General features: G+C 69.7%; 53 protein-coding genes and 1 riboswitch (2 of these 54 cut by a window edge). Of the genes, 32 read left to right on the top strand and 21 right to left on the bottom strand.

All coding sequences use genetic code 11. The features are described from left to right. Positions 1 to 95: the 5' end (the start) of an Lrp/AsnC family transcriptional regulator gene (locus ACQPYK_RS47050; protein WP_433247452.1), read on the bottom strand. Its footprint begins 985 nt before the window's first position; only the first 95 of its 1,080 coding nucleotides appear in the window; its start codon is at positions 93 to 95; its stop codon lies off the left edge, out of view. 85 nt (positions 96 to 180) lie between these two features. On the opposite strand from ACQPYK_RS47050, the gene ACQPYK_RS47045 reads away from it, so the two are divergent. From ACQPYK_RS47045 to lysX, 6 genes are all read left to right on the top strand, one after another. Beyond that, positions 181 to 1,062, top strand: a complete 882-nt coding sequence (locus tag ACQPYK_RS47045; protein WP_433247449.1) for a VOC family protein — start codon at positions 181 to 183, stop codon at positions 1,060 to 1,062. Continuing rightward, positions 1,059 to 2,444: a carboxylesterase/lipase family protein gene (locus ACQPYK_RS47040; RefSeq protein ID WP_433247446.1), complete on the top strand. Its 1,386-nt coding sequence runs from the start codon at positions 1,059 to 1,061 to the stop codon at positions 2,442 to 2,444. The genes ACQPYK_RS47045 and ACQPYK_RS47040 overlap by 4 nt, the downstream gene beginning before the upstream one ends. Positions 2,445 to 2,643: 199 nt before the next feature. Then, positions 2,644 to 3,078, top strand: a complete 435-nt coding sequence (gene panD / locus ACQPYK_RS47035; protein ID WP_433247443.1) for an aspartate 1-decarboxylase — start codon at positions 2,644 to 2,646, stop codon at positions 3,076 to 3,078. Positions 3,079 to 3,378: 300 nt separating this feature from the next. Continuing rightward, positions 3,379 to 5,922: an L-aspartate oxidase gene (locus tag ACQPYK_RS47030; RefSeq protein WP_433247440.1), complete on the top strand. Its 2,544-nt coding sequence runs from the start codon at positions 3,379 to 3,381 to the stop codon at positions 5,920 to 5,922. Beyond that, complete coding sequence (locus ACQPYK_RS47025; RefSeq protein ID WP_433247437.1) at positions 5,922 to 6,704, top strand: type III pantothenate kinase; 783 nt, start codon at positions 5,922 to 5,924, stop codon at positions 6,702 to 6,704. Before ACQPYK_RS47030 ends, ACQPYK_RS47025 begins: the two co-directional genes overlap by 1 nt. 69 nt (positions 6,705 to 6,773) lie before the next feature. Next, positions 6,774 to 8,231: a bifunctional lysylphosphatidylglycerol synthetase/lysine--tRNA ligase LysX gene (gene lysX, locus ACQPYK_RS47020; protein ID WP_433259119.1), complete on the top strand. Its 1,458-nt coding sequence runs from the start codon at positions 6,774 to 6,776 to the stop codon at positions 8,229 to 8,231. Here the strand turns inward: lysX and ACQPYK_RS47015 are convergent. Next, entirely contained in the window at positions 8,215 to 9,000 is a 786-nt protein-coding gene (locus tag ACQPYK_RS47015; protein WP_433247435.1) for a TetR/AcrR family transcriptional regulator, read from the bottom strand. The two genes, lysX and ACQPYK_RS47015, sit on opposite strands and share 17 nt — an antisense overlap. Positions 9,001 to 9,216: 216 nt before the next feature. On the opposite strand from ACQPYK_RS47015, the gene ACQPYK_RS47010 reads away from it, so the two are divergent. Beyond that, the gene (locus ACQPYK_RS47010) at positions 9,217 to 9,417 is read left to right on the top strand and encodes a LuxR C-terminal-related transcriptional regulator (protein ID WP_031157992.1); all 201 of its coding nucleotides are present in this window, start codon (positions 9,217 to 9,219) and stop codon (positions 9,415 to 9,417) included. Positions 9,418 to 9,654: 237 nt separating this feature from the next. Here the strand turns inward: ACQPYK_RS47010 and ACQPYK_RS47005 are convergent, their stop codons facing one another. Beyond that, positions 9,655 to 10,617 carry an NlpC/P60 family protein gene (locus tag ACQPYK_RS47005; protein ID WP_433247431.1) on the bottom strand — a complete coding sequence of 321 codons (963 nt, stop codon included), beginning with the start codon at positions 10,615 to 10,617 and terminating at the stop codon, positions 9,655 to 9,657. A gap of 92 nt (positions 10,618 to 10,709) precedes the next feature. Then, positions 10,710 to 10,860, bottom strand: a riboswitch (cyclic di-AMP (ydaO/yuaA leader). Positions 10,861 to 11,198: 338 nt separating this feature from the next. Here ACQPYK_RS47005 and ACQPYK_RS47000 point away from each other — a divergent pair. From ACQPYK_RS47000 to ACQPYK_RS46980, 5 genes are all read left to right on the top strand, one after another. Beyond that, positions 11,199 to 11,852 (top strand): amino-acid N-acetyltransferase, encoded by a 654-nt coding sequence (locus tag ACQPYK_RS47000; protein ID WP_433247429.1) that lies wholly within the window; start codon positions 11,199 to 11,201, stop codon positions 11,850 to 11,852. Between the two features lie 236 nt (positions 11,853 to 12,088). Then, a complete protein-coding gene (locus ACQPYK_RS46995) occupies positions 12,089 to 13,414 on the top strand; it encodes an RDD family protein (protein WP_433247426.1) in 1,326 nt (441 codons plus the stop codon). A gap of 1,245 nt (positions 13,415 to 14,659) precedes the next feature. Then, entirely contained in the window at positions 14,660 to 14,992 is a 333-nt protein-coding gene (locus ACQPYK_RS46990) for a histone-like nucleoid-structuring protein Lsr2 (RefSeq protein ID WP_184724583.1), read from the top strand. Positions 14,993 to 15,257: 265 nt separating this feature from the next. Further along, positions 15,258 to 17,765, top strand: coding sequence for an ATP-dependent Clp protease ATP-binding subunit (locus tag ACQPYK_RS46985; protein WP_433247423.1), 2,508 nt, complete (start codon positions 15,258 to 15,260; stop codon positions 17,763 to 17,765). Positions 17,766 to 18,119: 354 nt separating this feature from the next. Continuing rightward, complete coding sequence (locus ACQPYK_RS46980; protein ID WP_433247420.1) at positions 18,120 to 19,070, top strand: TIM barrel protein; 951 nt, start codon at positions 18,120 to 18,122, stop codon at positions 19,068 to 19,070. Positions 19,071 to 19,217: 147 nt separating this feature from the next. On the opposite strand, the gene ACQPYK_RS46975 is transcribed toward ACQPYK_RS46980, so the two are convergent. Further along, entirely contained in the window at positions 19,218 to 20,093 is an 876-nt protein-coding gene (locus ACQPYK_RS46975; RefSeq protein ID WP_433247417.1) for an A/G-specific adenine glycosylase, read from the bottom strand. A gap of 112 nt (positions 20,094 to 20,205) precedes the next feature. Between ACQPYK_RS46975 and ACQPYK_RS46970 the strand changes: the two genes are divergently transcribed. After that, entirely contained in the window at positions 20,206 to 20,871 is a 666-nt protein-coding gene (locus tag ACQPYK_RS46970) for a hypothetical protein (protein WP_433247414.1), read from the top strand. A 233-nt stretch (positions 20,872 to 21,104) separates the two neighbouring features. On the opposite strand, the gene disA is transcribed toward ACQPYK_RS46970, so the two are convergent. The 3 genes from disA to ACQPYK_RS46955 all read right to left on the bottom strand — a co-directional run bounded on the left by disA (position 21,105) and on the right by ACQPYK_RS46955 (position 24,591). Next, on the bottom strand, positions 21,105 to 22,190 hold the full coding sequence (disA, locus tag ACQPYK_RS46965; RefSeq protein WP_433247411.1) for a DNA integrity scanning diadenylate cyclase DisA: 1,086 nt from the start codon (positions 22,188 to 22,190) through the stop codon (positions 21,105 to 21,107). A 79-nt stretch (positions 22,191 to 22,269) separates the two neighbouring features. After that, on the bottom strand, positions 22,270 to 23,670 hold the full coding sequence (gene radA, locus ACQPYK_RS46960) for a DNA repair protein RadA (RefSeq protein ID WP_433247408.1): 1,401 nt from the start codon (positions 23,668 to 23,670) through the stop codon (positions 22,270 to 22,272). A gap of 102 nt (positions 23,671 to 23,772) precedes the next feature. Further along, positions 23,773 to 24,591, bottom strand: a complete 819-nt coding sequence (locus tag ACQPYK_RS46955; RefSeq protein ID WP_433247405.1) for a helix-turn-helix transcriptional regulator — start codon at positions 24,589 to 24,591, stop codon at positions 23,773 to 23,775. Positions 24,592 to 24,778: 187 nt separating this feature from the next. Between ACQPYK_RS46955 and ACQPYK_RS46950 the strand changes: the two genes are divergently transcribed. The 6 genes from ACQPYK_RS46950 to ACQPYK_RS46925 are packed head-to-tail and all read left to right on the top strand — an operon-like array spanning position 24,779 to position 30,590. Then, positions 24,779 to 25,723: an ABC transporter permease gene (locus tag ACQPYK_RS46950; RefSeq protein WP_433247402.1), complete on the top strand. Its 945-nt coding sequence runs from the start codon at positions 24,779 to 24,781 to the stop codon at positions 25,721 to 25,723. After that, entirely contained in the window at positions 25,720 to 26,508 is a 789-nt protein-coding gene (locus ACQPYK_RS46945) for an ABC transporter permease (protein WP_433247399.1), read from the top strand. Before ACQPYK_RS46950 ends, ACQPYK_RS46945 begins: the two co-directional genes overlap by 4 nt. Beyond that, on the top strand, positions 26,505 to 27,272 hold the full coding sequence (locus ACQPYK_RS46940; protein WP_433247396.1) for an ABC transporter ATP-binding protein: 768 nt from the start codon (positions 26,505 to 26,507) through the stop codon (positions 27,270 to 27,272). The genes ACQPYK_RS46945 and ACQPYK_RS46940 overlap by 4 nt, the downstream gene beginning before the upstream one ends. Then, positions 27,269 to 28,027, top strand: a complete 759-nt coding sequence (locus ACQPYK_RS46935; RefSeq protein ID WP_433247393.1) for an ATP-binding cassette domain-containing protein — start codon at positions 27,269 to 27,271, stop codon at positions 28,025 to 28,027. The genes ACQPYK_RS46940 and ACQPYK_RS46935 overlap by 4 nt, the downstream gene beginning before the upstream one ends. Beyond that, on the top strand, positions 28,024 to 29,613 hold the full coding sequence (locus ACQPYK_RS46930; protein WP_433247390.1) for an ABC transporter substrate-binding protein: 1,590 nt from the start codon (positions 28,024 to 28,026) through the stop codon (positions 29,611 to 29,613). Before ACQPYK_RS46935 ends, ACQPYK_RS46930 begins: the two co-directional genes overlap by 4 nt. Continuing rightward, complete coding sequence (locus ACQPYK_RS46925; protein ID WP_433247387.1) at positions 29,610 to 30,590, top strand: LLM class F420-dependent oxidoreductase; 981 nt, start codon at positions 29,610 to 29,612, stop codon at positions 30,588 to 30,590. Before ACQPYK_RS46930 ends, ACQPYK_RS46925 begins: the two co-directional genes overlap by 4 nt. Here the strand turns inward: ACQPYK_RS46925 and trxA are convergent. From trxA to ACQPYK_RS46910, 3 genes are all read right to left on the bottom strand, one after another. Continuing rightward, positions 30,587 to 30,901 (bottom strand): thioredoxin, encoded by a 315-nt coding sequence (gene trxA, locus ACQPYK_RS46920; protein ID WP_433247384.1) that lies wholly within the window; start codon positions 30,899 to 30,901, stop codon positions 30,587 to 30,589. The genes ACQPYK_RS46925 and trxA overlap by 4 nt on opposite strands. After that, positions 30,898 to 31,278: a MerR family transcriptional regulator gene (locus tag ACQPYK_RS46915; protein ID WP_433247381.1), complete on the bottom strand. Its 381-nt coding sequence runs from the start codon at positions 31,276 to 31,278 to the stop codon at positions 30,898 to 30,900. Before ACQPYK_RS46915 ends, trxA begins: the two co-directional genes overlap by 4 nt. 118 nt (positions 31,279 to 31,396) lie before the next feature. Continuing rightward, on the bottom strand, positions 31,397 to 32,095 hold the full coding sequence (locus ACQPYK_RS46910; RefSeq protein ID WP_433247378.1) for a class I SAM-dependent methyltransferase: 699 nt from the start codon (positions 32,093 to 32,095) through the stop codon (positions 31,397 to 31,399). A 182-nt stretch (positions 32,096 to 32,277) separates the two neighbouring features. Here ACQPYK_RS46910 and ACQPYK_RS46905 point away from each other — a divergent pair, with 182 nt between their 5' ends. From ACQPYK_RS46905 to ACQPYK_RS46880, 6 genes are all read left to right on the top strand, one after another. Continuing rightward, entirely contained in the window at positions 32,278 to 33,090 is an 813-nt protein-coding gene (locus tag ACQPYK_RS46905; protein WP_433247375.1) for a sugar phosphate isomerase/epimerase family protein, read from the top strand. A 119-nt stretch (positions 33,091 to 33,209) separates the two neighbouring features. Beyond that, positions 33,210 to 33,836, top strand: coding sequence for a TetR family transcriptional regulator (locus ACQPYK_RS46900; RefSeq protein ID WP_433247372.1), 627 nt, complete (start codon positions 33,210 to 33,212; stop codon positions 33,834 to 33,836). 253 nt (positions 33,837 to 34,089) lie between these two features. Beyond that, complete coding sequence (locus ACQPYK_RS46895) at positions 34,090 to 36,240, top strand: (Fe-S)-binding protein (RefSeq protein ID WP_433247369.1); 2,151 nt, start codon at positions 34,090 to 34,092, stop codon at positions 36,238 to 36,240. A gap of 155 nt (positions 36,241 to 36,395) precedes the next feature. Further along, positions 36,396 to 37,193 (top strand): hypothetical protein, encoded by a 798-nt coding sequence (locus ACQPYK_RS46890; RefSeq protein WP_433247366.1) that lies wholly within the window; start codon positions 36,396 to 36,398, stop codon positions 37,191 to 37,193. Beyond that, positions 37,190 to 38,260 (top strand): glycosyltransferase, encoded by a 1,071-nt coding sequence (locus ACQPYK_RS46885; protein ID WP_433247363.1) that lies wholly within the window; start codon positions 37,190 to 37,192, stop codon positions 38,258 to 38,260. The genes ACQPYK_RS46890 and ACQPYK_RS46885 overlap by 4 nt, the downstream gene beginning before the upstream one ends. Positions 38,261 to 38,284: 24 nt before the next feature. Beyond that, on the top strand, positions 38,285 to 38,566 hold the full coding sequence (locus ACQPYK_RS46880) for a metal-sensitive transcriptional regulator (protein WP_433247360.1): 282 nt from the start codon (positions 38,285 to 38,287) through the stop codon (positions 38,564 to 38,566). A 484-nt stretch (positions 38,567 to 39,050) separates the two neighbouring features. Here the strand turns inward: ACQPYK_RS46880 and ACQPYK_RS46875 are convergent, their stop codons facing one another. Genes ACQPYK_RS46875 through ACQPYK_RS46865 form a run of 3 tightly spaced genes read right to left on the bottom strand, consistent with a single transcriptional unit; the run spans position 39,051 to position 41,171 of the window. After that, positions 39,051 to 40,403, bottom strand: a complete 1,353-nt coding sequence (locus tag ACQPYK_RS46875) for a hypothetical protein (RefSeq protein ID WP_433247357.1) — start codon at positions 40,401 to 40,403, stop codon at positions 39,051 to 39,053. After that, complete coding sequence (locus ACQPYK_RS46870) at positions 40,396 to 40,620, bottom strand: hypothetical protein (RefSeq protein WP_433247354.1); 225 nt, start codon at positions 40,618 to 40,620, stop codon at positions 40,396 to 40,398. The genes ACQPYK_RS46875 and ACQPYK_RS46870 overlap by 8 nt, the downstream gene beginning before the upstream one ends. Positions 40,621 to 40,628: 8 nt before the next feature. Further along, on the bottom strand, positions 40,629 to 41,171 hold the full coding sequence (locus tag ACQPYK_RS46865; RefSeq protein WP_433247351.1) for a gamma carbonic anhydrase family protein: 543 nt from the start codon (positions 41,169 to 41,171) through the stop codon (positions 40,629 to 40,631). 140 nt (positions 41,172 to 41,311) lie between these two features. Between ACQPYK_RS46865 and ACQPYK_RS46860 the strand changes: the two genes are divergently transcribed. Beyond that, on the top strand, positions 41,312 to 42,493 hold the full coding sequence (locus tag ACQPYK_RS46860; protein ID WP_433247348.1) for a hypothetical protein: 1,182 nt from the start codon (positions 41,312 to 41,314) through the stop codon (positions 42,491 to 42,493). A 166-nt stretch (positions 42,494 to 42,659) separates the two neighbouring features. On the opposite strand, the gene ACQPYK_RS46855 is transcribed toward ACQPYK_RS46860, so the two are convergent. From ACQPYK_RS46855 to ACQPYK_RS46830, 6 genes are all read right to left on the bottom strand, one after another. Continuing rightward, on the bottom strand, positions 42,660 to 42,878 hold the full coding sequence (locus tag ACQPYK_RS46855; protein ID WP_433247345.1) for a hypothetical protein: 219 nt from the start codon (positions 42,876 to 42,878) through the stop codon (positions 42,660 to 42,662). Between the two features lie 126 nt (positions 42,879 to 43,004). After that, entirely contained in the window at positions 43,005 to 43,757 is a 753-nt protein-coding gene (locus tag ACQPYK_RS46850; RefSeq protein WP_433247342.1) for a GntR family transcriptional regulator, read from the bottom strand. A 151-nt stretch (positions 43,758 to 43,908) separates the two neighbouring features. Then, positions 43,909 to 44,403, bottom strand: a complete 495-nt coding sequence (locus ACQPYK_RS46845) for a VanZ family protein (protein WP_433247339.1) — start codon at positions 44,401 to 44,403, stop codon at positions 43,909 to 43,911. Positions 44,404 to 44,595: 192 nt separating this feature from the next. Next, the gene (locus ACQPYK_RS46840) at positions 44,596 to 45,294 is read right to left on the bottom strand and encodes a dienelactone hydrolase family protein (RefSeq protein ID WP_433247336.1); all 699 of its coding nucleotides are present in this window, start codon (positions 45,292 to 45,294) and stop codon (positions 44,596 to 44,598) included. A 523-nt stretch (positions 45,295 to 45,817) separates the two neighbouring features. Further along, positions 45,818 to 47,383 carry an alpha-amylase family glycosyl hydrolase gene (locus tag ACQPYK_RS46835; protein WP_433247333.1) on the bottom strand — a complete coding sequence of 522 codons (1,566 nt, stop codon included), beginning with the start codon at positions 47,381 to 47,383 and terminating at the stop codon, positions 45,818 to 45,820. Then, positions 47,380 to 48,036 carry an RraA family protein gene (locus tag ACQPYK_RS46830; RefSeq protein ID WP_433247330.1) on the bottom strand — a complete coding sequence of 219 codons (657 nt, stop codon included), beginning with the start codon at positions 48,034 to 48,036 and terminating at the stop codon, positions 47,380 to 47,382. Before ACQPYK_RS46830 ends, ACQPYK_RS46835 begins: the two co-directional genes overlap by 4 nt. 70 nt (positions 48,037 to 48,106) lie before the next feature. Here ACQPYK_RS46830 and ACQPYK_RS46825 point away from each other — a divergent pair, with 70 nt between their 5' ends. The 3 genes from ACQPYK_RS46825 to ACQPYK_RS46815 are packed head-to-tail and all read left to right on the top strand — an operon-like array spanning position 48,107 to position 51,382. Then, a complete protein-coding gene (locus ACQPYK_RS46825; RefSeq protein WP_433247327.1) occupies positions 48,107 to 48,853 on the top strand; it encodes an IclR family transcriptional regulator in 747 nt (248 codons plus the stop codon). A 9-nt stretch (positions 48,854 to 48,862) separates the two neighbouring features. Beyond that, entirely contained in the window at positions 48,863 to 49,621 is a 759-nt protein-coding gene (locus ACQPYK_RS46820; protein ID WP_433247324.1) for an SDR family NAD(P)-dependent oxidoreductase, read from the top strand. A 21-nt stretch (positions 49,622 to 49,642) separates the two neighbouring features. Continuing rightward, positions 49,643 to 51,382 carry a dihydroxy-acid dehydratase gene (locus tag ACQPYK_RS46815; protein ID WP_433247321.1) on the top strand — a complete coding sequence of 580 codons (1,740 nt, stop codon included), beginning with the start codon at positions 49,643 to 49,645 and terminating at the stop codon, positions 51,380 to 51,382. Between the two features lie 578 nt (positions 51,383 to 51,960). Here ACQPYK_RS46815 and ACQPYK_RS46810 read toward each other — a convergent pair. Next, a complete protein-coding gene (locus ACQPYK_RS46810; protein WP_433247318.1) occupies positions 51,961 to 53,166 on the bottom strand; it encodes an FAD-dependent oxidoreductase in 1,206 nt (401 codons plus the stop codon). A 151-nt stretch (positions 53,167 to 53,317) separates the two neighbouring features. Here ACQPYK_RS46810 and ACQPYK_RS46805 point away from each other — a divergent pair, with 151 nt between their 5' ends. Continuing rightward, entirely contained in the window at positions 53,318 to 54,319 is a 1,002-nt protein-coding gene (locus ACQPYK_RS46805; RefSeq protein WP_433247315.1) for a TetR/AcrR family transcriptional regulator C-terminal domain-containing protein, read from the top strand. Here ACQPYK_RS46805 and ACQPYK_RS46800 read toward each other — a convergent pair. Continuing rightward, a complete protein-coding gene (locus ACQPYK_RS46800; protein WP_433247312.1) occupies positions 54,316 to 54,603 on the bottom strand; it encodes a YciI family protein in 288 nt (95 codons plus the stop codon). The genes ACQPYK_RS46805 and ACQPYK_RS46800 overlap by 4 nt on opposite strands. A 297-nt stretch (positions 54,604 to 54,900) precedes the next feature. Between ACQPYK_RS46800 and ACQPYK_RS46795 the strand changes: the two genes are divergently transcribed. Together ACQPYK_RS46795 and ACQPYK_RS46790 are read left to right on the top strand one after the other, a co-directional pair. After that, positions 54,901 to 55,476, top strand: a complete 576-nt coding sequence (locus ACQPYK_RS46795) for a DoxX family protein (protein ID WP_433247309.1) — start codon at positions 54,901 to 54,903, stop codon at positions 55,474 to 55,476. Between the two features lie 227 nt (positions 55,477 to 55,703). Continuing rightward, positions 55,704 to 55,735 carry the start of an NUDIX hydrolase gene (locus ACQPYK_RS46790; protein WP_433247306.1) on the top strand. It continues 370 nt past the right edge of the window, so the window shows 32 of its 402 coding nt (coding positions 1-32); its start codon is at positions 55,704 to 55,706; its stop codon lies off the right edge, out of view.

Below are 55,735 nucleotides of genomic sequence, written 5' to 3'. Positions count from 1 at the left end.
AGGACGTCGGCGATCTGGCTGAACGGGGCGCGGCCGTCCACCTGGAGTGCGTGCAGCAGTTGCCGATCGAGATCGTCCAACGTGACCGGATCCACCCGCACAACGGTAATCGACGTCGGAAAGCGGCGTCGATGCCGTTTTTCCTGGCCTACGGCCAAATCGTCGAACAGGCTCCCCTCCATGGCTCATGACATCGACTACATCGACCACACCGGCATCCTGACCCGTGACCTCGACAAGCTGGAGGAGCGCTACGAGGCCTTCGGCTTCACACTCAGCCCCCGCTCGCGGCACATGCTCAATGACAGTCCCGGCGCGCCGCTGGTGCCCACCGGCACCGCGAACCGGTGCGCGCTGTTCGGCGAGTCGTACATCGAACTGCTCGGCATCGTGGACGAGTCGGCGCCGGATCCCTGGCAGGCGAAGCGGGTGGCCGACCAGTACGAGGGGTTCCGGATCCTCAACGTCGGCTGCGGCGACGCGGAGGAGGTCTACCGGCGGCTCGGCGAGGCCGGGCTGTCCTCCTCCGGTGTGCTCTCCCTGGAACGGGACGTCGACACCGTGGAGGGCACCCGCACCATGCGGGCTCGCAGCGTGCACGTCGATCCGAGGCGCACGCCGGAGGGTTACTTCGGGATCGCCCAGCACCTGACGCCCGAATACATCCACCAGCCTCGCTATCTCGACCACCCCAACGGGGCGCTGCGCGTCGGCGCCGTGCTGATCGTGGCCACCGACGACGAGTACGACGCCTACGTGGAACGCTACGCGCGCCTCCTCGGCAGGACCCCGGCCGCCGAGGGCGCCCGGCAGGTGCTGTCGTTGCGAGCCGGGCGGCTTGAGATCGTCCGTTCCTCCGCGCTGGAAGACGTCCTGCCCGGTGAATCCGCCTTCGCCCCCGCCCCGTCGTATTTCGCCGCCATGTCCATCGTGGTCGCCGACCTCGCCGCGGCCAGGACGCTCATCGAAGGCAACGGCGTCGCCACTCGCACGCTCGGCGACGGCTTCCTCGTCTCGGCGCGTGACGCGTACGGGGCCAGCCTGATCTTCACCGCCCGATGATCGTCGAGACGGCCGCCGGACGGATCCGCGGAGAGGCGCACGGGGAGGTCGCCGCCTTCCGCGGGATCCCGTACGCCGCCGCGGCCCGGTTCGAGCCGCCGCGCCCGGCGGGGCCGTGGCCGGGCGTCCTGAACGCCACCGCGCCGGGACCGGCCGCACCGCAGCCCGCCTCCCGGCTGGAGCGGGTGATGGGCGCCAGGGCGATGGAACAGTCGGAGGACTGCCTGTTCCTCAACGTCTGGACACCGACAGCCCCCGTCGCCGGCGGACGGCCCGTCCTGGTGTTCCTGCACGGCGGCGGATATTCCAGCGGCTCGGGCGGCCTCGACTGGTACGACGGCGGTGTCCTGGCGGAGCGCGGCGACATCGTCGTCGTCACCGTCAACTACCGGCTGGGCGCCCTCGGCTTTCTGTATCTGCCGGGGCTCAGCGAGGGCAATCTGGGTCTGCGGGATCAGCTGTCGGCGCTGCGCTGGGTGCAGGAGAACATCACCGCGTTCGGCGGCGACCCGCGGGCCGTGACGGTGGCAGGGCAGTCGGCGGGAGCGTTCTCGATCCTGGCGCTGCTGTCCGGCACCGCCGCCCGCGGGCTGTTCCAAAGGGCGATCCTGCAAAGCGCGCCCGCCGGAATGGTCCCGCAGACACCGGCGCGGGCCACCGAGGTCGGCACGCTGCTGCTGGACGCGCTCGGCCTGCGACCGGACCGGGCGGGAAACCTCCGGGACGTGCCGGTAGCCGAGTTGCTGGCCGCACAGGGGCGGGTCGCGGGGAAGACGAGCCGGCTTCTGGACCCCACTCCGCCGTTCCACCTGGTCGCCGACGGCGAGCTGGTCGCCGCCGACCTGGTCGCGGCGGCAGGTGAGGCCGGGACAGGGGGCGTCGAGGTCATCATCGGCACCACCCGCGATGAGGCGTCCGCGTTCCTCGCGCTCAACGATCGGGTCGCCGCACTCGGCCCCGACGAGCTCGCCCTGGCCGCGACGGCGTGGTTCGGCGATCCCGCGCGGGCCTTCGCGCCCGGCCGTACCCCGGCCGAGTCGGCGGCGGAGCTGTCCACCGCGCACATGTTCAGCGAACCCGCGCTGCGTCTGGCCGAGCTGTTCGCCGGGCACGGCGACCCGGTGTGGGTCTACCGGTTCGACTGGCAGCCCGCCGGCAGCCCGTACGGTGCCTGCCACTGCATCGAGCTGCCGTTCGTTTTCGGCGACCCGGCCGCCTGGCGCGACGCGCCGATGCTCGGCGGCGAGCAGCCCGCCCGCCTCGTGGCGCAGGTGCAGCGGGCCTGGGCCGGGTTCGTACGGCGGGGCGACCCCGGCTGGCCCCGCTACGAGCGGGGGGAGCCGGTGGTGCGGCGTTTCACCGGCGTTCCCGGCCTCGGGTGAGCCGTGCGGGCCGCCGGTGACCGGACGAACGGAGGGACGAGGGCGGGGTGAGGGGGGACCCGAGGGCGGGGGGGGTGAGGGGGACACGAGGGCGGGGTTAGGGGGCGAAGCGCCGTCGGCGGCTCCGGGGGCGTCGGATATATTCCGCGCAGGCGCGCACGCCATCAGGCGGCGCGACCGAGTGAGAGGTGATCGACGCATGCTCCGGACCATGCTCACGTCCAAAATCCACCGCGCCACCGTCACCCAGGCCGACCTGCACTACGTGGGATCGCTGACCGTTGACGAGGACCTGCTGGACGCGGCGGGCCTGCTCCCCGGCGAGCAGGTCCACGTGGTGGACATCGACAACGGCGCCCGCCTGGTGACCTACACGATCGCGGGCCCCCGCGGCTCCGGGGTCATCGGCGTCAACGGCGCCGCCGCCCGTCTCGTCCACCAGGGCGACCTGGTGATCATCATCGCGTACGGCCGGCTCGACGACGCCGAGGCGAGGACCTTCCGGCCCAAGGTCGTCCACGTCGACCGCGACAACCGGATCGTCGAACTCGGTGACGACCTCGCCGCGGCGGCCTTCGACCCGGCCGCCGAGGCCGCGGGCCTGCTGCGCGGCGACGAGCTCCACCAGCCGTGAACAATCTCCGATCAGGGGAGTTTGCGCAGGTAGGTGGGGAAGTGTTGTCCTATAGGCAGAGGGTGCGCGCACACGAAGGACTCGCCCATCGGGCGTGGTGACGCGTTCCCGGTGTGGGCTGGGCCGTCGGGTCGGCGTCCGGCGGTCCAGCCGCCCCGGAACCGCACTCCGTCCATACGGCGACGCGTCCGCCATGGCCCCGCCGCCCAATCGCCCCCCCGGGGAAGAGTCGCCGCGTGGCGAGCGTTATCGTCACGTTGACGAAATGAGAGCCTCTCACACCCCCTCGAGGAGGCGGTTATGGCGATCCCTGCCATTCCCCAGAGGTTGACCGCGCCCGCTCCGGGCTGGACGGTCGAGGCCGACGTGGTCGTGGTGGGCTCCGGCATCGCCGGGCTGACCCTGGCTCTTCGGTATGCCGATCTGGACCCCGAGGCGAAGGTCCTGGTCGTCACCAAGGACGTGCTGTCGTCGGGGTCCACCCGCTGGGCGCAGGGCGGGATCGCCGCCGTGCTCGACCCGCAGGACACCCCCGCCGAGCACCTGTCCGACACGCTCATCGCGGGGGTCGGCCTCTGCGACGAGGAGGCCGTCCGGGTCCTGGTGACCGAAGGGCCCGCCGCGCTGCGCGGGCTGATCGCGGCGGGCGCCCGGTTCGACACCGACGACTCGGGCGAGCTCCAGCTCACCCGGGAGGGCGGTCACCGGCGCAACCGCATCGTGCACGCGGGGGGCGACGCCACCGGGGCGGAGGTGCAGCGGGCGCTCGTCCAGGCCGTTCAGGGGTCGGCGATCGAGGTGATCGAGCACGCCCTCGTCCTCGACCTCCTCAAGGACGCCGCCGGCCGGGCCGCGGGGGTCACCCTGCACGTCATGGGCGAGGGCGAGCGCGACGGCGTGGGGGCGGTCAGGGCCGCGGCCGTGGTGCTCGCCACCGGCGGCATGGGCCAGGTCTACGCCGCCACCACCAACCCCGTCGTCTCCACCGGAGACGGGGTGGCGCTGGCGCTGCGCGCCGGCGCCGTCGTCAGGGACCTGGAGTTCGTCCAGTTCCATCCGACCGTGCTCTGGCTCGGCGACGACTCCACCGGCCAGCAGCCGCTGATCTCCGAGGCGGTCCGCGGGGAGGGCGCGGTCCTGATCGACGCGGACGGCGTCCGCTTCATGAAGGACGTCCACGAGCTCGCCGACCTCGCGCCCCGCGACATCGTGGCCAAGGCGATCATGAGGCGGATGCGTGAGACCGGCGCCGACCACATGTACCTCGACGCCCGCCACTTCGGCGAGGAGAAGTGGCGCACCCGCTTCCCGACGATTCACGCGGTCTGCCGGGAACACGGCATCGACCCGGTCACCCAGCCCATCCCGATCGCCCCGGCCGCCCACTACGCCAGCGGCGGCGTCCGTGCCGACCTGCACGGCCGTACCAGCGTGCCGGGCCTGTACGCCTGCGGCGAGGTGGCCTGCACCGGTGTGCACGGCGCCAACCGGCTGGCCTCGAACTCGCTGCTCGAAGGCCTGGTCTTCGCCGAGCGGATCGCCGCCGACATCCACGGGCGGCGGAGGGACGGATCCGAGGGCTCCGGCGAGCCGGCGGCCGACGATCGGCCCGGCGGACTGATCGACCCCAGGGCCAGGCCCAGGATCCAGGGGCACATGAGCCGGGGCGCGAGCGTGCTGCGCAGCCAGGAATCGCTGACCGAGGTCGCCAAGGCCCTGGTGAGCACCCGGTGGACCCCGGTCGCGGTGGAGCCGTGCACCGAGTCCTGGGAGGCGACCAACCTGCTGACGGTCGCATCGGCACTGGTGGCGGCCGCCCGCAATCGCGAGGAGACCCGCGGGTCGCACTGGCGCGAGGACTTCCCCGAACGAAACGATGCCTGGTGGCTGGGCCACCTCGACGTGACCCTGACCACGGAGGGAATGACCATGACGTACGTGCCGCACGGACAGCGCGCGACCACGCTGCCGCCCCAGGTGGAGACGGAGCTGGTCGAGGCGGGCCTCGATCCGGCCGTGGTGACGGCGGTCCTCCAGGCCGCCGCGGACGAGGACGTCCAGGCCCCCGGCGACGTCACCAGCCTCGCCACCATCCCGGCCGACCAGACCGACACCGCCGACGTGGTGGCTCGCGCGGACGGGGTGGTCGCCGGGCTCGCCGTCGCCGAGGGCGCCTTCTCCCACCTCAGCCGGGGGCGGCTCACGGCCGAACGTCGGGTCAAGGACGGCGAGCGCGTCACGAAGGGCGACGTGCTGATGACCGTCACCGGTCCCACACGGGATCTGCTGACCGCCGAGCGGACCGCGCTCAACCTGCTCACTCACCTGTCCGGCATCGCGACGCTCACCCAGCGCTGGGTCCAGGCCGTGGAGGGGACGGGCGCCCGGATCAGGGACAGCCGCAAGACGCTGCCCGGGCTGCGGGCCCTGGAGAAGTACGCCGTCCGGTGCGGCGGCGGGGTCAATCACCGCATGTCGCTTTCGGACGCCGCGCTGATCAAGGACAATCACGTGGTGGCCGCGGGTGGGGTAGTCGAGGCGTTCCGGGCGGTGCGGGACGCCTACCCCGGCCTGCCGATCGAGGTCGAGGTCGACCGGATCGACCAGATCGAGCCGGTGCTCGCCGAGGGCGCCGAGGAGATCCTGCTGGACAATTTCACCGTGGACGAGCTGGCGCTCGCCGTACGCCTGGTGGACGGCAGGGCACGGTTGGAGTCCAGCGGAGGATTGATCCTGGAATCGGCTCGCGATGTGGCCGAAACAGGTGTTGACTACCTTGCCGTGGGCGCGCTCACCCACTCGGCGCCGGCTCTGGACATCGCATTGGACCTTCGGGGGAATTGATGCTGCTCGCCATCGACGTCGGCAACACGCACACCGTTCTCGGCCTGTTCGAGGGCGAGGAGGTCATCGAGCACTGGCGGATCGCCACCGACGCCCGGCGCACGGCCGACGAGATAGCCGTCGTGCTGCAGGGGCTGCTCGCACAGTCGCCGCTGCTCAAAGGCGCCGACGTCGATGGCATCGCCCTGTGCTCCACGGTGCCGTCGGTGCTCAACGAGATGCGAGAGATGTGCCGCCGCTACTACGGCGACGTCACCGCGGTGATCGTCGAGCCCGGCATCCGCACCGGGGTGCCGGTCAGGATGGACAACCCGAAGGAGGTCGGCAGCGACCGGATCGTCAACGCGCTGGCGGCCATCCAGCTGTACGGCGGGCCCTGCATCATCGTCGACTTCGGCACCGCGACCTCCTTCGACGCGGTCTCCGCCAAGGGCGAGTACGTCGGCGCGGTGACCGCCCCCGGCATCGAGATCTCGGTGGACGCGCTGGCCGCGGCAGGGGCGCAACTGCACAAGGTGGAGCTGATCCGACCCCGCTCGGTGATCGCCAAGAACACGGTCGAGGCGCTCCAGGCGGGCATAATCTACGGCTTCGCCGGTCAGGTGGACGGGATCGTCGAGCGCATGGCGGCCGAGCTGGCCGAGGAGCCGGACGACGTCACCGTCGTCGCCACCGGCAGCGCGGCGGCGCTCGTGGTCGGCGAGGCGCGCTCGATCGACGTGCACGAGCCGTGGCTCACGCTGATCGGTCTTCGGTTGATCTATCACCGCAACACCGCTTAGCACGGACATCGGTAACCTTGCCCTGTGACCGATGAAGTGACGAACCCAGCCGAGGATCTGCCCGAGCAGATGCGCGTGCGCCGGGAGAAGCTCGACCGCCTCCGCTCCGAGGGCGTCGACCCCTACCCGGTGAATTTCCCACGTACCGCGACCAACGCCGAGATCCGTGAAAAATACGTCGATCTCCTGGCTGACACCGCGACCGGCGACAAAGTGGGCGTCGCTGGACGGATCATGCTGTCCCGGACCGGCGGCAAGCTCTGCTTCGCCACCATCCGCGACGGCTCCGGCGATCTCCAGGTCATGATCTCCCTGGACAAGGTGGGCGACGACTCCCTGGCGGCGTGGAAGCGCGACGTCGACCTCGGTGACCACGTCGGCATCGAGGGCGAGGTCATCACCTCCCGCCGGGGCGAGCTGTCCATCCTCGCCGACCGCTGGACGATCACTTCCAAGTGCCTGCGCCCGCTGCCGGAAAAGCATGCCGGGCTCACCGACCCCGAGGCGCGGGTCCGCCAGCGCTACGTGGACCTCGTCGTCAACGACGAGGCGCGGAAGATGGTCTACACCCGCAGCGCCGTCGTGCGGGCGATCCGCGACTTCTGGCACGGCGAGGGCTACCTCGAGGTCGAGACGCCGATGCTGCAGCCGATCCACGGCGGCGCGACGGCACGGCCGTTCAAGACCCACATCAACGCCTACAACATGGAGCTCTACCTCCGCATCGCGATCGAGCTCTATCTCAAGCGGCTCGTGGTGGGCGGCATCGAGAAGGTCTTCGAGATCAACCGCAACTTCCGCAACGAGGGCGCGGACGCCACCCACAACCCCGAGTTCACGATGATGGAGGCCTACGGCACCTATCTCGACTACAACGGCATAGCCGACCTGACCCAGCGGATGATCCAGAGCGCGGTCGTGGCCGCGCTGGGTCACTCCGTGGTGACCTACGAAGGTCAGGAGGTCGATCTGGGCCTGCCGGAGTGGCCGAGGATCACCGTCTACGGGTCGGTCTCGCAGGCGCTGGGTGAGGAGATCACCACCGAGACGCCGCTGGAGCAGGTCCGCAAGCACGCCGACGCGCACGACGTCCACTGGGACCCCAAGTGGGGCCAGGGCAAGCTCGTGCAGGAGATCTTCGAGGCGCTCGTCGAGCACACCCTCATCCAGCCCACGTTCGTCATGGACTACCCGCTGGAGACCTCCCCGCTGGCCCGCCAGCACCGCGACAACCCGCTGCTGACCGAGAAGTGGGACCTGATCGGGTTCGGCACCGAGCTCGGCACCGGTTACTCGGAGCTGAGCGACCCGATCGAGCAGCGCCGCCGTCTCACCGAGCAGTCGCTGCTCGCCGCGGGCGGCGACCCGGAGGCCATGCAGCTCGACGAGGACTTCCTGACCGCCCTGGAGTACGCCATGCCGCCCACCGGTGGCGTGGGGGTCGGCGTGGACCGCCTCGTGATGGCCTTCACCGGCAAGAACATTCGCGAGACGATCCTGTTCCCGCTGGTCAAGCCAGCAGGCTGAACCCGCCGGAGTGACCGCCCGGGACGGGACCCCTCTCCCGCGGCGGCACCGGATCTCTCACGGCGGCACCGGATCGGCCGAGGGCCCTTCCGGTGTCGCCTTCCGGCGCGCCCGCCGCCGGACTCTTCGGCACGCCTCCCGGCGGGCCCGCTCCCGGGCCGCCCGGAGGGATCGCCCCGGGGGTGTGGCGCAGGCCCGTCGTCAGCCAGCGCAGCGCCTCGGCGAACAGCTCGGACGGCACCGCGGCGCGGTCGGCGCGGCGTTGCGTGACGAGTCCTTCGAAGAGCCCGATGATCGCGGTGGCCACGGCGGCCGGATCGTGCGCCGCGCAGTGCGGATCCACCAGACGGGCGACGGCCGTACGGGAAGTCCGCCAGCGGGCGGCCAGGCGGTCGGTCAATTCCGGCCGGCTCAGCGCATAGCGCAGAAACTCCATTTCCAGCGTGCCCCGCATCGCGTGGTGATCGGCCACTTCGGTCAGATACTCGCCGAAAGCGGCAAAAACGCCCTCGTCTTCCTCCCATTCGGGGGTGATTTCCTCCACGCCGTCAAGGTGGCGGGTGGCGTGCTCGTCGAAGAGCGTCAGGAAGAGCTCGTCTTTTCCGGTGAAATGTGAGTAGACGGCGCCGACCGTGTGGCCGGCCCTGGTGGCGATCTCATCGACCGAGGCCCCGGCGAAACCTTGTTCTGCGAAGACTTCCGCCGCCGCGGCCAGCAGGCGTCTGCGGGTGCGCGCCTTGGCTTGGCTGCGACTTAACCGCAAAGGCACCGACATATCATGAGTACTTCACGTAGCGACCGCTATGTCAATAGCGCTCGGCATCTCTATGAAGAGGGGAACTTGACGACCTTTGAACGAGGCGTTTACCGTTCCTGACGGGCGGCATTGATTCCAACTTACTCACGCCTGAGTTCCAGTGCGGGGGGAGCGACTGTAGTGGCATATCCAGAAGTGGATTCCCGTCGCGACGACAGCCTCCTGGGCATGGGCGAGATCGGTCTCAGTGACGAAGATCTCGTGCTCCTGGCAGAGCTTGCCAAGGGCGTCACCGTGGACCGGGTGGGGCGTCGGCTCGACATCAGCGGCCGGACCGTCCGCCGCAGGCTCCGTGGGATCTGCGACCGCATCGGCGTCGCCACGGCGATCGAAGCCGTGGCCTGGGCCGCCCGCCGCCGCCTGATCTGATTCTCAGCCTGGCCTGAGCCGCCCGCCTGATCTGATTCTCGGTCGTGGCCCGGGTCGCCCGCTTGGCCCGGCCTTCGGTCGTGGCCCGGGTCGCCCGCCTGGCCCGGCCTTCGGCCGTGGCCTGGATCATGCGTCTGGCCTCGGCCACCCGATCCGGTCGCCGTCCGGTCGTCGGCCGTCCGGTCCGGGTCCTGTCCGCCGCGGACCGCAAGCGGGCCGCGGCGTTTCAGACTCGTCTCAGTCCGCGACCCGCACACCGCCGGCGAAGGGCCGGTTGTCGATCGTGGTGATGTGGATGACATCACCGGTCTGGGGCGCGTGGACCATCATGCCCGCACCGATGTAGATCCCGACGTGGTGCAGGTCGTTGTAGAAGAAGACCAGGTCTCCCGGGCGCAGCTCGTCTCTGGAGACATGGGTGCCGGCCGTCCACTGGTCGCCGGTGTAGTGCGGCAGGCTGATGCCGACCTTCTGGTAGGCCCACATGACCAGGCCGGAGCAGTCGAAGGAGTTGGGGCCCTCGGCACCCCAGACATACGGCCTCAGCTGCTGGGTGAGCGCCCAGCGGGCGGCCTCGGCGGCCTTTCCGCTGCCGACGATCGGCACGCTGATCTTCACTCGGCTGCCGATGGTGGTCTTGGACCGGCTGCGCACCTCGCTGAACAGGTTGCTCTCGACCTTGCCGATCAGCCGCTCGATCCTGGTGCGCTTGGTGCCGAGCTCGCTCAGGAGATCCTTGACCTCGGTGGTGCGGGCCTTGGCACTGGCCTGAGCCCGTTCGGCGGCCTGGATCGCTCGGGCGACCTGGGCGACCTCCTCGCTCTGCTGCTGCTGGAGGGCGTAGCTCGTGGTGGCCTGGTCGAGGAAGGAGTCGGGATCGCTCGACTGGGTGAAGGCGAGGGCGGAGCCCAGGCCGCCCGACATGTAGGTGCTCTGCGCGAGGAGGGTGGCCTTGGTGCGCCGGGACGCCAGCTCCGACTCGCTGACGGCGAGGGTCTTCTTGGCGCTCTCGGCGGCCCGCTGCGCCTGCTTGAGCTTGACCCGCTCGCCGTTGTACTGCTCGGTGAGCGTCTCGATCTCGGTGTGCAGCTTCTCGACCTGCTTGGCGAGCTCTTTGAGGTTGGGCTGCGGATCGGCGGTGGCCGCGACCAGTGGGGTGCCGAGGGTCAGAGAGGCGAAGGCCAATCCGATGACCGCCATCCGGCAGGTGAGTCCACGCGATGCGTGTTCTTGATGACGGGTATGTCTACCCGCGCGCTTACCCCCACGGTTGCGCGTGCGCTTCACCAACAGGCTCCTCTCTCGGCCGCCTACCGGGTTAGCTGACGGGTTCGGGCCGGAGGCAGCCCTACCGAGGACGCCGGTGGCCTCTCGGATTCACCCCAGGGGACTAATGGGTGGGTCCCCGGTTCCCCGGGTCCGGGGATTCGGCGGGTCAGCTTTTTACCATCGCTGACATCGAGCACGGACATTAGTGCAATTGGAGGTTCATGCTCAACCAGAACCACAAACTCGGTAGAGCTTTCACAACTGAAATGTCACGGAGAGGTCACACCTCTTCATGATCAACATGTGCATCACGCTGGTTCTACGTACTTTCCGTGTTCGTGGAGCGAGGGTCTTCGCAGCTCTCGGGCCCGGTGAAATACGGGCCTCGCCCGACCGGCGGCGCTCCCGCCGCACCGTGATGATCGGACTACCAAGGGTCATCTGGTGAGCACGGGTCGCGAGTTAAGGATGAGCCGTAATCCGTCGGCGACGAGGACGTACGCTGATCGGTCATGGAGCAGGTTGCTGAGCATTTCCCCGTGCCGGCCGTACGCGACACCGGGGTCGCGGAGCCGGGACCGGGAGCCGGGAGTGAAGGCGTGGACGCGCAGCGGGATTCGCGGGACCGGCCGGGAGCCGGGGCGGACGTGGCCGCGGTCGCGGTGCGCCGCGCCCGGACTCCGGACGTGCGTGCCATCCGGCGGCTCGTCGACACCTACGGAGGAGCCGGGCCCCGTCTCCTGGAGAAGGCCACGGTCACCCTGTACGAGGACATCCAGGAGTTCTGGGTGGCCGAACAGGCGGGCGTCGTCGTGGGCTGCGGGGCGCTCCACGTGCTCTGGGAGGACCTCGCCGAGATCCGCACCGTCGCCGTCGATCCCGGCTGCCGCGGGCTGGGCATCGGCCACCGGATCGTCTCCGAGCTCATCCGCACCGCCGGTGAGCTCGGGCTGCGCCGGGTCTTCTGTCTGACCTTCGAGGTCGGCTTCTTCGCCAGGCACGGGTTCCGGGAGATCCAGGGCACGCCCGTCTCGCCGGAGGTATACGCCGAACTTCTCGCCTCATATGACGAGGGCGTCGCGGAGTTCCTCGACCTGGAGCACGTCAAGCCGAACACCTTGGGAAACACCCGGATGCTGCTCCACCTCGCCCGTGATCACGAATGATGTGGCGTCGATGGCCATCGACCGGAAAGATGACTGTTGATACCTATGTCGATACCTTGTGCTGCAGCAAGCATGTGAGTCTCACATATGCCACATGCCAGTCGAAGTGAGGTGACGCGGTGAGCACCGGACAGCCGCCGTATCAGGATGATCCCGACCGCGATCGCACACCGTCGGGGCAGCCGGAGTACGGACAGCACAATGCGGGTCGAGCATCCGCTGAGCATGACCCTGACGTGACAATTGTGGGATATCGATCGGAGGCCTCACAGCCGCACACCGGTCCGGGGCAGACCATGCCCGGTTACGGGCAGCCGAGCACCGGCGCCTACGGCCAGCCGGACTACGGCCAGCAGGCCGCCCAGCCGGGCTACGGGCAGCAGGGCCAGCAGGGCCAGCAGGGCTACGGTCAGCAGCCGGGCACCGGCCCCTATGGCCAGCAGCCGAGCACCGGCGCCTACGGCCAGCCGGACTACGGCCAACAGGGCCAGCAGGGCTACGGCCAGCAGGCCGCCCAGCCGGGCTACGGTCAGCAGGCCTCTCAGGAGCAGTCCCCCTACGGCCAGCAGGCCTCCCAGCCGGGCTATGGCCAGCAGGCCGCCCAGCCCGGTTACGGCCAGCAGGGCCAGCAGGGCTACGGCCAGCAGCCGGGCACCGGCCCCTACGGCCAGCCGGACTACGGCCAGCAGGCCGCCCAGCCGGGCTACGGTCAGCAGGCCTCTCAGGAGCAGTCCCCCTACGGCCAGCAGGCCTCTCAGGAGCAGTCTCCCTACGGTCAGCAGGCCTCCCAGCCGGGCTATGGCCAGCAGGCCGCCCAGCCCGGTTACGGCCAGCAGGGCCAGCAGGGCTACGGCCAGCAGCCGGGCACCGGCCCCTACGGCCAGCCGGACTACGGCCAGCAGGCCGCCCAGCCGGGCTACGGGCAGCAGCAGGCCTACGGGCAGCAGCCCGCCTACGGTCAGCAACCCGCCTACGGCCAGCAGCCGGGCACCGGCCCCTACGGCCAGCAGGCCTACGGCCAGGCGTACGCCCCGCAGGGGGTGACACCTCCCGGTGCCCCGGCCCCCCTGGCGGAGTGGTGGCAGCGGCTGGTGGCCCGCCTGATCGACGGAGTCATCCTGGGGATCCCGACGGGGATCATCAGCTTCGTGCTGACCCTGGCTCTCGTCACCCAGGGCGGGTTCGACATGGCCACGGGTGTCTACACCCCGCCCAGCTTCGTCCTCGCCGGCATCCTCACCGGCGTGATCACCGGGGCGATCTACTTCGCCTACGAGTTCTTCATGATCAGCAGGGGCGGCCAGACCGTCGGCAAGATGGTCATGGGCATCAAGATCGTTCCGGTCGGGGGCGCCCTGACGGCCGGAGGCCTTTCCTCGAACGTCGCACTCAAGCGCGCCGGCGTGCTTTTCGGGCCGTATGTCCTGACGGGAATTCCCTTCCTTAAGTATGTCGTCTACATATTCGTCTTCCTGAACGTGGCATGGCTGCTGTGGGACAAGCCTCTGCAGCAGGCTCTGCACGACAAGGTCGCCGGGACGGTCGTCGTCAAGACCAAGTAGTTCCCTGAATATCGGGGCCGGCGGTTCATCCCGCCGGCCCCGATTTCATGCCCGGACGAGAAAACCGGCCCCGTAACGGGGTTCGGCCGGGACGCGATGGAAGCGCAAACCCGTGCGGCCGCCGGAGGGGCGTTATGACCGTCTTCCCGCGCCGCCGTCCGAGGGGCCCTATGGGCGGCAATGGGCGGTCACTTGCCGCCTGGAAGTTCCCGTGCCGGCGGCCGAATGGCGCAGGCGTCCGACAACTGGCGGCGCCGGCGGTCCGGCCTTCGCGGAGCTCTCCGCCCGATTCTCTCCTTCGCCTTCTCCGTGGCCTTCAGGGCCTTCACGCAGGCCGCCAAGGCCTTCTTGCCGATCCATGGACGGCTTCCGCGGCGTTGCCGTGGTTGTTGACCCGGCCGATCCCGTTTGGTGGTTATACGGGCTACGACTATGTCCCGCATGCCGTATGGGGACGTAGTCTTGGGAAGAAAGCGATGAAGCTCCGCCTTCTTCCGTACGATGGCGTTGCGTCATGAGCCGTCGGCCCGATGAAGTCGGCGGCTCCCCATCCAGGTGTTCTCATCATGGCCGGCATTCCGCGGCGAACCCTGCGGCGATGGTCTCCGGCTTCACGGCGGGTCCGTTCGCCCCGTCCACAAGCCCCTCGAACAGGGGTTTTGCGGCAGGCCGTCGAGCGCTCCCGTGGTCAAGGACCCGTGTCGGCATTGGTTTTCCGGCAAAGTTGATCATCATGTGATCGCCCTGTCGGTTTTTCCGCACGGCTTTACGGAGTGCAACCGGTAAGACGGCTGGAGAGAAGCATTAAGGTAGTGAACGGCCGGCATGGTCGCCCCAGTGACACGTCCTGCTCGTCGGTGACGCTATGGTCATGTGTGGGCGGATCAGGCGCGCCCGAGCGAGCCTCCGACGTGGCCCGGTATGCCGCCGCCAAAAATTCCATGGTCCCCAGAAAGTCACCCCCCGGTGCGGAGCGAGGACGAATGAGCGACGTATTGTCCGCGTTGATACCTCCAGTGGTCGTCGGCGGGGCCTTCATCTACGGAGTGGTCAAGCTTCTTCGCAGTGAAGCCGCCGGTCGCCGGCCGGCAAAACAGCGGGATCAAGCTGAGTCGCGGAACAGCTGATCCACTCACGGTCTGGGTTCCCGGCGAGAATCGCCGGGCTCCTGGAATTGCCGCTCTCCGATTGCGGGTATATGTTTAGCTAGCGAATGAAACAATACTCCGCGAAAGGATTGCGTAGATGGCCAAGCAGATCCAGGAGATTCTCATCGACGACCTCGATGGGGGCGAGGCCAATGAGACTGTCGCCTTCGCGATTGACGGCACCAGCTATGAGATTGACCTGAGTGACGTAAACGCGAAGAAGCTCCGCGACTCCCTGTCGCCTTTCGTGCAGAGCGCCCGCCGTTCCGGCGCGCTGGCCCCTCGCCGCCGCCGTGCAGGTGGCACCCGGGCACTGACGCGGGAGAAGAGCGCCGACATCCGGGCATGGGCGAAGTCGCACGGCCTTAATGTCAGCGAGCGCGGTCGAATCGCCTCCAAGATCGTCGAGCAGTACGAAGCGGCTCACTAGATCGTTGAATCATGCGGTTATGGCGGCCACGGTGGGGTCCGGTGGCGGCCATGACCGCATGACGCGTTTGAGTGGCCGATAAACGTCGTTCGCTTGCGGCGTATCGGGAACATCCCACCCCCCGTAAGTAGTTGGATGGAGGGTGAACGCCCTGCTCTCTGGGAACGTCTTCTGGATAGAGCGGTCACCGGGTCGGGGCTACCATGCGGGATGACAGGGCCCGGATATACCGGACCTGCCTGACCGCTCTGTGAGGAGCGACGAGATGTTCGAGAGGTTCACCGACCGCGCACGGCGGGTTGTCGTCCTGGCCCAAGAAGAGGCCCGGATGCTCAACCACAACTACATCGGTACGGAGCACATCCTTCTTGGTCTGATCCACGAAGGTGAAGGCGTTGCCGCCAAGGCTCTGGAGAGCCTCGGCATCAGTCTTGAAGGTGTGCGTCAGCAGGTCGAGGAGATCATCGGCCAGGGACAGTCTGCGCCGTCGGGGCACATTCCCTTCACCCCGCGCGCGAAGAAGGTCCTTGAGCTGTCGCTCCGCGAGGCCTTGCAGCTGGGTCACAACTACATCGGCACCGAGCACATCCTGCTCGGCCTCATCCGTGAGGGCGAGGGTGTCGCCGCACAGGTGCTGGTGAAGCTGGGCGCGGATCTCAACCGCGTGCGCCAGCAGGTCATCCAGTTGCTCCATGGTTATCAGGGCAAGGAGCCGGCCGCCGCGGGCGGTCCGCAGGAGGCCGCGCCGTCGACCTCCCTTGTGCTGGACCAGTTCGGCCGCAACCTGACACAGGCCGCCCGCGAGGGCAAGCTCGACCCGGTCATCGGTCGTGAGAAAGAGATCGAGCGGGTCATGCAGGTCCTCTCCCGGAGGACCAAGAACAACCCTGTCCTGGTGGGCGAGCCCGGCGTCGGCAAGACCGCCGTCGTCGAGGGCCTGTCCCAGAAGATCGTCAAGGGCGAGGTCCCGGAGACGCTCAAGGACAAGCAGCTCTACACCCTCGACCTGGGCGCACTGGTGGCGGGCTCCCGCTACCGCGGTGACTTCGAGGAGCGCCTGAAGAAGGTCCTCAAGGAGATCCGCACCCGCGGCGACATCATCCTGTTCATCGACGAGCTCCACACGCTCGTCGGCGCGGGTGCCGCCGAGGGCGCGATCGACGCCGCCAGCATCCTCAAGCCGATGCTGGCCCGCGGTGAGCTGCAGACCATCGGCGCCACCACCCTCGACGAATACCGCAAGCACCTGGAGAAGGACGCCGCGCTCGAGCGCCGCTTCCAGCCGATCCAGGTGGCCGAGCCCAGCCTCAGCCACACGATCGAGATCCTCAAGGGCCTGCGCGACCGTTACGAGGCGCACCACCGCGTCTCCATCACCGACGGCGCCCTCGTGGCCGCCGCGCAGCTCGCCGACCGCTACATCAGCGACCGGTTCCTGCCGGACAAGGCGATCGACCTCATCGACGAGGCCGGCTCTCGCATGCGCATCCGCCGCATGACCGCGCCGCCGGACCTGCGCGAGTATGACGAGAAGATCGCCAACGTGCGGCGCGACAAGGAGTCCGCGATCGACGCGCAGGACTTCGAGAAGGCCGCCGCGCTGCGCGATCAGGAGAAGCAGCTCCAGCTCAAGCGCGAGCGCCGCGAGAAGGAGTGGAAGGCCGGCGACATGGACGTCGTCGCCGAGGTCACCGAGGAGCTCATCGCCGAGGTCCTCGCCACGGCCACCGGCATCCCGGTCTTCAAGCTCACCGAGGAGGAGTCCCAGCGACTGCTCCGCATGGAGGACGAGCTGCACAAGCGGATCATCGGCCAGGACGACGCCATCAAGGGTCTGTCCCGCTCGATCCGCCGCACGCGCGCCGGTCTGAAGGACCCGCGCCGTCCGGGTGGCTCGTTCATCTTCGCCGGTCCGTCCGGTGTCGGTAAGACCGAGCTGTCCAAGGCGCTGGCCGAGTTCCTGTTCGGGGACGAGGACGCGCTGATCATGCTGGACATGTCCGAGTTCATGGAGAAGCACACCGTCTCCCGGCTGTTCGGATCTCCTCCCGGCTACGTCGGGTACGAGGAGGGTGGCCAGCTCACCGAGAAGGTGCGGCGCAAGCCGTTCTCCGTGGTCCTCTTCGACGAGATCGAAAAGGCCCACCCGGACATCTTCAACTCGCTGCTGCAGATCCTGGAAGACGGTCGCCTGACCGACGCCCAGGGCCGCGTGGTGGACTTCAAGAACACCGTCATCATCATGACGACCAACCTCGGCACCCGGGACATCTCCAAGGGCATCGGGGTGGGCTTCGCGAAGTCCAACGACACCGAGTCGAACTACGACCGGATGAAGTCCAAGGTCCAGGAGGAGCTCAAGCAGCACTTCAGGCCCGAGTTCCTCAACCGTGTCGACGACATCGTGGTCTTCCACCAGCTCACGCCGAAGGAGATCATCAAGATCGTGGACCTGATGCTGGCGCAGGTCGCCGAGCGTCTGAAGGACCGCGACATGGGTCTGGAGGTCACGCAGGAGGCCAAGCAGCTGCTGGCCGACCGTGGCTACGACCCGGTGATGGGCGCCCGTCCGCTCCGCCGTACGATCCAGCGCGAGCTGGAGGACTCTCTGTCGGAGAAGATCCTGTACGGCGAGCTCCGCCCCGGCCAGATCGTCAAGATCAAGGTCGAGGGTGAGGGCGACAACGCGAAGTTCGTCTTCACCGGCGAGGCAGCGCCGGCCGACCAGGTTCCGGACTCGGCGGCCGCCATCGCGGAGCCGATCCAGAACTAGTACACGGGTAAAGCAGACCCCGTCGTGAGGAGATTCACGACGGGGTCTGCTTATTTGTTACCCAATAAGGTATACCGCCACCAGAGGTAGTACTACACTCCGTAGAGTGAATCCGGCCTAGTCTCACTCGAGTGATCCACAAGCTTCGCTCGTTACGGTGAGCCGGCCCCGAGATCAGCCCAGCGACGTACCGAGGAATCCACTCCGGGAGTGACGCGGAGAGCGGTGCGCGCACGGGATGCTCGGCGGACGGGCCGAGTTCCCGGCAGGGAAGGGCCTGTTGACCTATGACGCCGACAACCACGGCATGGGCAATCGAGCTCACTTACACGGAGCATGCCTGGGAGGCATCGGATGCGTTTGCGACACGAGGACGGGACACTCGTTCACCTGTCCTACAACGCGGGCGTCCATCCCGCTGAGGACCTGGAGAACCTGATCGCGCACCTGACCCGGTACGCGGTCCCGGTGCGCAAGCGTCTCGGAGTGGAGCGGATGGGGGTGGGCCTGTGGCTCTCCCCGAGTGTCGCCGACCATCTCACCGCCGACCGGATCGAGCTGGTGCGCCTGCGCCGCTCCCTTGAGGAGCGCGGCCTGGAGGTCGTCAGCCTCAACGGCACCGGCGGACGCAATCAGGACGCTCCCGGCCCCGACTGGGCCAAGCCCGAGCGCTACCGCTACACGATGGCGCTGGCCAAGATCCTCGCCTTCCTGCTGCCGGAGGACGTCCGTTTCGGGAGCATCTCCACCATCCCCATCGGCTGGCGCCGTGACTGGCCGGCCGACCTGCACACGATCGCCTCGCGCCGGCTGGAGCGCCTGTCCCGGGAGTTGCGCGGCCTCTACAGCGTCACCGGCAAGACGATCAGGGTCGGTTTCGAGCCGTGGCCCGGCTGCGTGCTGGAGACCACCAAGCAGGCGATGGAACGGGTCTGCGACATCGACTCCGACCACCTCGGAGTCTGCCTGGACGCCTGCCACCTCGCGGGCGGCGCCGAGGAGCCCGGAGCCGCCCTGCGCGGCCTGGCGGCGGCCGGTGCCCCCGTGGTGAAGCTCGGACACGTCCACAACCACGTGAGCGAAGCCTGCCAGGAGCTGCCGAGCACCCGCTCGGTCCTGGAGGACACCCTCACCGCCATGCTCTCCGGCGCGGTGAACGGCACCGCCCACATCGAGGTCGAGACCCACGACCTGGCCGTGCCGCTGCGGACCAAGGGTCCCGGCGCCCTGGTCAGCCTGCTGGCCGAGGAGCTCGACTGGGCCCGCACCAACCTCACCGCGCTCGGCCTGCGCCTGGCCGCCTGAGCGGTCTGAGCCTGGTGGCCCGGCCGGTCTGAACCCGGCGGCCCGAGCGGCCACATGCGCGGCTGGGCGGCCGTGCGCCCGCCGGCCTGGCCGGCGGGCGAGACGACCGGGCGAGACGACCGGGCGACAGCCGGGCGAACGCGCCGCTCAGCCGGGAAGGCGGTAGGTGCCGTCGTCGAGGACTTCGGCCAGGCCGTCGGCCACGAGCCCGTCAAGGGCGCGTTCCCGTTGCACGGCGTCTTCCCAGACCACGTCGAGAGCATCCTTGGGGACGGGGCCGTGGGCCTGCCGCAGGACGGCCAGCAGGCGGCCACGGCACTGGCGGTCGGTGCCGGCGTAGGTCTGGCCCTTGCGGGCGGGACCGTCGTAGGCCGGTTTGCCGGCCAGACGCCAGGCGCACAGGGCGCTGACCGGGCAGTCGGCGCATCGGGGGGTACGGGCCGTGCAGACCAGGGCGCCCAGCTCCATCACCGCGACCGCCCAGACGGGGGCGTCGCCCGCGTCGGGCAGCAGCGACTCGGCGAGCCTGCGCTCGGCGGACGTGGTGGCCTTGGGAGGGTATTCCTCGCCGCTCACGGCTCGCGCCAGAACCCGGCGGACGTTGGTGTCGAGAACGGCGTGACGGCCCTTGAAAGCGAAACTGGCGACCGCGGCCGCGGTGTATTCGCCGATGCCGGGCAACGACAGCAGAGTGGCGTGGTCGGAGGGGACCTCGCCGCCGTGGCGGTCGGTGATGGCTCGGGCGCAGGCGTGCAGGTTGAGGGCTCGGCGCGGATAGCCGAGGCGCCCCCAGTGGCGTACGGCCTCACCCGGAGGCTCCTTGGCGAGCGCGGCGGGCGTGGGCCAGCGCGCCATCCACTCGGTCCATACGGGCAGCACCCGGACCACCGGTGTCTGCTGCAGCATGATCTCGCTGACCAGGATCGCCCAGGGGGAGGCGTCGGGGGTGCGCCAGGGGAGATCGCGGGCGCTCTCGGCATACCAGTCGAGAACGGGTTCCAGTAGGAGGTTCGACTCGGGCACCCTTCGACGATAGTGCCGGGCCGGGCCGTTTCCCCCGCCTTCACCCGTTGAAACGGAAGTGGTAGCGGCGGGTCGCTCCTCAAGACTCATGAAGAATCTTCATACTGTCGGTATGGACCCGGACACTTTCCGTAGTGATATAGGGGTGGACGTCTACTGGCGGCGTCGGATGGCCGCGCTCGTCGGTGTGCTCGTGGTGGTCGCCATCGTGGCCTGGGCCTGCTCGTCGAGTGAGCCGGAGCGCTCGTCGGACGTACAGGCCCAGCTCGATGGGCCGCCCACGCCGGATCCGATCGTGACCGTCCTGCCCACGGTGACGATCACCCCCTCGCCGAGCCCGACGGCGACCCGCAGATCGGCCAGGCCTGCCGCCGGCGCCAAGCGGCCCGGTGACGCCTGCGACTCCTCCGATCTCGTGCTGAACATGCAGGGACAGGGAGACGTCTACACGCTGGGCAGCCAGCCCCGGTTCATCCTCACGCTGGTGAACATCGGCAAGGTGATGTGCACGACCGACGTCGGACCCCGGGCGATGGAGGTCCGCATCACCTCCGGCAGCGACCGCGTCTGGTCCTCGGCCGACTGCGTCAGCGGCGACACCGACGACATCCGCAAGCTCGACCGGGGCATCCCGTATGTCCGGGAGGTCGAGTGGGACCGCCGTCGCTCCGGCGGCGACTGTACGGCCGAGCGTGAGGGCGCCCGGGCCGGCACCTATGTGGCGGTGGTTCGCAGCTCCGGCCTGAGGAGCCCCAAGACCGTCTTCCATCTCCGCTGAGGTGGTCCCGGCCACCGGAGGCGACGCCCGGGAGGTGACAGGTCGGGTCTTCGGGGGCGTCGTGGACGAAGTAGGTGACGGGTGTGACCGGAGTGCCGTGCCAGACGTAAAGCTCAGGGCCAGCCGTAACGCTCCAGAGCTAGACGTGGCGCTGAGGGCGGGCGTAATGCTCACGGCCAGCCGTAGCGCTCAGGGCCAGCCGTAGCGCTCAGGGGCGGGCGTAACTCTCACGGCTAGACGTAGCGCTCCAGGATGGAGGACTCGGCCAGCCGGGACAGGCCCTCGCGGATGTGGCGGGCCCTGGCCTCGCCGACCCCGCCCACCTCCTGGAGGTCGCCGATGCTGGCGGCCAGGAGCTTCTGCAGGCTGCCGAACTGGTCGACCAGGCGGTCGACCACCGTGCCCGGCAGGCGGGGAACCTTGGCCAGCAGGCGGTAGCCCCGGGGGCTCACCGGGGTGTCCAGGGCGTCGTTGCCCGAGTGGCCGAGGACCTGGGCGACGACGGACAGGTCGAGCAGGTCGCTGGAGGACAGCTCGTCGAGGTCGTGCAGGGCGTCGGCGAACTTGCGCGGGCGACGGCCCGCCACGGGCAGGTAGTCGCGCACGATCAGCTCGCGGTCGGTCTCGGTGCCGGCCACCAGCTCGTCGAACTGCAGCGCCAGCAGGCGGCCGTCGGTGCCGAGCTCGACCACGTAACCGGTGATCTCTTCGGAGATGCGCCGGACCATCTCCAGCCGCTGGGCGACCACCGCGATGTCCCGGACCGTCACCAGATCCTCGATCTCCAGCGCCGACAGCGTGCCGGACACCTCGTCCAGGCGGAGCTTGTAGCGTTCGAGGGTGGCCAGAGCCTGGTTCGCCCGGGAGAGGATCGCCGCCGACTCCTCCAGGACGTAGCGGAAGCCGTCGAGGTAGAGGGCGATGATCCGCATGGACTTGCTGAGGGAGATGACGGGCAGGGACGTCTGCACGGCCACTCGCTGGGCGGTGCGGTGGCGGGTGCCGGACTCGTCGGTCGGGATGGCCGGGTCGGGCATCAGATGCACGGCCGCGCGCACGATCCTGAGATCATCGGCGTTCAGCACGATGGCGCCGTCCATCTTGGCGAGCTCGCGCAGCCGCGTCGCGGAGAACTCGACGTCCAGCTCGAACCCGCCGCTGCAGATCTCCGCGACCGTGCTGTCGTAGCCCAGCACGATCAGACCGCCCGTGTGGCCGCGAAGAATGCGCTCCAGGCCGTCGCGTAGTGCGGTGCCCGGAGCGACCGCGGCCAACACGCCTCTACGGCGTTCGTCGAGCCCTTTGTTGGTTGCTGGCACATGACCCCCGTGGTCCGCGTATCACAGTCAGCTTACCGGCGAAGGACCTGCCGGGTCCGGAGTCGCCGGATGGCCGTCTCTAGGTGACGTGCGTGAGCGCGTCCCAGACGTTGTCCGCTTCAATGACGTCGAAACCCGGTATGAAGTTCGCGCCGCGGCCGCCGACCGGGACGAGAGAGCGCTCACCGCCCCGTTTCTGGCCCGTGTCGAGGGAGCCGGTGGGGACCAGGGCGCGGGTGAAGCCCAGCCGGGCGGCCTCCGACAGGCGTCGCCGCACGTCGCGCACCGGACGCAGCTCTCCGGCCAGGCCCACCTCGCCCAGCACGATCAGACCGGGTGGCAGCGCCTTGTCCCCGGCCGCGCTGGCCACGGCGAGCATCACCGACAGGTCCACCGCCGGATCGCTGAGCTTGATGCCGCCCACGGTCGCGGTGAACACGTCACAGCCGCCGAGCTTGGCGTTGAGCCGCCGCTCCAGCACGGCCAGCACCATCGTCACCCGGTAGGTGTCGAGCCCCGAGGACGAGCGCCGTGGCTGCTGGGCCTCGGTCCGCGCGACCAGGGCCTGGACCTCGGCGGGCAGCGGCCGGGTGCCCTCCAGGGTGACCGTGACGCACGTGCCGGGCACCGGCTCGGCGCGGTGGGAGACGAACAGGCCGCTGGCGTCGGCGATGCCCTCGATGCCGCCCTCGTGCAGGTCGAAGCAGCCGACCTCGTCGACGGGACCGTACCGGTTCTTGATCGCGCGGACCATGCGCAGCCGGGAGTGCCGGTCGCCCTCGAAGTGGAGCACGACGTCGACGAGGTGTTCGAGCGTCCGGGGGCCGGCGATCGAGCCCTCCTTGGTGACGTGGCCGACCAGCACCGTGGACATGCCGCGCTCCTTGGCCAGCCGGACCAGGTTCCCGGCGACCTCCCTGACCTGGGTGACCCCGCCGGGAACCCCGGTCGCCTGGGCCGAGCCGATCGTCTGCACCGAGTCGACGATGAGCAGGTCGGGCTGGACCTTCTCCACGTGGGCCACCAGCGCGCTCAGGTCGGTCTCGGCCGCGAGGTAGAGCTGGTCCTGGATCGCGCCGATGCGGTCGGCGCGGACCCGCACCTGGGCCGCGGACTCCTCGCCGGTGACGTAGAGCACGATCTGCTGTCGCGCGATCTTGGCCGCCGCCTCCAGCAGTAGCGTGGACTTGCCGATGCCCGGCTCTCCTGCCAGCAGCACGACGGCGCCCGGCACGAGACCGCCCCCGAGCACCCGGTCGAGCTCGGGCACCCCGGTGCTGCGCGCGTGCGCCACCTCGGCCTTGACCTGACCGATCGGGACGGCCGGAGCCGACACCGCCCCGGCGGAGGCCACGTTCACGCCCCCGCGGGCGGTCTCCTCCTCGACCGTGCCCCAGGCCTGGCACTCGCCGCAGCGGCCCACCCATTTGGCGGTCTGCCAACCGCACTCACCACAGCGATAGCCGACCTTCTTAGCCATGGCCGCACGCTACCGGTCCCGACCGACAACTTTCACCCGGTACGGCGCGCCGTACCGGAAAGGCCGGGGACGGCGTGTCGTACCGGGAGAGGCCGGGGACGCTCACGCGGCCCGCGACGGGTCCGCCGTCAGCTCCGCCATCCGCCGCCGGTCCGGCTCGTCGCGCGGCGTCTGCAGCAGGATCAGGGCGCCCGGCTCCTCCACCGGCCGGAAGAGGGAGAAGACCAGCGTCATCGGCCCCTCGACGACGACGTCGCGCGTGCTCAGGGTGGCGACGGAGGGGCACTGCCACCAGTGGGTGAGGTCGGGGCGGTCCTGTTCCAGGAGGGCGTAGACCTCCCCGGTGCGCACGTCGTCCAGATACGGTCCCGCCTGGCCGCGGAACTGCTGGAACACGGTCATCGCCAGCGGTTCCCAGTCGCGCAGCAACCGCCTCGTCCGAGGATCGCCGGCCATGACCCACATGAGGTTGCGGCGTTCGGCGGGGATCTGCTCTGGATCGCCCCACAGGGCGGTGTAGGCGGCGTTCCACGCCAGCAGGTCGAAGTGGCGGTCGAGGAGGAGCGCGGGGGACAGGGGCCAGCTGTCGAGGATGGGCCGCATCCGGGTGGCCAGCAGGGGATCGGCGGGCAGGTTCGGAGCGGCCAGGCCGGACAGGGTCAGCACGTGACGGAGACCGTCCCCGTCGAGCCTCAGCGTCTTGGCCACCGATTCGAGCACCTGCTTGGAGGCGGAGACCTTGCCCTGCTCCAGCCAGGTGTACCAGGCGATGCCGACTCCGGAGAGCGTGGCCACCTCCTCCCGGCGGAGTCCGGGGGTGCGGCGGCGACCTCCCGGTCGCAGGCCGATGTCCTGGGGGTTCAGCCGCTCTCGATGGGCACGCAGGAACATGCCCAGCTCACGGCGGGCGTCGACGCTCACCCTATGACCTCCGGTATCAGCACAAATAACTTCCTGCCTGATTGTACGGATTTCCGACAATATCGGTGTGAAATGCCCCGTCTGAACGAGGATCCACCGTGATGACCTGCTGGTTGCCCGCCGTACCGGGGTGTCGGCCGTCGCAGTCGCGCCGACGTCGTGAACCGGAAGCCGCGAGGGCGGTCCGGTGAGGAGGTTCCTGGCGGGCCGGATACTGCTGGCCGTGCCGACGCTGATCGGGGTGACCGTGGTGGTGTTCGTCACGGTCAAGCTGATCCCGGGAGACCCGGTCGCGGCGTTCCTCGGCCCCGGGGCCCCGGCGCAGGCACGGGCCGAGCTGGCGGAGCGGCTGGGGCTGAACGCTCCGGTCCCGGGGCAGTACGCGAGCTGGCTGGCTCACGCGATCACCGGTGATCTCGGGGTGTCGATCGCCGGGCAACGGCCCGTCACGGAGGTGCTGGGCGCGGCGCTCGGCAACACGCTGGTCCTCGCGTTCGCGGCGTTCTCGCTGGTGGTCGTCGGCGGCGCGCTGCTGGGAGCGGCGGGCGCGGCCTTCCCCGGACGCTGGCCGGGGCGGTCGGGCGACGGGCTGGCGACCCTGGCGCTCTCGGCTCCGCAGTACGCCGTCGCGCTGCTGCTGGTGGCGTTCGTGGCGGTGGGCACGGGAGTACTGCCGCCGGGCGGGATGCACGACGCCGCCGACCCCGGCGGGTTCGGCGACCTGACGGCCCACCTCGTGCTGCCCGCCACGGCGGCGGCCCTGGTGCCGATGGGGCTGACCGCGCGGATGTTCCGCGCGACGCTGACCGGGCTTCTGGGCGGCGAGATGGTCGAGCACCTGAGGGCCAGGGGGCTGCCGGAGCGGGTGGTGCTGCTGCACGCGGCGCACAACGCCGCCCCCGCGCTGCTGACCATCGGCGGCCTCCAGCTCGCCTATCTGGTCGAGGGTGTGGTCTTCGTGGAGACGATCTTCTCCTGGCCGGGACTCGGGCACCTGCTGTTCACCGCGCTGTCCCAGCGCGATCTGCCGGTGGTCCAGGGCGGCGTCCTGGTCGTGGCGGTCTCCTTCGTCGGGATCAACCTGCTCGTGGACACGGTGCACGCGCTGATCGACCCGAGGGTGCGCCGATGAGACGCGCCGCGCTCGTCGCCGTCCTGCTGCTCTGCGCCGCCGCCCTGGCCGCCCCCTGGCTCGCGCCGTACGGCCAGGCGGAGGGCCTGCTGAGGGACAGGCTGCTGCCGCCGGGCAGCGCCGGTCACCTGCTCGGCACCGACGGCCAGGGTCGTGACCTGCTGAGCCGGCTGATCTGGGGCGCCCGGCCCTCGCTGCTGTGCGGCGTGCTGCCGGTCGGGGTCGCGCTCGTCCTGGGGACCTTCCTGGGGGTCGCCGCCGGGCTCGGCCCGCGCGCCGTCGAGAACCTCATCATGCGGTTGCTCGACGTGCTCTACGCGTTCCCGGCGGTGCTGCTGGCGATCGCCGTCGCGTCCGCGCTGGGCGCCGGCCTGACCGGCACCGTCGTCTCGCTGTCGGTCGTGCTCACCCCGGCCGTGGCCCGTGTGGTCCTGACGGAGGTGGCCGCGATCAGGAACGCGGACTTCATGGAGGCCGCGCGGGCGTCCGGCGCCCGGTGGCACACGATCGCGCTGCGGCAGGTCGTGCCGAACGTGCTGCCCGCCGCGTTCGTCTACTGCACGGCGCTCGTCGGGCTCGCGGTCGTCTACGGGGCGGGCATGTCCTTCCTCGGGCTGGGGGTCGCGCCCCCGGCGGCCGAGTGGGGGTCGATGCTGAACGAGCTGCGGCAGTACGCCTTCAGCGCCCCGCTGATCGCCGCGGTTCCCGCGGTCGTCATCTTCGCCGTGTCCGTCGCCTTCAACGTGCTCGGGAGCGGCACCGGCGGGTCAGGGGGCAGGCCGTGAGCGCGGGACTGGTCGTCCGCGACCTCGTGGTGGCGGCGGGCGGCGCGCGGATCGTCGACGGGGTGAGCCTCCGGGTGGCGCAGGGGGAGACGCTGGTCGTGCTCGGGGAGTCGGGCAGCGGCAAGACGATGACCGCCCGCGCGATCCTCGGACTGCTCGGGCCGCGCTTGACGGTGACCGGCGAGGTCACCCTCGACGGCGGTCCGCTCGTGCGGGGCAGGGACGTGGGCCTCGTGCCGCAGGACCACTCGGCAGCCCTCGACCCGCTCCGCAGGGTGGGGTCGCAGATCGCCGAGGTGCTGCGTCGCCACGGGGTGGCGGTGAGCCGGCCCCGGGCTCGGGAGACGGCCCTGGAGCTGCTCGACCGGGTCGGGGTGCGGGATCCGGCGCGGGTCGCCCGCGCCTACCCGCACGAGCTGTCCGGCGGCCTGCGGCAGCGCGCGCTGATCGCCGTCGCGATCGCCTGCGGGCCGCGGCTGCTGATCGCCGACGAGCCCACCAGCGCGCTCGACGTCACCGTCCAGGCCACGGTGCTCGGCCTGCTCGACGGGCTGGGCGCGGCGCTGCTGATGATCACGCATGACATCCGGGTGGCGCGCGGGATCGGGGACGCGGTCGCCGTGATGCGCGACGGGCGGATCGTGGACCGGGGCCCGGTGAGGGACGTCCTGGACCACCCCGGCCACCCCTACACCCGCGGCCTGCTCGACGCCGAACCCCGCCCCGGCGTGCCCCGGGGCGAGCTGGCGGGAGGACTCGCATGAACGGACCCCTGCTCGTCGCCGAGCACCTGACCAAGCGCTTCCCCTCGGGGGTGGTCGCGGTGGACGACGTGAGCCTCGTCGTGCACGCCGGAGAGAGCGTCGGCCTCGTCGGCGAGTCCGGCTCGGGCAAGTCGACCACCGCCCGGCTGGTGCTGCGCCTGCTCCGGCCGGACTCCGGCAGGGTCAGGTTCGCCGGGCACGACCTCGCCGGGCTGCCGGAGCGCCGGATGCGCCCGCTCAGGGCGCGGATCCAGTTCGTGCCGCAGAGCCCGCGCACCTCGCTCAACCCGCGGCTGCGGGTGGGCGAGTCGATCGCCTTCAACCTCCGCGCGCACGGGCTTCCCGCCGGGAGGGTTCCCGAGCTGCTCGAACAGGTCGGGCTGACCGCCGACCACGCGCGCAAGCGTCCGCGGGAGCTGTCCGGCGGGCAGGCGCAGCGGGTGGCCATCGCCCGCGCCTTGGCCACCCGGCCCGATCTCGTGGTGTGCGACGAGCCGGTGTCCGCGCTGGACAAGAGCGTGCAGGCGCGGGTGCTCAACCTGCTGGCGCGCCTGCAGCGGGAGACCGGCGTGGCCTACCTGTTCATCTCCCACGACCTGGCCGTCGTCGAGCACCTGTGCGACCGGGCGCTGGTGATGCGCGGCGGCAAGGTCGTGGAGGAGGGCCCGACCGAGACCCTGTGGCGCTCCCCGCGACACCCCTACACCCGGTCGCTGCTGGCGGCCGTACGTCCCCTGACAGGAGAACTCCCTTGAGACTGCGTGTCACGGCCCTCGCCGGGCTGCTCGCGCTGGCCCTCGCGGCCTGCTCGGCCGCGCGGGGCGGCACCCCTCCCGCCTCCACCTCCGACGGTGCGGGCGGCGGCACCCTGGTGGTCGGCATGACCTCCTCCGACCTGCCCAACGTCGACACCGTGCTCAACGGGCAGGGGTTCGAGGGCAAGCGCTTCGTGGGCTTCCAGCTCTACGAGGGGCTGACCCGCCACGACCTGAGCAGGACCGACGGGGGCGCCCCGCTCACCGGCGCGCTCGCCACCTCGTGGACGCACGGCGACGACGCCAGGACCTGGACCTTCGAACTCCGCCAGGGGGTGAAGTTCCACGACGGCACCCCGTTCGACGCGGACGCGGTGATCGTCAACTACGACCGCTACACGAAGAAGGGCGATCCGTACGCGACGGCCGCGCTGCAGGCCGCCGCCGGGGAGTACGCCGGCTCGTTCGCCTCCTACCGCAAGGTCGACGACCGCCACGTCGAGATCGTCACCAAGTCCCCCAACGGGCACCTGCCCGACGACGTGGCCCATCTGTACATCGTCAGCCCCGCGGCGCTGAAGAAGGGCGACTTCGGCAAGAACCCGGTCGGGACGGGGCCGTTCAGGTTCGGCTCGCTCACCCCGGGCCAGCGGCTGGAGCTGCTGCCGTTCAAGGACTACTGGCGGGGCGCCGCCAAGCTGGACAAACTGGTCCTGCGTCCCATCCCCGACCCCGCCGCCCGGCTCGCCGCGCTCCGCTCGGGCGAGGTCGACTGGATCGAATACCCCTCGCCCGACGACGTGACCGCGCTCAAGGACGCGGGTTTCCAGATCTCGGTCAACGGCTATGACCACATCTGGTACTGGATCCTGGACACCGCGAAGAAGCCGTGGAGCGACGTGCGCGTACGGCGCGCCGCCAACTACGCGATCAACCGGGAGTCCCTGGCGAAGGACCTGCTCAAGGGCACCGCGGACCCCGCCTACCAGGCGGCGCCCAGGGCGACGGGCGCCTACGACGCGGCCGGCGACGTCTACTCCTACGACCCGGCCAAGGCGAAGGCGCTGCTCGCCGAGGCGGGGGTGGCCGGCGGGTTCGAGACCACGGTCGTGGTGCCGACCGCCGGCTCGGGCAACCTGCTGCCGGTGCCGATCGCCGAGAGCCTCCAGCGGGACCTGGCGGCGGTCGGCATCAAGGTCACGATCAAGACCGTCGAGTGGTCCGCGCTGCTCGGCGACGAGGCGTCGGGCAAGGTGCCGCTGGGCGCCGACGCGATCGCCCAGTCGACCACGCTGTTCCAGTCCGAGGCGCTGCTGCCGCTCTTCCTCGGCTCCGGCAGCCCGTTCTGGACCGGCCACTATTCCAACAAGCAGGTGGACACATTGTTCAAGAAGGCACAGGAGTCCCCGGACCAGACCGAGCGGACCGCGAGCTACCGGGAGGCGCTCGGCCTGGTCACCCAGGACGCGCCGTGGCTGTTCGTGGTCAACGACCGCAACCCGCGCGCCCTCGCCCCGCGGGTGAAGGGGCTCGTCCAGCCGCAGTCCTGGTTCCTGGACCTGACCACGGTCACGGTGGCACGATGACGCCGTCATGGGGGGTGACGCTGCCGCTGCCGGGCATCCCGTTGGCCGCGCACCGGCACATCGTCGAACGCATGCCCGATCTCGGCTACTCCGATGTCTGGACGGCGGAGGGCGGCGGCTACGACGCCTTCACCCCGCTGGCCCTGGCCGCGGCCTGGTCGTCGCGGGTGCGCCTGGCCACCGGGATCGTCCCCGCCCAGACCCGCGGTCCCGCGGTGCTCGCCCAGCACGCGGCCACGCTCGCCGAGGTGGCGCCGGGGCGGGTGCTGCTCGGCGTGGGCTCCTCGGTGCCCGCGCACGTCAGCGACATCAACGGCATCCCGTTCGTCGAGCCCTTCAAACGCACCCGCGACGTGGTGCGCTTCCTCAAGCGCGCGCTGCGCGGCGACTACGTGACCGGGCCGTTCGACACCTTCGAGATCACCGGCTACCGGCTGCCCTGGGTGCCGGTCGAGCCGCCCAAGGTCATCGTGGGCGCGCTGCGGCCGGGAATGCTGCGGATGGGATTCGAGGACGGCGACGGGGCGATCTCCAACCTGCTCTCCGCCTCGGACGTGGCCAAGGTCGTCGACGCGGTCGGGCCGCAGCCGCCCGGCAAGGAACTCGTGGTCAAGGTCTTCGTGTGTCCGTCGGACGACCCCGAGTTCGTACGGCGGGCGACCCGGCCGTTCCTGGCCTGGATCCTCAACCGCGAGCCGTACCGGAAGTTCCAGGAGTGGCTGGGACGGGGCGATCTGCTCGCCGACGTCCACGGCCGGTGGGACAGGGGTGACCACGCCGGCGCCGCGGCGGCGCTTCCCGGCGAGGTCGTGGACGAGCTGTTCGTCAACGGGACGCCGCAGGAGTGCCGGGAACGGATCGCGAGGTTCCACCGGCCGGGGGTGACCTCGCTCCAGCTCTACGTCAGCCTGCCGCCCGAGGTCGGTGGCGACCCCGAGGCGGTGCTGCGGATCCTGCGGGAGCTCGGGCCCGGCTAGATGTGCCCTTCGAGGTCGGCGAGGAGCAGACGCTTGGGCTTGGCGCCGACGATCTGCTGGACCACCTCGCCGCCCTTGTAGAGGTTGAGCGTCGGCAGGCCCATGACGCCGTAGCGGGCCGCGATCTCCTGGTGCTCGTCGTAGTTGAGCTTGGCGATCGTGACGCGGTCACCGTGCTCGGCCTCGATCTGCTCCAGGATCGGCGCGATCATCCGGCACGGCGGGCACCACTCGGCCCAGAAGTCGACCAGGACGGGCTTGTCGCTCTGAAGAACCTGCTCGGCGAAGTTGTCGGCGGTCAACGTGATCATGACTTTTCCTGCTTTCTGAATACGCATCCGGGGCAGGCGGCGGTGAGCTGTCCGGCGACCTCGGCGCGCCGGGTGAGCAGCGTGCGGATCTCCTCGTCGATCTCGGCCAGCTTGCGCTGGTAGACCGCCACCGACTCCGGGCAGGACCCGCCCGACTCGTGGCCGGCCCGCAGGCACGCCACGAACGGCCGGGCGTCCTCCAGGGTGAAACCGACGGTGAGCAGGGACCTGATCTCGGTGACGAGTCTCAGGTCCGCCTCGCCGTACTCCCGGTAGCCGTTGGCCGTCCGCCGCGCCGTGATCAGCCCCTGCTGCTCGTAGTAGCGCAGCGCGCGGGTGCTGACCCCGGCCAGTTTCGCGAGCTCCCCGATCCGCATCCGTCCTCCTTACGGGATCACGCTAAGCGTTGACACCAACGTCAAGGTCAAGCGGTTCGCCGGGACATTTCATCCCGGATATCCGCAGATGGGGTGGGCGGGTGACGTCCGGGGGCGGTCAGAACCGCTTCCAGCGCAGGACGTTGGGGTAGGCGAGCTCCAGACCGGGGGTCTCGGCGATGGCCTGCTCGGCGACCTCGGGGGTGAACTCGATGCGCAGCACCGCCTCCAGATCGGCGCGGCGCTCGAAGGACATGCGCAGGTCGAGTGGCCGGCTCTGCCAGCCCTGGCGGCTCCAGAAGTCCTCGACGGACCTGGCCGAGTAGGACGGGACCGACCGGCTGAACCAGCGGCCGAACGCGCCGCGGCCGGCGTCGAGGTCGATCACGAAGGCGGCGCCGTCCCGCCGTACCACCCGGGAGAGCTCGGCCAGGCCCGGTTCGCAGCCGGGGCCGAAGAAGTAGGCCCAGCGGGCGATGGCCACGTCCACCGAGGCGTCGGGCAGGGGGAGGGCCTGGGCGGTGGCCGGATGGACCTCGACGTTGGGCAGCGGCCGGCAGCGGCTTCTGGCCAGCCGTACGAGCTCCTCGTGCGGCTCGACGCCGATCACGCGGGCGGCGGTGGCCGACAGGGAGGGCAGGTGGTAGCCGGTTCCGCAGCCGATGTCGAGGACCGTCGCGCCGGTCCACGGCCGGATGGCGGCCATCGCGGCCTCGGCCGCGTCCTCGGGGTCCACCGCCCGGTTCTCCAGCTCGTAGAGGTGGGGGGTGTTCCAGATGTTCGGGCTGGGGATGGCACCCTTCAAGAACTGCGGCATGTCCTCACCGTAGCGACCCGGCATCCTCCCGGCCTCTTCGGAGACCGGGGCCTCCCGGCCGGAGCCGGGCTCATTCGTCCGCGCTCGCGCTTAGGCTGGCATCGTGAGTGCGCGAATCGAACGGGCCTGCGGGCGCGGCGATGCCGGCTCACGTGAAGTCCGGCCGGAGGCGAGGAAGCCGTATGAGCGTCATCCGAGTACCTAGTGCGAAGATCGCGCTGTCCACCGCGTCCGTCTATCCGGAGCGCACCCCCGACGCCTTCGAGCTGGCGGCGCGCCTCGGATACGACGGTGTGGAGATCATGGTGGGCGCCGACCCCGTGAGCCAGGACATCGACGTCCTGGAGCGGTTGTCGGACCACTACGAGCTGCCGATCCTGGCCATCCACGCGCCGTGCCTGCTGGTGACCCAGCGGGTGTGGGGCAAGGACCCGTGGGCCAAGCTCCAGCGGGCGCAGCGGGCCGCCGAGCGGGTGGGCGCCAAGACGGTCGTGGTGCATCCGCCCTTCCGCTGGCAGCGTGACTACGCGCGCGATTTCGAGACCGGCCTGGTCCGGATGCGCGAGGAGACCGACGTGGTCTTCGCCGTGGAGAACATGTTCCCGTTGCGGGCCCGCGGCAACGAGGTCGTGCCCTACTCCCCGGACTGGAACCCGGTCGACTACAACTTCCCGCAGGTGACGCTGGACCTGTCGCACACGGCGGTGTCCGGGGTCGACGCGATGGAGATGTTCACCAAGCTCGGCGACCGGCTCGCCCACCTGCACCTGGCCGACGGCGTCGGGGTGGCGAACAAGGACGAGCACCTGGTCCCCGGCCGGGGCGGCCAGCCGTGCGCGCCGATCCTGGAACGGCTGGCGGGCAACGGCTACGACGGCCTGGTCGTGTTGGAGATCAACACGCGCAAGGCCGCCAGCCGCACCGAGCGGATCGACGACCTGACCGAGGCGCTCGCCTTCGCGCGCCTGCACCTGGCCACCTCTTCCAGCGTGTGAGCTCTGACAGCGCATGAGCGGACGACCTCTGACCGCAAGTCCCGTGGCGACGCGGGAGATCGACCGAGGAGTGAAAGACCCGTGGCGACGCGGGAGATCGACCGATGAGTGAACGACCTGTGAGCGATCGACCCGCGGGCGGGCAGCCCGCGAGCGAGCCGGACAGCGGCAGACGGCGTCCCGGGCGCAGACCCGGAGCGGCGGACACGCGCGGCCAGATCCTGGCGGCCGCGCGCGAGACCTTCGCGGAGAAGGGGTTCGACAAGGCGACCATCCGCGGCATCGCCCGGCAGGCGGAGGTGGATCCGGCGCTGGTCCACCACTACTTCGCGAGCAAGGAGGGAATGTTCGTCGCGGCCATGGAGCTGCCGATCAACCCCGACGACGTCATACCGATGATCACTGCGGGGCCGCGCGAGGAGATCGGCGAGCGGCTGACCCGGTTCGTCCTGACGATGACCTCCGACGCCGGCGCCCGCCAGCCCGTGCTGGCGCTGGTCCGTAGCGCGATGACGAACGACCAGGTGGTCGCGATGATCCGGGAGTTCCTCACGCAGGCGATCCTGAATCGGGTCGCGGAGATCCTCCGGATCGCGCCGATCCGGATGGAGGCGGCCTTCGCGCAGCTTTTCGGGGTGGTCCTGATGAGATACGTCGTCAAGCTGGAGCCGCTGGCCTCGGTCGACGTCGAGGAGCTGGTGCCGCTGCTCGCGCCCACGATCCAGCGCTATCTCGACGGGCCGTAACGGCACCGGCGTCCGAGCCGCTATCCGGCCGGCGTCCGGCCGGCATCTGGTCGGCGTCCGAGCCGGCATCCGGCGGCCGGCATGTGTGCAGAGCATTGTTCTGGGCATCGAAGTGGCCATATGGTGACCACGGTCACCACGGATCGCGGTCGGAAAACAAGTTACCCGTCGGTAGGATTCGTGGCGACCCGTCGTCACCGTGGATGACCGGCGGTCGTACGCTGGCAGCCAACGCCGTCTGTGGGAGGACCCCGTGCTCTGGGTAGCGGTAATCGGGCTGGTCATGACAGCCGTCGCGGTCGCGCTTGCCGCGCGCCGTGTGCTGTTCCTATATAAGCTCGCCACCGTCGGGCCGCCCGCGCCCGAGCGGGTCGAATACGCCAGGAACCACGTCGGTGACGAGGTCAAGGCGCAGCTCGTCGAGGTCTTCGGGCAGAAGAAGCTGCTGAAGTGGACCGCTTCGGGCACCGCGCACTTCTTCGTCATGTGGGCGTTCTTCATCCTGGCGACCGTCTATCTGGAGGCCTACGGCGCCCTGATCCAGGGCGCGGTCACCGGCACGCCCGACTTCCACATCCCGCTCATCGGGACCTGGGCCGTCCTGGGCTTCCTGCAGGACTTCATCGCGGTCGCGGCGCTGATCGGCCTGATCGCCTTCGCGGTCATCAGGATCAAGAACTCGCCCAAGAAGCTGGGGCGCAAGTCCCGCTTCTCCGGCTCGCACCTCGGCGGCGCCTGGCTCGTCCTCTTCATGATCTTCAACGTGATCTGGACGATGTTCCTTTTCCGCGGCGCCGCGTTCAACACCGGCAACCTCCCCTACGCCTCCGGGGCGTTCGCCTCCGAGGCCGCGGCCGCCCTGATCAGGCCGCTGGGCGAGTCGGTCAACGAGGTGCTGGAGCACGTCGGGCTCCTGCTGCACATCGGCGTCATGCTGGTGTTCCTGGTGATCGTGGTGAACTCCAAGCACCTGCACATCTTCACCGCCCCGCTGAACGTGATGTTCTCCCGCCGCCCGAACGGCAACGGCTCCGCCCAGCCGATGCGGATCGACGGCAAGGTCGTCGACTTCGAGGACGAGGACCTCGACGGGGACAAGCTGGGCCGCGGCAAGATCGAGGACACCACCTGGAAGGGTTTCCTCGACTTCTACACCTGCACCGAGTGCGGTCGCTGCCAGTCGCAGTGCCCGGCCTGGAACACCGACAAGCCGCTGTCGCCGAAGATGCTGATCCTCGACCAGCGCGACCACGCCTTCAAGGTCGCCCCCTACCTGATGGCCACCCAGGAGCAGCGGGCCGACCTGCACGAGGACGTGCTCGCCCTGCTGGACAAGCCCCTGGTCGGCGAGGACGGCGTCATCCACCCGGACGTGCTGTGGTCCTGCACCAACTGCGGCGCCTGCGTCGAGCAGTGCCCGGTGGACATCGAGCACATCGACCACATCCTCGACATGCGCCGCTACCAGGTGATGGTGGAGTCGAACTTCCCGTCCGAGGCCGGCGTCATGGTCAAGAACCTGGAGAACAAGGGCAACCCGTGGGGGATGTCCGAGATGAAGCGGGCCGACTGGATCGAGGAGCTCGCCGGCCGCGACGAGGATCCGATCGAGATCCAGCTCATCGACGAGACGATGCCCGAGGACACCGAATACCTGTTCTGGGTCGGCTGCGCCGGCGCCCTGGAGGACCGGGCCAAGAAGACCACCAAGGCCGTCGCGGAGCTGCTGCACATCGCCGGCGTGAAGTTCGCCGTGCTCGGCCCGATGGAGGCCTGCACCGGTGACCCGGCTCGCCGCCTGGGCATGGAGTTCCTCTTCGACATGCTGGCCAAGCAGAACATCGAGACGCTGAACGAGGCCGGGGTCAAGAAGATCGTCGCGACCTGCCCGCACTGCTTCAACACCCTCGCCAACGAGTATCCGCAGCTCGGCGGCACCTACGAGGTCGTTCACCACACCCAGCTCCTGGCCAAGCTGGTGGACGAGGGCAAGCTGGTGCCGGTCACGCCCATCGAAGAGAAGATCACCTACCACGACCCGTGCTTCCTGGGCCGTCACAACAAGGTCTACTCCCAGCCCCGCGACATCATGGCGAAGGTGCCGGGTGTGCAGACGCAGGAAATGCACCGGCACAAGGAGCGCGGTTTCTGCTGCGGCGCCGGCGGCGCACGAATGTGGATGGAGGAGCGGCTCGGCAAGCGCATCAACACCGAGCGCGTGGACGAGGCGTTGACCACCGATCCCGACACCATCTCCACCGCCTGCCCGTTCTGTCTGGTCATGCTGGGCGACTCGATCAACGAGAAGAAGAACGCAGGTGAGGCGAAGGAGACGCTGGAGGTCGTCGACGTCTCCCAGCTTCTGATCAAGTCCATCAAGGGGCAGCCCGTCGAGGCCTCCTGACCGGCGGTCAGGCACGGCTTTCCGGTCAGTCGTGCCTGACAATCGGTAAAGATGTGGAGAAAAGGACGCTAGGTCCGAAACTCTTCCTGTCTATTACGGAAAAATCACGGTAACCTCAACGTCGCGTAGCTCATTGGACGGGGAGGGAGCTGACGATGCGTGCCGTCGTCACGGACGCCGAGGTCACTCTGACCGACGTTCTCTCGGTCCGGTTGTCCATCGACGAACCGATCGCGAGCGGCGCCCAGCTGATCCTGCGTCATCGCGTCACCACCGACGAGCGTCCGGTGGTGCTGGGCACCCCGGGAGCCGAGGCGCGCGACGCGACGCTCGCGGTCTCGCTCGCGCCGCTGACCCTCATCCCCGGCCGCTGGGACGTCTACCTCAAGCAGGAGGGGACGCCGCGCACCCGGCTGCGGAGCGTCGATCCGGGTTTCTCCCTCGACCGTCTCGACACCTACGCGCTGAGCCGTCGCACCCGGGCCCACCGAGCCTACCGGACGCGTAACGGCTTCCTGGCGCTGAAGGTGGACGAGGCCGAGCCGGCCGCGGAGGTCCGCGCGGTCTGGTTCCGCGAGGGCCGCTTCGAGGTCACCGGGCTGCTGGCCTTCACCGGCTTCGACGACGACGAGTCCCGGCACGAGGCGCGGCTCACTCTGCGCCGCGGTCATCCCGACGCCGAGCTCACCACGACCGCGACGGTTCAGGGGGTGCGTTTCCACGCCGCGCTCTCCCTGTGCGACGTGCTCGCCGCCGCGCCCGAGCAGCCGGGCACCTGGGAACCCTCGCTGGAGGTGGACGGCCTGGCCGCGCCGCTGCGCCTGGGCTCCCGGCTGGACGACGTGGACGGCAAACGACGGCGCCTGCACTACCCGGCGGAGGAGATCGACGGGGTGCCGATCCGACCTCGCTACACCGCCGACGACGAGCTCAGGATCGAGGTCGGAGGGTGAGGATCTGCCTGCTCGTCCCCTCCGTCTACGGCATGCGGGGTGATGTCCGCTCGATCGTCAACCTCGCGGGGGAGCTGGCCGGACGCCACGATGTCGAGATCGTCAGCGTCCGCCGCCACCGGGAGAAACCGTTCTTCCCCGTGGAGCCGAGGGTGACGCTGTCCTGGGTGCTCGACGCCCAGCCCGGCGCCCGGCATCTGCTGCCACAGGGGCAGATGCGCACCGAGGTCGCCCTCTGGCGGCGGCTGCGCGGGCTCAAGGCCGATGTGGTCATCAGCACCAGGCCGGGGCTGAGCGTCCAGGTGGCCAGGCACGCCCCCCGCGACGCCGTACGGATCGCCCGCGAGTGGGGACACCCGCCGGTGCCCGGACCGATCAGGAAGTTCTACCCGCGCCTGGACGCGGTGGTCACCCCCACCGAGACGATCCGCGAGGAGTGGGACCGCCTGCTGGAGGGCGGCGTCGGGGTCGAGGTGATCCCGGACGCGCTCCCCGCCGGTCCCTGGCCGCGCTCGCGGATGGACAACCGCATCGTCGCCGCGGGCGGGCGCTGGGTGCCGGGGAAGGCCTACGACCGTCTGGTCCGTGCGTTCGCCACCGTCGCCGACAAACGCCCCGACTGGCGGCTGCGCCTGTACGGCGGAGGCCCGGAGGACAGGAGCCTGCGCGACCTGGTCCAGGACCTGAACCTGCATAACCACGTCTACTTCATGGGCACGACCTCCGATCTGACCGGCGAGTTCGCCAAGGCGTCGATCGTGGCGGCGACCTCCCGGGCCGAAGTGCCCGGCATGACGGTGATCGAGGCGATGGCCAGCGGCGTGCCGGTGATCGCCTTCGACAGCCCTGGCGGGCCGGGCGACTTCGTGACCGACGGCCGCAGTGGAGTCCTGGTCCCCGAGGGGGAGGGCGAGATCGAGGCGTACGCGTCCGCGCTGCTCGCGCTCATCGACGACGAGCGCCGGCGCCGGGAGCTCGCGGCCGGCGCGCTGGGCGCCGCGGCCGCCCACGCCGCGCCTTCGGTGGCCGAGCGGTGGGAGAAACTGATCGCGACCGCTTCCCGTTGAGCCTCACACGAGTACCGTTGGGGCATGCATGGCTACAGTGGCGACAAGCAGGCCTATCTGACCCGGCTTCGGCGGATCGAGGGACAGATCAGGGGTCTGCAGCGGATGGTCGAAGAGGATGCCTACTGCATCGACGTGCTGACACAGGTCTCGGCGGCCACACGAGCGCTTCAGGCGGTGGCGCTCGGCCTGCTGGAGGACCACATCGGGCACTGCGTGGCCGACGCCGTCAACACCGGCGGCCCCGAGGCGCAGGAGAAGGTCAAGGAGGCCTCGGCGGCGATCGCCCGCCTCGTCCGTTCGTGACTAGTCACCGGACCATCCTTCCGAACCACGTCCCGGACTCCTGTCGAGGAGCCCGGGACTAGGCCGTTCGGACGGTTTCCTCATCGGCTTCAGCAGATCGCCGAAGCACTCAATCCGAGCGCGTTGTCGAGCTCCGCCAAGGTAAGTGGCCGTTCGCTGATGGCGACGGCGGTCAACACCTCGGCGTAGAGCGCGATCTCGTCCAACGCGACACGGTCGTGGACCCTAGAGTCCAGGTCGTCGTGCCCCACCGCGTCGTCCTTCCTTCCGCAGCCCACACCCACTTCGAGGTTACGGCGGGCGCTCTTACGTGCCCATGGCCCATCGGGACCATTCCTTACGGCACCGTCGCGCCCTCAGAAGGATCATTTCCCGAATCGGAGATCACAATTCAGACAATCAACCGATGTGTGGGGGGATAGAGGGATATAAGGAGAGTAAGGGGAAAATAACTGCATTTGTGGTTTAAGTATGCTGGCCCTTGTCAGAAGTGGCGGGGAAAGGTCCCCGAGACTCCGGGGACGGGGTCGTCGCGCTCGTGGATCAGCCGGTGCACGAGCGCCGAGGCGGTGGCGAACCCGCGCTCCGGCACCGTGGTCCCGCTGAGCCCGCACCACGCGAGTCCGGTGGCGTAGGCGGCGCCGAGCAGGGCCGCCGCCGAGGCCCGGTCCGGCGGATGCAGCGCCGGCGGCAGCTCGCCGGAACGCGGCCAGCACCCCCGCAGCGGGTGCGCCGGGTCGATGAGCACCACATGGAGGATGTGCCGCAGCTCCGGGTCCAGCAGCGGGTAGAGCGAGTCGGCCGCCCGGGGGGCGAACGCCGCCAGATCGGCGGCGAGGAGCGAGGCCGCCACCGCCCGCGGGTCGGCGCCCTTCGGCACCAGGAATTCCAGCGCCTGGACCAGGTCGTAGACCACGTGCTGGAAATGCTCGCCCGGGGAGAGATCCGGCAGCGTCATGTGGGGCGGGCAGCGCGACAGCCACGCCTGCCGTACGGCGCCGTCACCGTGGTGGGCGACGGAGGGGTCGGGGCCGGTACGGCGCAGCACCGGCTCCAGCATGGTCAGCAGGGCCTCGGCCCGAGGACGGAAGCGCCGGTCGCCGCGGATCGCGTCGGCGGTGTCGGCCATCAGCGCGACCAGCCGGAGACCGGCCTCGGGGTGGCCCGCCCTGACCCGCTCGCCGTACAGCGCCACCAGGTCGTCGAGAGAGGAGGCGGGCAGCCAGCGCACCCACTCGTCACCGGGCAGCGGACGGGCCAGGAACTCGCCGAACATCGACAGCAGCACCTCGTTGCCGTCGAAGGCCGGGGCGTAGGCGCACCACATGAGCGTGCCCCAGACCGCGGCGACCGGGCTGGCCACCTCACCGGCGAAGATCTCGGCGAACGGCCCGATGAGCGGGAAATCCTCCCGGCGCCTGCCGCGCTGGGCGATGACCAGCTCGCGGACCCGCTCGGTGACGTCGAGCGGCACGTCCGGGCCGACGAACCCCTGAACCGACCCCCGGTCGGCGGTGAAGTCGGGACCGCCCGGAACCACGTACGGCACGATCATCGAGGTGGTGTGGACGACCTGTGCCGCCGCGCGGAAGCCCGGATCGGCCGGGGGCGCGGCCAGGTGCCAGCGTCCGTCGGCCGGATCCTGCCGGTACCACCGGGCGTGCGCGCCGAACAGCCAGCGCCCGCCGTCCGGGGCGACCAGGGTGCGCAGCGCGATCGCCTGGGCACGCGCGGGCAGCGGGAGCGCCGCCCATCGGTGGTCGGCGACCATCGTGCGCACATCGCTCTCGATGACGTCGAAACAGTCCCAGTGCCGCACGGCGGTCATGTTACCCATCGCCTCCCGGCGCGTCAGCGGCCCGCGGGCCCGGCACGCGGACGCTCAAGCCGGTGAACCTGGCCACGCGGACGCTCAAGCCGGTGAACCTGGCCACGCGGACGCTCAAGCCGGTGAACCTGGCCACGCGGACGCTCAAGCCGGTGAACCTGGCCACGCGGACGCTCAAGCCGGTGAACCTGGCCACGCGGACGCTCAGGCCGGTGAGCCCGGCCACGCGGACGCTCAGGCCGGCGGGACGACGGTCGCCGCCCGGTGCCGGGCGGCTTTGGCCAGATAGTTGTCGGGAGTGCGGGCGAAGGAGGCGCGGTCGTCGTCGGTCAGCTCGCGGACGACCTTTCCCGGCACACCCGCGACGAGCACCCCGGCCGGGATCTTCTTGCCCGGCCCCACCAGGGCGCCGGCCGCGACGAGCGAGCCCGCGCCGATCCGGGCCCCGCCGAGCACGATCGCGCCGATGCCGACGAGCGCGCCGGTCTCCACATGGGCGCCGTGCACCATGGCCTTGTGCCCCAGACTGACCCGGGACTCCAGCACGGCGGGCTGGCCGGGGTCGGCGTGCAGGCAGCACAGGTCCTGGATGTTGCACTCGTCGCCGACCTCGATGAGCTCGTCGTCACCGCGCAGGACCGCGCCGTACCAGACGTTCGCGGCGCGGCCGAGCCGTACCCGGCCGACGATCACGGCCCCGGGGGCCACGTAGGCGTCTGGGTGGATCTGGGGGATCGCGTCCCCGTCGAGGGAGGCGATGTAGGGGCTGGTGTCCATGTGATTGATGTTACGGTGAGTGAGCTTGCCCGATATTTCCGCAAGCAGGTCACGCGTTCCGGTTGCGGACTTGGACAGTAAGCAGGAAAGTCGTCTCCTGACGTCTCCTTTCCCGCCACACAACCTCCACGGGCAGCGCTATGACAAACCAGCACGAGAGCTTTCCCGATCTGATGCATGAGGACTCGTTCGAGGTCGTCATGCGCGGCTACAACCGTCGCCAGGTTCACGACTACATGAACCGCAACCGTAACCAGATCCGCGATCTGGAGGAACGGCTCACGCGATCGATCGAGCAGGTCGAGCAGAGCCGGATCGAGTTGTCGGAGGCACGGCGGAGGCTTTCCGACGCCCCGCAAGACTACGACGAGCTCGGCCAGCGGCTCAGCCAGATCCTGAAGCTGGGAGAGGAGGAGGCGGGCGCCAAGAGGCAGGTCGCCGAGGCCGAGGCCAACAAGCTGCGCGAGGACGCCGCCGAGGAGGCGCAGCGGCTGGTCAACTCGGCGCTGGAGCGGGCCGAGGGCATGATGAACGCCGCCCAGCAGGAGGCCGAGCGCCGGGTCGCCGAGGCCACCGCCGCCGCCGAGCAGATGCTGGCCCAGGCCGGCGGAGACGCCGAGGAGACCCTCAACGCCGCCCGCGCCGAGGCCGAGGAGACCCTGCGCGGCGCCCGCGCCGAGGCCGACCGGATGGTCACCTCGGCCAGGAACGAGGCCGAGCGGACGATCGAGAGCGCCCGTGCCGAGGCCGAGTCCACCCTGGGCAGCGCCAGGGCCGAGGCGGAGTCCACCGTCTCCTCCGCCAACGCGGAGGCCCATGCCACGCTGACGGCGGCCCAGCAGCGCGCCGCGCTCCTGGACGAGACGACCGGCCGCCGGGTGACCTACCTCACCGACACCCACCGTGAGGTCATGCGCCGCCTCAACGAGATGGGCGCCGTGCTGGGAGACCTGATCCACCGCGAGAACGCCGCCGGAGCCCTGATCGACGAGGCCTCCGTGCTTCCCCCGGCTCCCGTGCAGGCCGCCCTCGCGTCCACGGCCGCTCCCGCGCAGGCCGCCCAGGTCGCCGGTTCCGAGGACGGGCGCGAGCACGGTTTCGAGGAGGGGTCGGCGACGGCGTCCGACGGCGAGACGGAGACCGAGGTCGAGGCTGAGATCGAAGCCGAGGTCGAAGCCGTCCGGGTGATCGTGGAGGACGACGAGGACGAGGGCCGCGACGATCGCTTCGCCGGGGGCCGTCGCGCCGGGGTCTTCGACGACACGGACGTGAATCTGGGCCGCGCCGCCAAGGAGAACGACGAGTACGCCGCGCGTAACTGACGCGAGCGCCCGCCGTACGGTGAACCGGCGCGGCGACATGCCACGGTCCCGCACCCGCCGAGGTCAAGCGGAAGCCCCCGCCCCCGATAGGGTCGGGGGCTTCCGCGATTGGGGGCCCGGCGCCGGAGCCGCGCGAGATCCGCTGACCCGGGCACCGGGCGGCTCTTCAGGGATTCCTCCTGCCGGAACGGTCCTGTTGGTCACGTAACCGCTCTCGCAGTCCTTCCCAGTCGTCCGCGTCGATGGTCATCGCGCAGCCGACGTCACGCTGGGCGGCGGTCAACGGGTGGTGGCGGGTAGCCCACCACCGACCCGCGTCACTCCGCCAGATCGTCCAGTCGGGGAACTCCCGGGCGATGTCCGCCAGATGCCGGTCGAATGACATCTATGCACCTTCCCCGCGCCCAGGTCCGTCTGTGTGACCCTCCACTTCTGACGGTGATGCACTTCTCTAGAGAAATCAATGATCGTGGGGGACAGGTCAACCTATCGGTTGACGGGCGGCCTTGATCTATGAGTCGAAGTCGTATTGGAGTACATAAGAGGCGGCATCGAGGACCATCTCGTTGACCTCGACCGGAACCCCGCTCGCGGTGTAGGCGATCCGGCCGATCGCGATGACCGGGGTGCCGGCCGGAAGGTCGAGTTGCACGGTCTCGTGGGGATGGGGCATGCGGGCGCGCACCTCCTCGCTGAAGTGCACGGGGGTGTGGCCGAGGTCGCCCAGGCGCGCGTAGACGCCCCCCGGTCCGGTGTCGTGTCGTGTGATCGCGGTGTCCTCCACCAGGGCGGCGGGGAAGTGGGAGACCGACAGCTGGACCGGCCTGCCGTCCACCGAGTAGCGCCGGCGGCGCACCCACACCTCGGTGCTGTTCAGGATCCGCGCGACGGACTCCTCCGCGATCTCCCTGTCGATGTTCACGTCGTCCACGGTGTAGGGGCGACCTCCGGTGTCGGAATCCCAGATCGGCCGCCCCTGCCCCCACTGTTCACGGGAGAGCCTGCGCGAGCCGTGCCGCCTGATCGGCCGGAACTGTCGGACGTAGACTCCCGAGCCGCGCTTGGGCACGGCCAGGCCTTCGTTGATGAGTACGGACAGGGCCTGTCTGGCGGTCGCGCGGGCTATGCCGTACTGCGCCATCAGGGCGTTCTCGCCCGGAAGCCGATCCCCGTCTCGGAGCTCGCCGGACAGGATCGCTTCGCGAAGCCCGTCGGCGATGCGCCGATAGATCGGGGGCTCGGGAGGAACCGGGGATTGCTGCACGTTTGATCACCCTCTGTCACCAACCGGGTTTGGCGTCTCCAGAGAACTTGCCCCGTCTTGTCCACGATCGCACAGATGCAGAGGTTGGTCCCGTGACTTCTTTTGAGAGGATCGTGCCTATGTGGCGATCTTCGGGGGTTTCCCCGGCCCGTTACCGTGGAACGGTCCTGGCCGCTATTCGCCCGGCCCACCATCGCCGCGTGACGAGCGCGGCGAGTACGGCACCCGCTGTATTGACCAGCACGTCGTCGGCGGAGCTCACCCGGCCCAGCCGCAGGACGTACTGGAGGACCTCCACGATGAGCGAAGCGGTGGCCGCCACGGCCGCGATCCTGGCCGCCGAGGCGAACCGGGCCGAGCGGACCGGAAGCATCGCGCCGAGCGCGGCGAAGACCAGCAGATTCCCTCCGACCTGGACGAACGCCGTCTCGCCCGATCCCCGGAACACCGTCCACAGGTCCGTGAACGGGATGAGGCTGATGCCGCTGCCGCCGGCCCGTGGGGTGAGGATCATCCAGATCCAGGGTGCGGTCCCGACCGCGATGACGACGTCGGCGACGGCCGTACGGACCGGGAAGGGGTGACCCGCGCGGACGCGCCACAGTGCCAGGAGACGGGTGGCGATGAGGGCCGGCGGAATCGCCAAAACAGCCGCGATAACTATATTTCCCCATGCGTTCCACGCCTGTTGCATGGGCAATGATGCCGGTGATCGGCTCCTCCCGGACCGCTCCCCGGGGTACGGGAAGGTGACCTTCAGGCAAGGGTCCGCGCCCGGCCCGTTACCCGACATGTCGCCCGGCCCGCCGTCCGAAACGTCACTCGGGCTGCTGCTGATTCACCCGAGGTGGCGGCCGAGGAACTCCACGGCACGCTTCCAGGTGACCGGCGCGGCCCCGGCGTCGTAGAACTGCGGGGCCTCGTGGTTGAGGAAGGCGTGCCCGGCCTGCTCGGCGACGTACACCTCGATGTTCGGCCGCCCCTCCGCGGCCTCCTCCACCTTGGCGACCTGCTCGCGGGGGATGTAGGGATCCGAGCCGCCGAACACGAACAGCGCCGGAGGGGCGATCTTCTCCATCAGCCCGGCGGCGTCCGGTACGGCGGAGCCGTAGAACGACAGCAGCGCGTCCACCTCGACGGTCGTCGCGAGGAGATAGCCGATCGAACCGCCCAGGCAGAACCCGACCACCGCGGCCCCGCCCTCGGCCTCGGGCAGCCCTCGCAGGTGCGCCAGTGCCATGGCCGAGTCGGCCACGCCGTGCGGAATGTCGAACTCGGAGGCCACCTTCAACGACGCCGTCAGCCCGGCCTCGCCGTGGTCGGCCACCCAGTTGCGCTGCAGCCGCCAGAACAGGTCGGGCGCGCCGACGACGTAGCCGAGCGCCGCGAGGTCCTCGGCGACCTTCCTGATGTACGGTCCGACTCCCCAGATCTCCTGGATCAGCAGGACGACCGGGCCGCTGCCGCCCTCCGGCAGCCACAGGTGCAGGTCGAACGAGCCGTCGGTGACGGTGACCGTCTCGGTGCGGGCTTCCATGGATCCTCCCTGAGGACTGATCGGATTGAACGACCGGTGACCCGCATACCCGCTGAGGCGGAAGAGTTGCGATTTTTCCGCAAAAGGTCCCATCCGGGGTAGTCCTCGTTGAGGGCGCCGGTCATGATCAAATTCCATGTGCCCCGGGACGGCTCCCGCGACACGGCCTGCCGGTAAGATCCGTGCAATCAGGCACTCGCGATCGCAGCGGCGCAGGTCGGCACCGGCGCCCGGCGCCCGGCCCGCAAGGGACTGGACCCGGCGGAGTCCATGTTCCGTTCGATCAGCGTCACCCGTCTGACCTGGGCGAACTCAAACGCTTGTACCTGGTTGCATGAGTCTTGCCGACACCCCGTCTCCCCATGTAGATCTGCGGGAGTCCTACCGTAAGACCAGGTCATGACCCGATGGCAAACGTTTGTGAATGTACAGATCAGGCAGCGATTGTCTTCGGCGTCACGAGCCTCGTGGTCGTGCAGTAATCGGCGCCGGTGTTCCGCCGGGGTGAGGGACGGTGGGCGTGTCATCTATTGGTCGCCGGAGCTTGTCCGACCTCGGAGACATGCCCCGCAGCTCTGAGCACGGTGACGCGTCCCTCGTGAGGGAGTAGCAATCTGGTCGTTCCCGAGTGGGTGGACAGGAGCGGTTCTCCTGGGATCGGGATGTCCAGGGCCGAGCCGGTGAGGTTGAGCGTGATCAGCATTTCTTCGTCGGGATGGCTGCGCCGGTAGGCGAGCACACCATCGGGGGCGGGCGCGGGCTGGTACGACCCGTCCCTCAGCGCGGCGTGTCCGCGGCGTAGTCCCAGCAGGGCACGGGTGAGGTTGAGGACCGAGCCGGGGTCGGCCTTCTGAGCGGCGACGTTGACAGATGGGTTGCCCAGCGGTAGCCACGGCCGGGCTTCGGGCGGGCTGAATCCGGCGTTGGGCGCTGAGGTCCAGGGCATCGGGGTGCGGGCCGGATCTCGTCCCTCCCAGGGGTCGCGTGCCTGGTGCGGGGGAATCGGCACGTCGGTCATGCCGAGTTCGTCGCCGTAGTAGAGCACCGGTGTGCCGCGAAGGGTGAACAGCAGCATCAGGGCGACGTGTACCTGGTCGCGGCCGAGCCGGGTCGCCATGCGGGAGATGTCGTGGCTGCCCAACACCCAGTTGGGCCAGGCGTCCCCGGGCAACGCGCGGTCGTAGGCGGTGATGAAGGTTTGAAGGTCGTGCGCCTGCCAGGGGGTGAACAGCAGCCAGAAGTTGATCGGCAGGTGCAGCATGTCGTCCTGGCCGTAGTAGCCGGCCAGCCGGGGAAGAGGGAGCCGGTATTCCACCTCGCCGATCAGCACCCGCCCGGGATAGCCATCTGTGATGTCACGCAGTTCCCTGAGCAGTGCCAGGGTGCCGGGCTGGTTGAGCTGGTGGCGGGCCAGCGCGGGCTCGTAGATGCCGTGCCCGTCGAGTGGCTCGTCTCGGAAGTGTTCGTCTTTGAGCAGGTAGTCCACCATGTCGATGCGGAAGCCGTCGACGCCTCGATCCAGCCAGAACCGCATCACCTGATGCATGGCTTGCCGCACTTCGGGATGGCGCCAGTTCAGGTCGGGCTGCTCGGGCAGGAACGAGTGCAGGTAGTACTGGCCGGTTCGCGAGTCGAGGGTCCAGGCCGGCCCGCCGGTGACCGCGCGCCAGTTGTTGGGTGGCCCGCCGCCTGCTGAATCGCGCCAGATGTACCAGTCGCGCTTGGGGTCGTCTGCGGACGTGCGGGACGCGGCGAACCACGGGTGGTCGATGGAGGTGTGATTGGGCACGAAGTCGAGGATCACGCGCAGCCCGCGGCGGTGTGCTTCGGCCAGCAGGTGGTCGAAGTCCGCGAGGGTGCCGAACAGCGGGTCCACATCGGTGTGGTCGGTAATGTCATAGCCGAAGTCGCGTTGGGGGGAGCGGTAGAACGGCGAGAGCCAGATCGCCTCGACCCCGAGCCAGGACAGGTAGTCCAGGTGTGCGGTGATGCCCGGCAGGTCGCCCACGCCGTCGCCGTCGCTGTCGGCGAAGGAGCGGGGGTAGATGTGGTAGATCGCGCCGTGCTTCCACCAGGTTGTGCTCGTCACAGGACGCCGTACCGCTGGAAGGCGTCGGCGAGCGAACCGCTCTCGGCGGCTGCTGCGCGAAAGGCGTCCTCGGCCGCGCGCTTGTCCGCGACCAGTTCGGCGACGCGGCCGGTGACTTCGGCCGGAACGACGGTGACCCCGTCCAGATCGCCGATCAGCACGTCGCCCGGCCGGATCAGCACGCCGCCCAGCGTGACGGGCTCGCCGTGCGCGACCACGTCGAGTCTGCCCTTGCTGTCGTAGGGCACCGTTCCCCGGCTGAAGATCGGGAAGGGCCCGCCGGCCAGCCGTGCCGCGTCGCGGACCAGGCCGTCGGTCAGGGCTCCGGCGACTCGGCGCGTGCGGCAGGCGGTGGTGATCAGCTCTCCCCATACACCCGCCGCGTCGGACCTGCCGGTGCCGAACACGACGATCTCGCCCGCTTGGACGTGCTCCATCGCCTGCAGCAGTCCGTGGTACGGCACGGCGGGCCGGGTCTCGCGGGCCGGCTCGGCGCGCAGGCAGAAGGCCGGGCCGAGCAGCGTGTGTGAAGGTGCGAGGGGAACGATGTCCCGGGCCAGGCACTGGTTTCTCAGGTTCAGATGGTCGAGCGCGTCGGCCGCGAGTGCGCTTGAGACGGTCGAGAACAGCTGGCGGAGGGAGAGATGTGACATACCGGGAGTGTGCCTGCTTTAATCTCATATATGCAAACAAGACTGTTGCACTATATGAGACAGGTGTGAGATGTCCAGCTCATTGGAGCGCGCCCTCGACACGTTGGAGCTCCTAGCCGAGGGCCGGGAGACGACGCTGGCCGGGCTGGCCAAGCGGCTCGGCGCCTCTCGCGCCACCGTGCACCGACTGCTCGCGGTGCTGCAGGAGCGCGGTTATGTCCGGCACATGCCGCAAACGCACGAGTACCGGCTGGGTCCGGCGTTGAACGATCTGATGGCGCGCTCGGACTCCGGCTCGCTGACTGCCCTGGCCGCGCCGGTGTTGGCCGAGTTGTCCGGGCTTACCGGTGAGACGATCAACCTCGCGGTGTTGCGTCGGGGGCGCATCGTGTGGGCGGACACTGTGGACGCCGCACACGCCATCCGGCTGACCACGACGCTGGGCGAGCGGGTGCCCCCGCACGCCACCGCGATCGGCAAGGCCATCCTGGCCGCGTTGCCGGAACGGGAGTGGGGCGCCCTGCTGGGGCAGGAGCCGTACGCGCGGCTGACCCCGTCCACCTGCACCACGCTGGCGGAGCTGCGCCCTGCTCTTGAGGACGCGCGCGCCTGTGGTTACGCCCTGGACGAGGAGGAGTCCGAGATCGGGGGGATCTGCCTGGCGGCCGCCGTACTCGGCCGCGCCGATCGGCCGATCGGCGCGATCTCGGTGTCGGCGGTGGCGGCCCGCCTGCCCAGGGCGCAGTGGCCACAGGTGGGCAAGGCGGTGCACGAGGCCTGCGCGAGGCTGTCGATGTGGATCAAGACCAACCAGTAAGGAGGACCATTGAGGCTGGCAGGGAAAGTAGCGATCGTCACCGGAGCGGCCGGAGGCATCGGAGCGGCGACCGCGGCCAGGTTCGCTGCCGAAGGCGCCTCGGTGGCTTGCGTGGACCAACGCGCCGAGGCGGTGGAGGATCTCGCGCGGCGGATCGGCGCCAATGCATTTGGTATCGCCGTGGACGTGGCATCGCCCGGGGACAACGCGCGAATGGTCGAACAGACTGTCCGCCGGTTCGGCGGGGTCGACATCCTGCACGCCAACGCGGCGGTGCAGATCATGGGCCGGATCGAGGACACCGGCCCCGAGCAGTGGGACCGGCTGCACTCGGTCAACCTCCGCGGCGTCTACCTCGGCGCACAGGCCGCTCTGCCGGCGCTGAGGGAAAGGGGCGGCGGCTCGATCGTCATCACCGCGTCCCTGCTCGGCATAGTGGGCGACCCGGACATGCCTGCCTACGGCGCGATGAAAGGCGGGTTGCGGTCCATGACCCGGGCGCTGGCCGCCGCCCACGGGCCTGAGGGCATCCGCGTCAACACCATCTGTCCAGGCGATGTGGAGACCGAGTTGCTCGATGACTTCTTCGCCTTCCAGCCCGATCCCGAGGCCGCACGCGCGCAGCTTGCCGAGCGCTACCCGCTGCGCCGCTTCGCCTCACCCGACGACGTGGCCGCCGCGGCGCTCTTCCTTGCCTCCGATGACGCCGCCTACGTCACCGGCACCGATCTCGTCGTCGACGGCGGCCTCCTGGCCCGTATCTACTGAGCAGCGAAGGGAGTCGATCACATGTCGTTGCGAAGTGCCGCATGGTTCGCGGGTGAGGACCTGCCGGGGTTTCTGCACCGAGCTTCACTGCGCGCCACGGGGCTGTCCCAGGCCGCGCTGTCCGGCCGGCCGATCGTCGGCATCGCCAACTCCTGGTCGGAGCTGGTCAGCTGTAACGCGCACTTCCGCGGGCTCGCCGACGCCGTACGGCGTGGCGTGCTTCAAGCGGGCGGCCTGCCGCTGGAGTTCCCGACGATCTCCCTGGGCGAGAACCTCATGAAGCCCACCGCGATGCTGTACCGCAACCTGATGGCCATCGACGTCGAGGAAAGCCTGCGCTCCTATCCCTTCGACGCGGTCGTGCTCCTAGGCGGCTGCGACAAGACCATCCCGGCGCAGCTCATGGGCGCCGCCTCGGCCAACGTACCCGCCGTGATGGTGCCCGGCGGCCCCGCCGCACCCGCGGTCTTCCACGGACGGCGTCTCGGCGTCGGCACCGATCTATGGCGGTACACCGACCGGCTGCGCGCCGGGCAGATGAGCGACGCGGAGTTCGCCGAACTGGAGCAGGCGGCCATGCCCGGAGTCGGGCACTGCACCGAGATGGGCACCGCGTCCACCATGGCCGCGCTCGCGGAGACCCTCGGCGTTGCGCTGCCCGGCTCGGCGGCCATCCCCGCCGGGGACGCACGGCGATACGCCGCAGCGGAAAGTGCGGGCGCTCGTGCGGTGTTCCTCGCGCGCTCCGGACCGCGCCCTCGCCAGATCATCACTCGCGCCGCATTGCTCAACGCGGCCACCGTGCTGGCCGCGATCGGCGGATCGACCAACGCGATCGTCCACCTGCTCGCGCTGGCCAGGCGCAGCGGGGTGCCGTTCTCGCTCGACGACCTAGATGCCGCCGCGGCGCGTACGCCGCTGCTCGTCAACGTACGGCCCGCGGGCGAGCACCTGTTCGAAGACTTCTTCCACGCCGGTGGCGTCCCGGCCCTGCTGCGCGAGTTGGAGCCGCTGCTGCGCACCGACGCTCTCACTGTGACAGGCCACACTCTGCGGGAACAACTTCGCGTGCCCGTCTCACCCGACCGCCGCGTGATCGGCACACTCGACGAACCGTTCGGCGGTTCCGGCGGCCTGGCGGTGCTGCGCGGCAACCTGGCGCCCGACGGCGCGGTCATCAAGGCGTCGGCCTCCTCCGGCCGGCTGCTTCGCCATCGCGGGCCTGCGATCGTGTTCGACGGCGTCTCCGACCTGGCCGCACGAATCGACGATCCCGCGCTGCCGGTGACCGCCGATTCGGTGCTCGTCCTACGCAACGCGGGTCCCGTAGGCGGGCCGGGCATGCCGGAATGGGGACAGCTCCCGATACCCGCGAAGCTGCTGCGCGAGGGCGTCACCGACATGGTGCGCGTCTCCGACGCCCGGATGAGCGGAACAGCGTATGGGACCGTCGTCCTCCATGTCGCCCCCGAGTCCGCCGTGGGTGGCCCCCTGGCGGCCGTCCGTGACGGCGACCTCATCGACCTCGACGTCCCCGGACGGCGTCTGCACCTGGATGTGGACGCCAGTGAGATCAGGCGCAGGCTCCGTGAGGCTCCGCCCCAGACGTCTGCAGGCGTTTCCGGCTGGACCCGCCTTTACACCGAGCACGTGCTGCAGGCCCACCAGGGCTGCGATTTCGCCTTCCACCAGCCGGAAACCGACGCGGACACCACCCCTCTGCCAACGGGCCTGCTGAGCGGATGGCACGGCGGCTGGTAATCCGATTTCCGGAGAATACGCAGTCTGGCCCGCACGGCCTGCTGTGGCTCAATCGCCCGCGCCGCCCGCCGCTACCGGCTGCTGCCCCAGGTCCTGGAGCAGGCCGATACTCCTGTGACTAAAGAAACCGATGGGGGTGGGACACAAGGAACCCCGCCCCCCGTCGAAGCCCTCCGACGACCCCTCACCGCGCGCCCGCCACCTCGCCGGCCTGCGCGCCCGCCGCGCCGTCACCGCGCACGACGCGTTCACCCACGCCCGCGCCGGACAACCCGGACTCGGCCGCCACCTCGCCGCGACACGGCCTGCCGGTAAGATCCGTGCAATCAGGCACTCGCGATCGCAGCGGCGTAGGTCGGCACTGGCGCCCGGCGCCCGGCCCGCAAGGGACTGGACCCGGCGGAGTCCATGTTCCGTTCGATCAGCGTCACCCGTCTGACCTGGGCGAACTCAAACGCTTGTACCTGGTTGCATGAGTCTTGCCGACACCCCGACACCTGTCCTTCGATCGAGGGGACGAGCAGGGGCCGTGATCCACTCCGCAGGCACCCCTGAACGATGCCGAGGGGACGGGAGAGTCAGGCTCGGGCTTGGCCGCGCGCGTAATCCCGGAGGGTGATGGCGTCGGCCCTGCTCGCCATCTTCTCGATCAACCCGGCCCAGGGCAGGTGGGGTATCAGCCTGATCGACAGGTTGCGCATGCCGATGGCCGGTCGCGACTTGGGCACGAAGCCGCTGACACCGCCCGGCGGAAGTTTGTGGCACTGCTTGACGAACGCGCGCATCTCCCGCTCGTAGGCGGCGAAGGCCTCCTCGTGGTCTCCTCCGGCCCGGGCCATCTCCCCGGCGAGCACGTAGGCGCCGACCAGGGCCAGGCCGGTGCCGTTGCCGCCCAGCGGCGAGGGGCTGTAGCCGGCGTCGCCGAGAAGGACGACCCTGCCGCGGGACCAGCCGTCCATGACGATCTGGGTGGCGGAGTCGAAGTAGAAGTCGGTGGCCGCGTCCATCTCCCGGAGCATCACGGGCACGTGCCAGCCCGCTCCGGCGAAGACCTCGGCCACGATCCGCTTCTGCCCGCACGGATCGCGGTGGTCGTGGTCCACCGGCGCCGACGCGAACCCGAGCAGGACCTTGGCCTCCTCCGGCCGCCGGGACGGGCGCAGGGCCGCCATCTTCCGGCCCGGCATGTTGTGGAACAGCTCCCAGTCCTGGGCGCCGAAGACGTTGGGGACGGTGAAGGACGCCGTATAGCAGCCGAGCTCGCGACTGAAACGCGACTCCGGGCCGAAGATCAGGGAGCGCGTCCGCGAGTGCGCGCCGTCGGCCGCCACCACCAGGTCGAAGACGCGTGGCGCGGATCGTTCGAAGGTGACGTGCGCACCCTCCGGCCCCTGGGTCACCGCGGTGATCGTGTCGTCGAAGACGTATTCCGTCTCGTCCTCGGTCACGCGGTGAAGAAGATCGACGAGGTCGCCACGGAGGATCTCCACCTCGCCGACCACACCGTTTCCTCCAAGGAAGGAGGCGGGCACATCGGCGAGACGCCTGCCCGAGGCGTTCACGAACGACATGCCCTTGGAGTCGACGGCCACCTGGCGGATCTCCTGGAGGAGGTCCATGCGCTCCACCACGTCGCGGGCGGCGCCACGCAGGTCGACCGTGTGGCCGCCGAGGCGTGGGGCGGGCGCTCGCTCGACCACGGTCACGGCGAAGCCGTAACGGCGCAACCAGTAGGCCAGAGCGGATCCGGCGACGCCGGCACCACAGATCAAGACATTCGTCATCACAAGCTCCCCTGCTCGTCTCGCCGGCCACCGTACTCCTAGTGCGCGTACGGTGTGAGCAAGCACTAGTGCACTAATTTGTGCCATGCAGGGCCGTGTAAGACGGAGGCTCATCGGAGCCCCGTGCACTAGGGCAGTGGGAGCGTGAATCGTGGACGAGAGCCAGCCTCCGTACCTGCGGATCGCCGCCGAGTTGCGGCGGCGCATCACGACGGGCCGGCTCCGGCCCGGCGACCGGGTGCCCTCGACCCGGCAGATCACCCAGGAGTGGGGGGTGGCGATGGCCACGGCCACCAAGGCGCTGACGACTCTGCGCGAGGAGGGACTCCTACGGCCGGTGCCGGGAGTCGGAACCGTGGTGGCCGACCCCGAGACGGGCGCCGCCCCCTCGCGTCGCTCCTCTCCGGAGCTCAGCAGGGAGCGCATCGTGTGCGCCGCGATCGCCATCGCCGACACCGAGGGGCTGGCGACGCTGTCCATGCGCCGGATCGCCGCCGGCCTGCGGACGTCGGTCATGGCGCTCTACCGATACGTGGCCGGAAAGGAGGAGCTGCTCGCTCTCATGACCGACAGGGTCCTGGCCGACGGCGCGCCGGCCGAGCCGCCCCCCGAAGGTTGGCGGGCCCGTCTCGAACTGGCCGCCAGGGCCCATTGGGTCCTCTACCGCCGCCACCCCTGGCTGGCGCAGGCCGTCTCCTTCACCCGCCCCGTGCCCACCCCGCACGCGATGGCCCAGGCGGGGTGGGCGATGCGCGCGGTGGACGGCCTCGGACTCGACCCGATCACCATGGTTCACATCTACGCGACCGTGGCCAACTACGTGCGCGGCACCGCGGTCAACCTGGAGGCCGAGGCCGAGGCCGTCCAGCAGACCGGGACCACCGACGAGGAGTGGCTTGAGGCGGCCGTGCTCCCGCGCATGCGGGAGTTCCCGCTGCTGTCGCGGATCCCTCCCGACTCCCTCGACCTGGACACGCTGTTCGACTTCGGCCTGCGGCGTCTGCTGGACGGGATCGCCACGCTCGTGGCGGAGGCACGGCCCGGCTCCCGGATCCGCGCGGATGAAGGCGGCACGGTCTCCGACGACGGCCGGGACGTCCAGGGCTTGTCTCCTGGATCATGGAACGGGGTCGCGGAGCCAGATCTCTTCTAGCCCTTGAGGCTCTCCAGGCCGGTTGCGACCAGCAACGGGGTGAACTCCACGACAGTGTGTGCGGCGACGTCGTTGAGGACATACGGATCAGTGGCGAGGATACGGTCGAGTTCTTCGGCGGGCATCTCGGAGGCGAGGTAGACGCCACCGGTCAGGGGGACCCGGCGCCCGGCCACGAGAAACAGCCGCCGTGAAATGAGGTCGTTCAGCCAGTCGCCGTGGGCCGGCCGCCACTGATCCACTTCATTCAGCGATGCCGTGTAGGTCACTGTGACAACGAACATGCCCGAATTGTGACAGATGGGGAGCAGCGGGTCCGGCGCGGACACGGAGTCGATGAGGCAGCGCATGCCGTCGGCACCACGGGAACCGTCCCAGCCCGCAGGCACGATACAAACTCCTGTTTTCGCAGCTAAACCGCACCTCGCGTGTTCCACCGTGTCCCACGGACGGCGCGCGCGACCTCACCGCGATGGTCAGATGAGTCCCGTCGCCACGTACCGACCACCACGTGCTGACGAAGGAACGAACAGAACCGGCGAGTTACCCGGCCCACCCGATGAGAACGGCAGTGACAGGACATGGACCAGCACGTCAGCGAGAACCTACTCGACGTTGAGGACATCGAGCGGCGGCCCAGGGGACGCGGAAGGAGGTTCCCGCTCAACGGCGCACTTTGGTCACTTCAAGCGTTGTTCGGCTTCTTCTTCGCCGGCAGCGGTTTCGGCAAGGTGCTGTTGTACGACGGAGCTCTGTATGCGGCAGCGCCCCGGGCCGTGGCGTGGTACGCCGCGGTGCCGCAGCCCCTGATCGTCTTCATCGGGGTCTGTGAGGTCCTTGGCGGCGTCGGCCTGATCCTGCCGGCGATGACGAGGGTCAACCCGAAGCTGACGCCGCTCGCCGCCGTCGGCCTGACGCTGACGATGATCCTCGCGGCCGGTTTTCATATCATGCGCGGCGAATACGCATTGGTGCCTGCGAATCTCCTGCTGGGAGGCGTCGCGGCGTTCATCGCGGTCGGACGGGGGAGGCTGAGGCCCATCGCACCCGCGATCATCACCACCGCACGCGTACTCAGGTCGTTCGCGGTCCTCGGCGCGCTGTCTCTGTTGGTATTCGCTCCGACGTGGTACACGATGACCAACGTCCAATTCTGATCACTCCGTTTCGCACGCCGACTGCCCCGACTGCCCCGACTACCTCGCCGGCATGAGCGGTTCATGGAGGCTCTTCGAACTTGATCGGGGTTGAGCGCCGGAACGGGGCGCCTTGAGGCAGCCCGGTATCCGTCCGTTGCCAGCTGACAAGTTGGAAGGACGACGCGGCCCTTACTACGACCTGGCCGCCTGACCCATCCCTCTGCCCCCGACTACAGGAGCACACGGTGAACAGCACCATCGACAAGATCGCCTGGAT

This window comes from Streptosporangium sp. CA-135522, assembly GCF_050949235.1.
Classification (GTDB): Bacteria; Actinomycetota; Actinomycetes; order Streptosporangiales; family Streptosporangiaceae; genus Streptosporangium.
This window is presented reverse-complemented; position numbering and strand designations above follow the sequence as displayed.

What these genes read in the sequence shown, in the direction of transcription:
- radA (WP_433247408.1), bottom strand. Translation starts at nt 23,670, where the DNA reads ATGGCTAAGAAGGTCGGCTATCGCTGTGGTGAGTGCGGTTGGCAGACC.
- ACQPYK_RS46875 (WP_433247357.1), bottom strand. Translation starts at nt 40,403, where the DNA reads ATGGGTAACATGACCGCCGTGCGGCACTGGGACTGTTTCGACGTCATC.
- ACQPYK_RS46825 (WP_433247327.1), top strand. Translation starts at nt 48,107, where the DNA reads ATGTCCAGCTCATTGGAGCGCGCCCTCGACACGTTGGAGCTCCTAGCC.
- ACQPYK_RS46810 (WP_433247318.1), bottom strand. Translation starts at nt 53,166, where the DNA reads ATGACGAATGTCTTGATCTGTGGTGCCGGCGTCGCCGGATCCGCTCTG.
- panD (WP_433247443.1), top strand. Translation starts at nt 2,644, where the DNA reads ATGCTCCGGACCATGCTCACGTCCAAAATCCACCGCGCCACCGTCACC.
- ACQPYK_RS46925 (WP_433247387.1), top strand. Translation starts at nt 29,610, where the DNA reads ATGACGCCGTCATGGGGGGTGACGCTGCCGCTGCCGGGCATCCCGTTG.
- ACQPYK_RS46890 (WP_433247366.1), top strand. Translation starts at nt 36,396, where the DNA reads ATGCGTGCCGTCGTCACGGACGCCGAGGTCACTCTGACCGACGTTCTC.
- ACQPYK_RS46935 (WP_433247393.1), top strand. Translation starts at nt 27,269, where the DNA reads ATGAACGGACCCCTGCTCGTCGCCGAGCACCTGACCAAGCGCTTCCCC.
- ACQPYK_RS46855 (WP_433247345.1), bottom strand. Translation starts at nt 42,878, where the DNA reads ATGTCATTCGACCGGCATCTGGCGGACATCGCCCGGGAGTTCCCCGAC.
- ACQPYK_RS46910 (WP_433247378.1), bottom strand. Translation starts at nt 32,095, where the DNA reads ATGCCGCAGTTCTTGAAGGGTGCCATCCCCAGCCCGAACATCTGGAAC.
- ACQPYK_RS46945 (WP_433247399.1), top strand. Translation starts at nt 25,720, where the DNA reads ATGAGACGCGCCGCGCTCGTCGCCGTCCTGCTGCTCTGCGCCGCCGCC.
- ACQPYK_RS46990 (WP_184724583.1), top strand. Translation starts at nt 14,660, where the DNA reads ATGGCCAAGCAGATCCAGGAGATTCTCATCGACGACCTCGATGGGGGC.
- ACQPYK_RS46905 (WP_433247375.1), top strand. Translation starts at nt 32,278, where the DNA reads ATGAGCGTCATCCGAGTACCTAGTGCGAAGATCGCGCTGTCCACCGCG.
- ACQPYK_RS46865 (WP_433247351.1), bottom strand. Translation starts at nt 41,171, where the DNA reads ATGGACACCAGCCCCTACATCGCCTCCCTCGACGGGGACGCGATCCCC.
- ACQPYK_RS47000 (WP_433247429.1), top strand. Translation starts at nt 11,199, where the DNA reads ATGGAGCAGGTTGCTGAGCATTTCCCCGTGCCGGCCGTACGCGACACC.
- ACQPYK_RS46985 (WP_433247423.1), top strand. Translation starts at nt 15,258, where the DNA reads ATGTTCGAGAGGTTCACCGACCGCGCACGGCGGGTTGTCGTCCTGGCC.
- ACQPYK_RS47010 (WP_031157992.1), top strand. Translation starts at nt 9,217, where the DNA reads ATGGGCGAGATCGGTCTCAGTGACGAAGATCTCGTGCTCCTGGCAGAG.
- ACQPYK_RS47045 (WP_433247449.1), top strand. Translation starts at nt 181, where the DNA reads ATGGCTCATGACATCGACTACATCGACCACACCGGCATCCTGACCCGT.
- ACQPYK_RS46795 (WP_433247309.1), top strand. Translation starts at nt 54,901, where the DNA reads ATGGACCAGCACGTCAGCGAGAACCTACTCGACGTTGAGGACATCGAG.
- ACQPYK_RS47025 (WP_433247437.1), top strand. Translation starts at nt 5,922, where the DNA reads ATGCTGCTCGCCATCGACGTCGGCAACACGCACACCGTTCTCGGCCTG.
- ACQPYK_RS47040 (WP_433247446.1), top strand. Translation starts at nt 1,059, where the DNA reads ATGATCGTCGAGACGGCCGCCGGACGGATCCGCGGAGAGGCGCACGGG.
- trxA (WP_433247384.1), bottom strand. Translation starts at nt 30,901, where the DNA reads ATGATCACGTTGACCGCCGACAACTTCGCCGAGCAGGTTCTTCAGAGC.
- ACQPYK_RS46860 (WP_433247348.1), top strand. Translation starts at nt 41,312, where the DNA reads ATGACAAACCAGCACGAGAGCTTTCCCGATCTGATGCATGAGGACTCG.
- ACQPYK_RS46800 (WP_433247312.1), bottom strand. Translation starts at nt 54,603, where the DNA reads ATGTTCGTTGTCACAGTGACCTACACGGCATCGCTGAATGAAGTGGAT.
- ACQPYK_RS47030 (WP_433247440.1), top strand. Translation starts at nt 3,379, where the DNA reads ATGGCGATCCCTGCCATTCCCCAGAGGTTGACCGCGCCCGCTCCGGGC.
- ACQPYK_RS46970 (WP_433247414.1), top strand. Translation starts at nt 20,206, where the DNA reads ATGGACCCGGACACTTTCCGTAGTGATATAGGGGTGGACGTCTACTGG.
- ACQPYK_RS46915 (WP_433247381.1), bottom strand. Translation starts at nt 31,278, where the DNA reads ATGCGGATCGGGGAGCTCGCGAAACTGGCCGGGGTCAGCACCCGCGCG.
- ACQPYK_RS46830 (WP_433247330.1), bottom strand. Translation starts at nt 48,036, where the DNA reads ATGTCACATCTCTCCCTCCGCCAGCTGTTCTCGACCGTCTCAAGCGCA.
- lysX (WP_433259119.1), top strand. Translation starts at nt 6,774, where the DNA reads ATGCGCGTGCGCCGGGAGAAGCTCGACCGCCTCCGCTCCGAGGGCGTC.
- ACQPYK_RS46815 (WP_433247321.1), top strand. Translation starts at nt 49,643, where the DNA reads ATGTCGTTGCGAAGTGCCGCATGGTTCGCGGGTGAGGACCTGCCGGGG.
- ACQPYK_RS46880 (WP_433247360.1), top strand. Translation starts at nt 38,285, where the DNA reads ATGCATGGCTACAGTGGCGACAAGCAGGCCTATCTGACCCGGCTTCGG.
- ACQPYK_RS46980 (WP_433247420.1), top strand. Translation starts at nt 18,120, where the DNA reads ATGCGTTTGCGACACGAGGACGGGACACTCGTTCACCTGTCCTACAAC.
- ACQPYK_RS47005 (WP_433247431.1), bottom strand. Translation starts at nt 10,617, where the DNA reads ATGGCGGTCATCGGATTGGCCTTCGCCTCTCTGACCCTCGGCACCCCA.
- ACQPYK_RS46840 (WP_433247336.1), bottom strand. Translation starts at nt 45,294, where the DNA reads ATGGAAGCCCGCACCGAGACGGTCACCGTCACCGACGGCTCGTTCGAC.